The organism is Mesorhizobium sp. P170090, from assembly GCF_057786115.1.
Genome location: NZ_JBYNWH010000001.1, coordinates 5,419,920 through 5,475,554, shown reverse-complemented (window position 1 = coordinate 5,475,554; position 55,635 = coordinate 5,419,920). Strand labels below are relative to the sequence as shown.

57 protein-coding genes (2 of these 57 running past the window's edge) are annotated in these 55,635 nt (G+C 61.8%); 19 read left to right on the top strand and 38 right to left on the bottom strand.

Translation table 11 applies throughout. The features are described 5' to 3' along the window. A protein-coding gene (locus AC3EML_RS26475; protein ID WP_023667963.1) for a LysR family transcriptional regulator crosses the window boundary here: on the bottom strand, positions 1–835 show its 5' portion. 59 nt of this gene lie to the left of the window's left edge; the window shows 835 of its 894 coding nt (coding positions 1–835); its start codon is at positions 833–835; its stop codon lies off the left edge, out of view. 194 nt (positions 836–1,029) lie between these two features. Between AC3EML_RS26475 and AC3EML_RS26470 the strand changes: the two genes are divergently transcribed. The 5 genes from AC3EML_RS26470 to AC3EML_RS26450 all read left to right on the top strand — a co-directional run bounded on the left by AC3EML_RS26470 (position 1,030) and on the right by AC3EML_RS26450 (position 6,963). Continuing rightward, positions 1,030–2,232 (top strand): MFS transporter, encoded by a 1,203-nt coding sequence (locus tag AC3EML_RS26470; RefSeq protein WP_352521479.1) that lies wholly within the window; start codon positions 1,030–1,032, stop codon positions 2,230–2,232. Between the two features lie 298 nt (positions 2,233–2,530). Continuing rightward, complete coding sequence (locus AC3EML_RS26465; protein ID WP_023691453.1) at positions 2,531–3,358, top strand: transporter substrate-binding domain-containing protein; 828 nt, start codon at positions 2,531–2,533, stop codon at positions 3,356–3,358. A gap of 144 nt (positions 3,359–3,502) precedes the next feature. Then, positions 3,503–4,783, top strand: coding sequence for an NAD(P)/FAD-dependent oxidoreductase (locus tag AC3EML_RS26460; protein ID WP_023667966.1), 1,281 nt, complete (start codon positions 3,503–3,505; stop codon positions 4,781–4,783). Between the two features lie 19 nt (positions 4,784–4,802). Next, positions 4,803–5,774, top strand: a complete 972-nt coding sequence (locus AC3EML_RS26455) for an amino acid ABC transporter permease (RefSeq protein WP_023687785.1) — start codon at positions 4,803–4,805, stop codon at positions 5,772–5,774. Between the two features lie 625 nt (positions 5,775–6,399). After that, complete coding sequence (locus tag AC3EML_RS26450; RefSeq protein ID WP_023667968.1) at positions 6,400–6,963, top strand: sigma-70 family RNA polymerase sigma factor; 564 nt, start codon at positions 6,400–6,402, stop codon at positions 6,961–6,963. Here the strand turns inward: AC3EML_RS26450 and AC3EML_RS26445 are convergent, their stop codons facing one another. The 11 genes from AC3EML_RS26445 to AC3EML_RS26395 form a co-directional block, all read right to left on the bottom strand. Then, positions 6,964–7,140: a hypothetical protein gene (locus AC3EML_RS26445; protein WP_023704587.1), complete on the bottom strand. Its 177-nt coding sequence runs from the start codon at positions 7,138–7,140 to the stop codon at positions 6,964–6,966. Positions 7,141–7,282: 142 nt separating this feature from the next. Beyond that, positions 7,283–7,501, bottom strand: coding sequence for a hypothetical protein (locus AC3EML_RS26440; protein ID WP_023691451.1), 219 nt, complete (start codon positions 7,499–7,501; stop codon positions 7,283–7,285). A 73-nt stretch (positions 7,502–7,574) separates the two neighbouring features. After that, positions 7,575–8,582 (bottom strand): class I SAM-dependent methyltransferase, encoded by a 1,008-nt coding sequence (locus AC3EML_RS26435; protein WP_245262843.1) that lies wholly within the window; start codon positions 8,580–8,582, stop codon positions 7,575–7,577. Continuing rightward, the gene (locus tag AC3EML_RS26430) at positions 8,482–9,459 is read right to left on the bottom strand and encodes a GNAT family N-acetyltransferase (protein WP_245260259.1); all 978 of its coding nucleotides are present in this window, start codon (positions 9,457–9,459) and stop codon (positions 8,482–8,484) included. The genes AC3EML_RS26435 and AC3EML_RS26430 overlap by 101 nt, the downstream gene beginning before the upstream one ends. A gap of 8 nt (positions 9,460–9,467) precedes the next feature. After that, positions 9,468–10,595: a glycosyltransferase gene (locus AC3EML_RS26425; protein ID WP_352521481.1), complete on the bottom strand. Its 1,128-nt coding sequence runs from the start codon at positions 10,593–10,595 to the stop codon at positions 9,468–9,470. A gap of 36 nt (positions 10,596–10,631) precedes the next feature. Beyond that, positions 10,632–11,564 carry a glycoside hydrolase 5 family protein gene (locus tag AC3EML_RS26420; protein WP_023699985.1) on the bottom strand — a complete coding sequence of 311 codons (933 nt, stop codon included), beginning with the start codon at positions 11,562–11,564 and terminating at the stop codon, positions 10,632–10,634. Further along, the gene (locus AC3EML_RS26415; RefSeq protein ID WP_023687791.1) at positions 11,557–12,318 is read right to left on the bottom strand and encodes a TIGR04290 family methyltransferase; all 762 of its coding nucleotides are present in this window, start codon (positions 12,316–12,318) and stop codon (positions 11,557–11,559) included. The genes AC3EML_RS26420 and AC3EML_RS26415 overlap by 8 nt, the downstream gene beginning before the upstream one ends. Positions 12,319–12,321: 3 nt before the next feature. Then, on the bottom strand, positions 12,322–13,125 hold the full coding sequence (locus tag AC3EML_RS26410) for a sugar phosphate nucleotidyltransferase (protein ID WP_352521482.1): 804 nt from the start codon (positions 13,123–13,125) through the stop codon (positions 12,322–12,324). Further along, a complete protein-coding gene (locus AC3EML_RS26405) occupies positions 13,125–14,225 on the bottom strand; it encodes a CgeB family protein (RefSeq protein WP_023714676.1) in 1,101 nt (366 codons plus the stop codon). The genes AC3EML_RS26410 and AC3EML_RS26405 overlap by 1 nt, the downstream gene beginning before the upstream one ends. A 14-nt stretch (positions 14,226–14,239) precedes the next feature. Beyond that, complete coding sequence (locus AC3EML_RS26400) at positions 14,240–14,836, bottom strand: histidine phosphatase family protein (RefSeq protein WP_023667978.1); 597 nt, start codon at positions 14,834–14,836, stop codon at positions 14,240–14,242. Further along, the gene (locus tag AC3EML_RS26395) at positions 14,833–15,936 is read right to left on the bottom strand and encodes an inositol-3-phosphate synthase (protein ID WP_352521483.1); all 1,104 of its coding nucleotides are present in this window, start codon (positions 15,934–15,936) and stop codon (positions 14,833–14,835) included. Before AC3EML_RS26395 ends, AC3EML_RS26400 begins: the two co-directional genes overlap by 4 nt. Positions 15,937–16,021: 85 nt before the next feature. Here AC3EML_RS26395 and AC3EML_RS26390 point away from each other — a divergent pair, with 85 nt between their 5' ends. Continuing rightward, a complete protein-coding gene (locus tag AC3EML_RS26390; RefSeq protein WP_352521484.1) occupies positions 16,022–17,836 on the top strand; it encodes a hypothetical protein in 1,815 nt (604 codons plus the stop codon). A gap of 8 nt (positions 17,837–17,844) precedes the next feature. On the opposite strand, the gene AC3EML_RS26385 is transcribed toward AC3EML_RS26390, so the two are convergent. The 9 genes from AC3EML_RS26385 to AC3EML_RS26345 form a co-directional block, all read right to left on the bottom strand. Further along, positions 17,845–18,030 carry a hypothetical protein gene (locus AC3EML_RS26385; RefSeq protein WP_023667982.1) on the bottom strand — a complete coding sequence of 62 codons (186 nt, stop codon included), beginning with the start codon at positions 18,028–18,030 and terminating at the stop codon, positions 17,845–17,847. 94 nt (positions 18,031–18,124) lie between these two features. Then, positions 18,125–19,165 (bottom strand): UDP-glucuronic acid decarboxylase family protein, encoded by a 1,041-nt coding sequence (locus tag AC3EML_RS26380; RefSeq protein ID WP_023681096.1) that lies wholly within the window; start codon positions 19,163–19,165, stop codon positions 18,125–18,127. Positions 19,166–19,188: 23 nt separating this feature from the next. Continuing rightward, on the bottom strand, positions 19,189–20,292 hold the full coding sequence (locus AC3EML_RS26375; RefSeq protein ID WP_023681097.1) for a CgeB family protein: 1,104 nt from the start codon (positions 20,290–20,292) through the stop codon (positions 19,189–19,191). After that, positions 20,289–21,383 (bottom strand): CgeB family protein, encoded by a 1,095-nt coding sequence (locus tag AC3EML_RS26370; RefSeq protein WP_023667985.1) that lies wholly within the window; start codon positions 21,381–21,383, stop codon positions 20,289–20,291. The genes AC3EML_RS26375 and AC3EML_RS26370 overlap by 4 nt, the downstream gene beginning before the upstream one ends. Beyond that, positions 21,380–22,510, bottom strand: a complete 1,131-nt coding sequence (locus tag AC3EML_RS26365; protein ID WP_023681098.1) for a CgeB family protein — start codon at positions 22,508–22,510, stop codon at positions 21,380–21,382. Before AC3EML_RS26365 ends, AC3EML_RS26370 begins: the two co-directional genes overlap by 4 nt. A gap of 2 nt (positions 22,511–22,512) precedes the next feature. Continuing rightward, positions 22,513–23,613, bottom strand: coding sequence for a glycosyltransferase family 4 protein (locus AC3EML_RS26360; RefSeq protein ID WP_023681099.1), 1,101 nt, complete (start codon positions 23,611–23,613; stop codon positions 22,513–22,515). Continuing rightward, positions 23,598–24,890 (bottom strand): TIGR04295 family B12-binding domain-containing radical SAM protein, encoded by a 1,293-nt coding sequence (locus tag AC3EML_RS26355; RefSeq protein WP_023725527.1) that lies wholly within the window; start codon positions 24,888–24,890, stop codon positions 23,598–23,600. Before AC3EML_RS26355 ends, AC3EML_RS26360 begins: the two co-directional genes overlap by 16 nt. Next, the gene (locus tag AC3EML_RS26350) at positions 24,887–25,960 is read right to left on the bottom strand and encodes a GDP-mannose 4,6-dehydratase (protein WP_023696367.1); all 1,074 of its coding nucleotides are present in this window, start codon (positions 25,958–25,960) and stop codon (positions 24,887–24,889) included. The genes AC3EML_RS26355 and AC3EML_RS26350 overlap by 4 nt, the downstream gene beginning before the upstream one ends. Next, complete coding sequence (locus AC3EML_RS26345; protein WP_023681102.1) at positions 25,957–27,063, bottom strand: NAD-dependent epimerase/dehydratase family protein; 1,107 nt, start codon at positions 27,061–27,063, stop codon at positions 25,957–25,959. Before AC3EML_RS26345 ends, AC3EML_RS26350 begins: the two co-directional genes overlap by 4 nt. A gap of 217 nt (positions 27,064–27,280) precedes the next feature. Between AC3EML_RS26345 and AC3EML_RS26340 the strand changes: the two genes are divergently transcribed. Beyond that, complete coding sequence (locus AC3EML_RS26340) at positions 27,281–27,556, top strand: hypothetical protein (RefSeq protein ID WP_023667991.1); 276 nt, start codon at positions 27,281–27,283, stop codon at positions 27,554–27,556. Between the two features lie 215 nt (positions 27,557–27,771). Here the strand turns inward: AC3EML_RS26340 and AC3EML_RS26335 are convergent, their stop codons facing one another. The 4 genes from AC3EML_RS26335 to AC3EML_RS26320 form a co-directional block, all read right to left on the bottom strand. Beyond that, positions 27,772–28,098 carry a low affinity iron permease family protein gene (locus tag AC3EML_RS26335; RefSeq protein ID WP_023681103.1) on the bottom strand — a complete coding sequence of 109 codons (327 nt, stop codon included), beginning with the start codon at positions 28,096–28,098 and terminating at the stop codon, positions 27,772–27,774. A 110-nt stretch (positions 28,099–28,208) separates the two neighbouring features. Then, positions 28,209–28,691 carry a DUF2269 family protein gene (locus AC3EML_RS26330; RefSeq protein ID WP_023687798.1) on the bottom strand — a complete coding sequence of 161 codons (483 nt, stop codon included), beginning with the start codon at positions 28,689–28,691 and terminating at the stop codon, positions 28,209–28,211. Then, the gene (locus AC3EML_RS26325) at positions 28,691–29,977 is read right to left on the bottom strand and encodes an SDR family oxidoreductase (protein WP_352521485.1); all 1,287 of its coding nucleotides are present in this window, start codon (positions 29,975–29,977) and stop codon (positions 28,691–28,693) included. The genes AC3EML_RS26330 and AC3EML_RS26325 overlap by 1 nt, the downstream gene beginning before the upstream one ends. 165 nt (positions 29,978–30,142) lie before the next feature. Further along, the gene (locus tag AC3EML_RS26320; protein ID WP_031202187.1) at positions 30,143–31,099 is read right to left on the bottom strand and encodes an NAD(P)/FAD-dependent oxidoreductase; all 957 of its coding nucleotides are present in this window, start codon (positions 31,097–31,099) and stop codon (positions 30,143–30,145) included. 188 nt (positions 31,100–31,287) lie between these two features. Between AC3EML_RS26320 and AC3EML_RS26315 the strand changes: the two genes are divergently transcribed. The 8 genes from AC3EML_RS26315 to AC3EML_RS26280 all read left to right on the top strand — a co-directional run bounded on the left by AC3EML_RS26315 (position 31,288) and on the right by AC3EML_RS26280 (position 37,917). After that, entirely contained in the window at positions 31,288–31,629 is a 342-nt protein-coding gene (locus AC3EML_RS26315; protein WP_023696361.1) for a DUF768 domain-containing protein, read from the top strand. A 370-nt stretch (positions 31,630–31,999) separates the two neighbouring features. Beyond that, entirely contained in the window at positions 32,000–32,821 is an 822-nt protein-coding gene (locus AC3EML_RS26310; RefSeq protein WP_460221878.1) for an ABC transporter substrate-binding protein, read from the top strand. After that, a complete protein-coding gene (locus AC3EML_RS26305; RefSeq protein WP_488505413.1) occupies positions 32,715–33,599 on the top strand; it encodes an ABC transporter permease in 885 nt (294 codons plus the stop codon). Before AC3EML_RS26310 ends, AC3EML_RS26305 begins: the two co-directional genes overlap by 107 nt. Beyond that, complete coding sequence (locus AC3EML_RS26300) at positions 33,599–34,270, top strand: ABC transporter ATP-binding protein (RefSeq protein WP_031238105.1); 672 nt, start codon at positions 33,599–33,601, stop codon at positions 34,268–34,270. The genes AC3EML_RS26305 and AC3EML_RS26300 overlap by 1 nt, the downstream gene beginning before the upstream one ends. Further along, positions 34,267–35,442, top strand: coding sequence for an ABC transporter substrate-binding protein (locus AC3EML_RS26295; protein ID WP_352521486.1), 1,176 nt, complete (start codon positions 34,267–34,269; stop codon positions 35,440–35,442). The genes AC3EML_RS26300 and AC3EML_RS26295 overlap by 4 nt, the downstream gene beginning before the upstream one ends. After that, entirely contained in the window at positions 35,430–36,392 is a 963-nt protein-coding gene (locus AC3EML_RS26290) for a PQQ-dependent catabolism-associated beta-propeller protein (RefSeq protein WP_352521487.1), read from the top strand. Before AC3EML_RS26295 ends, AC3EML_RS26290 begins: the two co-directional genes overlap by 13 nt. Further along, positions 36,389–37,114: an ATP-binding cassette domain-containing protein gene (locus tag AC3EML_RS26285; protein ID WP_023815903.1), complete on the top strand. Its 726-nt coding sequence runs from the start codon at positions 36,389–36,391 to the stop codon at positions 37,112–37,114. The genes AC3EML_RS26290 and AC3EML_RS26285 overlap by 4 nt, the downstream gene beginning before the upstream one ends. Further along, complete coding sequence (locus AC3EML_RS26280; protein ID WP_023713344.1) at positions 37,111–37,917, top strand: ABC transporter permease; 807 nt, start codon at positions 37,111–37,113, stop codon at positions 37,915–37,917. Before AC3EML_RS26285 ends, AC3EML_RS26280 begins: the two co-directional genes overlap by 4 nt. 1 nt (position 37,918) lies before the next feature. Here the strand turns inward: AC3EML_RS26280 and AC3EML_RS26275 are convergent, their stop codons facing one another. From AC3EML_RS26275 to AC3EML_RS26215, 13 genes are all read right to left on the bottom strand, one after another. Continuing rightward, positions 37,919–38,335: a c-type cytochrome gene (locus AC3EML_RS26275; protein ID WP_023712217.1), complete on the bottom strand. Its 417-nt coding sequence runs from the start codon at positions 38,333–38,335 to the stop codon at positions 37,919–37,921. Then, on the bottom strand, positions 38,316–39,194 hold the full coding sequence (locus AC3EML_RS26270; protein WP_023704606.1) for a cytochrome c oxidase assembly protein: 879 nt from the start codon (positions 39,192–39,194) through the stop codon (positions 38,316–38,318). Before AC3EML_RS26270 ends, AC3EML_RS26275 begins: the two co-directional genes overlap by 20 nt. After that, positions 39,191–39,532, bottom strand: coding sequence for a hypothetical protein (locus AC3EML_RS26265; protein ID WP_023687807.1), 342 nt, complete (start codon positions 39,530–39,532; stop codon positions 39,191–39,193). Before AC3EML_RS26265 ends, AC3EML_RS26270 begins: the two co-directional genes overlap by 4 nt. Next, the gene (locus tag AC3EML_RS26260; protein WP_023733209.1) at positions 39,532–40,137 is read right to left on the bottom strand and encodes a cytochrome c oxidase subunit 3; all 606 of its coding nucleotides are present in this window, start codon (positions 40,135–40,137) and stop codon (positions 39,532–39,534) included. Before AC3EML_RS26260 ends, AC3EML_RS26265 begins: the two co-directional genes overlap by 1 nt. Further along, complete coding sequence (ctaD, locus tag AC3EML_RS26255) at positions 40,134–42,110, bottom strand: cytochrome c oxidase subunit I (protein WP_352521488.1); 1,977 nt, start codon at positions 42,108–42,110, stop codon at positions 40,134–40,136. Before ctaD ends, AC3EML_RS26260 begins: the two co-directional genes overlap by 4 nt. After that, positions 42,107–43,120, bottom strand: coding sequence for a cytochrome c oxidase subunit II (gene coxB, locus AC3EML_RS26250; RefSeq protein WP_352521489.1), 1,014 nt, complete (start codon positions 43,118–43,120; stop codon positions 42,107–42,109). Before coxB ends, ctaD begins: the two co-directional genes overlap by 4 nt. Further along, positions 43,117–43,650 (bottom strand): c-type cytochrome, encoded by a 534-nt coding sequence (locus tag AC3EML_RS26245; RefSeq protein ID WP_023687809.1) that lies wholly within the window; start codon positions 43,648–43,650, stop codon positions 43,117–43,119. Before AC3EML_RS26245 ends, coxB begins: the two co-directional genes overlap by 4 nt. Further along, positions 43,647–44,438, bottom strand: coding sequence for a substrate-binding domain-containing protein (locus AC3EML_RS26240; protein ID WP_023668012.1), 792 nt, complete (start codon positions 44,436–44,438; stop codon positions 43,647–43,649). The genes AC3EML_RS26245 and AC3EML_RS26240 overlap by 4 nt, the downstream gene beginning before the upstream one ends. 58 nt (positions 44,439–44,496) lie before the next feature. Then, the gene (locus AC3EML_RS26235; RefSeq protein ID WP_352521490.1) at positions 44,497–46,374 is read right to left on the bottom strand and encodes a methanol/ethanol family PQQ-dependent dehydrogenase; all 1,878 of its coding nucleotides are present in this window, start codon (positions 46,372–46,374) and stop codon (positions 44,497–44,499) included. Next, on the bottom strand, positions 46,371–47,105 hold the full coding sequence (locus AC3EML_RS26230) for a heme-binding protein (protein WP_488505412.1): 735 nt from the start codon (positions 47,103–47,105) through the stop codon (positions 46,371–46,373). Before AC3EML_RS26230 ends, AC3EML_RS26235 begins: the two co-directional genes overlap by 4 nt. A gap of 321 nt (positions 47,106–47,426) precedes the next feature. Continuing rightward, positions 47,427–48,476 carry a chemotaxis protein CheB gene (locus AC3EML_RS26225; protein WP_023815899.1) on the bottom strand — a complete coding sequence of 350 codons (1,050 nt, stop codon included), beginning with the start codon at positions 48,474–48,476 and terminating at the stop codon, positions 47,427–47,429. Between the two features lie 135 nt (positions 48,477–48,611). Then, the gene (locus tag AC3EML_RS26220) at positions 48,612–49,580 is read right to left on the bottom strand and encodes a manganese catalase family protein (protein WP_023681124.1); all 969 of its coding nucleotides are present in this window, start codon (positions 49,578–49,580) and stop codon (positions 48,612–48,614) included. Between the two features lie 369 nt (positions 49,581–49,949). Beyond that, positions 49,950–53,102, bottom strand: a complete 3,153-nt coding sequence (locus AC3EML_RS26215) for a GAF domain-containing protein (RefSeq protein WP_352521492.1) — start codon at positions 53,100–53,102, stop codon at positions 49,950–49,952. Between the two features lie 220 nt (positions 53,103–53,322). Here AC3EML_RS26215 and AC3EML_RS26210 point away from each other — a divergent pair, with 220 nt between their 5' ends. The 4 genes from AC3EML_RS26210 to AC3EML_RS26195 form a co-directional block, all read left to right on the top strand. After that, the gene (locus AC3EML_RS26210; RefSeq protein ID WP_023714654.1) at positions 53,323–53,577 is read left to right on the top strand and encodes a hypothetical protein; all 255 of its coding nucleotides are present in this window, start codon (positions 53,323–53,325) and stop codon (positions 53,575–53,577) included. A 128-nt stretch (positions 53,578–53,705) separates the two neighbouring features. After that, positions 53,706–54,764, top strand: coding sequence for an alpha/beta fold hydrolase (locus AC3EML_RS26205; RefSeq protein ID WP_352521493.1), 1,059 nt, complete (start codon positions 53,706–53,708; stop codon positions 54,762–54,764). 20 nt (positions 54,765–54,784) lie between these two features. Next, positions 54,785–55,315, top strand: a complete 531-nt coding sequence (locus AC3EML_RS26200; protein ID WP_352521494.1) for a DUF1003 domain-containing protein — start codon at positions 54,785–54,787, stop codon at positions 55,313–55,315. Between the two features lie 242 nt (positions 55,316–55,557). Then, positions 55,558–55,635, top strand: partial view of a response regulator transcription factor gene (locus tag AC3EML_RS26195; RefSeq protein ID WP_352521495.1) — the 5' end (the start) only. The gene runs 537 nt beyond the window's last position; only the first 78 of its 615 coding nucleotides appear in the window; its start codon is at positions 55,558–55,560; its stop codon lies off the right edge, out of view.

The following is a 55,635-nucleotide window of genomic DNA, read 5'->3' as shown; positions in this document are numbered from 1 at the left end:
CGAAGCTTTGAACTTTGGCGGAAAGATGCCTTCTTGACGGGTACATCGCGTAGATCGACCGGCTTACCGGCTTGAACTGGGGCATCACTGTCTCCAGCTGGCCCGAACGAATGGCTTCTCCAACAAGGAAAGTGGGGCAAAGTACTATGCCTGCTCCACCCAGCGCCGCATCGCGCAGGAGCTGCCCGTTCGTTGCCGTCATCCGTGCAGTGATTTTTACCGCCACTTGCCCCTTTGGTCCGTCGAACCGCCATTTTCCGCGGCTGGCGCGCAACGCGTAGTCCAGACAATCATGGTCGTGGAGATCCGACGGCTTTGTGGGACGCCCGCGTCTGTCCAGATAATCGCGCGAAGCGCAGACCACCTCGCGTGACGGCGCGATTCGGCGAGCAACCAGATTGGAAACCGTGAGTGGAGCGATGCGTACCGCGACATCCAGGCCCTCTTCCACGATGTCAACCACACGGTCGTCCAACACCAACTCAACCGACACCTCCGGGTAGACCGCGAGATATTCTGCAACGACTCTCCCAAGGTGCATCGCGCCGAAGGAGATCGGCGCGCTGACACGCAGTGAGCCGGTCGGACGTGTCTTGCTCTCGGCCGCGCTCGTACGAACTTCCTCGACATCCTCGATTATGCGCAGACTGCGCTCGTAGACGGAGGCGCCGAGCTCTGTCAGGCTGATGCGCCGGGTCGTCCGGTTGAGAAGGCGTGCGCCAAGCCACTCTTCCAGCATTTGGACATGCTTGCTCACAGCCGCTGGCGATAGTCGCATCCGCTTGGCCGCTCCAGCGAAGCTGCCTTCACCGACGACGTTGGCAAACACGGTCATGCTGGTCAGCCGGTCCAACTGCAATCACCTCTTTCATTCACGTTTCGTGAATTCACCATCCATATCTCCCTCGATTATCAATCCGCAGTGGACAGATTATCTGAAACCAGGCCGGGATCAATTGCCCGATCCGTCTCTCTAACGTTTGCCCGAAACGTTGGCGTCGAGTGCCTTCTCGCGGGCTGGAGGTGATCATGTCTCTGACCAAAGCAGCCCTTCGGGAGAAACAGGGAGCCACTTTTCGCATCTGGCTCTCCGTGCTCACTGTATCGCTGGGTATTTTTTCGATGATCACTGCGGAGCAACTCCCTGTGGGGCTGATTCCGGCAATTTCTTCCGAGTTGAATGTCTCTATTGGGAGTGGCGGTCTCACGGTGACGATACCCGGCGTAATTGCGGCGTTCGCTTCTATCGGTTTGCCGTTGGCAGTGGGGAGGCTCGACCGGCGTATTCTGATGGCGGGCCTGCTCGCGGTAATGGCTGCGGCGAGCGTGATTTCAGCGCTCGCAACGAACTTTCCCGTTCTGCTCGCGTCCAGGCTGCTCGTCGGGATCACCATCGGTGGCTTTTGGGCGATAGCCGGAAGCATCGCAGTACGCCTTGTTCCTGGACCGTCCGTGCCGCGCGCCATGACTATTGTCTTCGGCGGTGTAAGTGCCGCTGCGGTGCTGGGCGTGCCGGCCGGCACGATCATCGGTGATCTAGTCGGCTGGCGCGGCGCGTTCTGGTCTCTCGCCGGCCTGAGCTTTGCCATACTGCTCGCCGCCCTGCTTGTGCTTCCGAAGCTGGAGGCGGCGCAGCCTGTGGAGGTGAAAGCCCTGCGTGCGCAATTGCGCAATCCCGCCCTCCTGTCGGGCGTGGTTGCGACCGCACTGCTGGTGGCTGCCCACTACGGTGCCTACACTTTCGTGAGCCCGGTGTTGCTGGAGGTCTCGGGCGTCACTGCAGGGAGCATAGGTTGGTTACTGTTGGGGTATGGCATTCTCGGAATGATTGGCAACGCCGTCGCAGGCGTCTGGGCCGCCAAATCCGTCGGTCGCACATTGGCCTGCATCGTCATTGGGCTCGGCGCCACGCTGGCTCTCTTCCCGTTGCTCGGGGTCACGCCGCTCACAGGAACCATCCTGCTGCTGGTGTGGGGCTTCGCGTATGGCGCGGCGCCCATCACGCTGCAGACGTGGGTGCTGAGTGCAGCACCAGAAAGCGCGGAGACCGCGACGGCCATCTACTGCTTCACTTTCAATCTTGCCATCTCCGTGGGTACCCTAGCGACCAGTCAGATCGTCGACACGATGGGCGTGAACAGGGTCCTCTGGGTCGACTCCGCCATCATCCTGCTGGTGCTGCTGCCGGTGTGCCGCGCACCCATGCTTAACCGGAACATCGGAAACTCGTAGACAGCAAGCCATCCTGTGCCGCCCATCTGGCAATGATGTGATAGGTTGAAGTAGACCTTCGTTCCTCTGTCTTGAAAGTCACTCGCGTCACATCAAACGCGGGTTCCGCCGCACCGTGCGGGTGCCGATGCTTTGCGCCCCCGGAGGACAACTGGCTACTTGAAAAAGGACTTGATCCCCTCGTCGATATGTGTGCTGATATGAGATCGATCTCATGCCGCGCTCTCAATTGCTGTTTCTCTACGGGAGCGCGCTCTGGGAAGCATATGTCTGAATGACGATGAAGAGGGAGGTTCAAGTGAGGAAATTGATCGCGTGGCTGGCCTTGGCCACTACCACGCTCGCGTTCGCGTCTGCGGCCTCGGCGGGTGAAACCATCAACCGGGTTACCTCGAAGAAGGCAATGGTGGTCGCCACAAACAGCGGTTGGCCGCCGCAGAGTTTCCTCGACGACAGCAATCAGTTGGTCGGCTTCGACATAGATGTCTCGAAAGAGATCGCAAGGCGCCTCGGTGTCGAGGTCAGTTTCGATACGCCGGACTGGGCGACGATGACGGGCGGCCATTGGCAGGGACGTTACGATCTGGGTGTCGGCTCGGTGACGCCGACCAAAGCGCGCGCCAAGGTGATCGATTTCGAAGGCATCTATTATTATAGCCCCTACGTTTACGTGGTTCACAAGGACAGCCCGGCCAAATCGGTCGCCGACCTGAACGGCAAGATCATCGGCGTCGAGACCGCCACCACGTCGGAGGATTTCATCCGTAGACAACTCGAGATCGATGCTCCCGGCCTGCCGCCCATCGAATACAAGCTGGAGCCCGGTGAGATCAGGACTTTCGCTGACTCAATGCTGCCGTTCGACGATTTGAGGCTCGGCGACGGCGTGCGCCTCAACGCGGTCATCGCACCAGAACAGACGGCTCAGAACGCGATAAAGAACGGCTACCCGTTGCGTGTCCTGGAAGGCGGCTATGCCTTCCGTGAGCCACTGGTGGTGATCGCGGAAAAAGGTGATGCCGAGTGGAATGCCAAGATCGGCGGCATTCTCGACGAGATGAAGAAGGACGGTACCCTCGCGAAACTGACCACCAAGTGGTACGGCAAGGATTACAGCTCTGACTGAGAGGCATCGTGGATAAAGCTTGAGCGGGGTGCATTCAATTGAACATCCCGCTCCATCTGTTTTGTTTCAGCCGCATTTCCACGACACCGGGCGGCTCCGGCTGCCTGCAAAATGCTCTAGTGCCGCCACCTCATCATATTGATCATGACATGTCCTGACACATATTACCGACGCACGCTTGCCGACAACACCATCAGACCGCCGCTGAGCGGCGTTTCCGAGTGCGAGACAGTCGTTGTCGGCGGCGGACTGGCCGGCCTGACGACGGCGTTGCAGCTGGCTCGCGCCGGCCAGCAGGTCGTCGTGCTTGAGGCGCAGCGGATAGGATTCGGCGCTTCCGGTCGCAATGGCGGCTTCGTTAATCCCGGTTTCGCCACCGGCACCGACAACATCGCCGCGATGGCCGGCGTCGACGCGGCACAAAAACTGCACCGCCTGTCCATCGAAGGCGTCGACTTCGTGCGGCAGACGATCCGCGATCTCGACATCAAGGCGGCAGAGCCGCGCTCCGGTATATTGAGCGTGCTTCGCCACGATGGTGGCGCCGCGCTCAAGGCATATGCCGAGCAACTGGCGCGGGATTTCGACTACCGGCTCGACTATCTCGATCGCGACCAGGTGCGAGCGGTGCTGCATTCGGATCGCTACCACCAAGGCCTGCGCGATCCCAGCGCCTTCCACATGCATCCGCTTAACTATCTGCGCGCCGTTGCTGGCGAGATCGAGCGGCTGGGCGGCAGGATATACGAGAGAACGGCTGCCGTTGAAGCCAACCTTGACGGCGCCGAAAAGATCTTGCGTACCGACAGCGGCGAAGTGCGCGCCCGCCAGGCCGTAGTTGCCACCGGCGGATATACGGGGCCACTGGTCGGTCGGCTGCAGCGGGCATTCCTGCCTATCGCCACTTACGTTATGGTGAGCGAGGAGGCGCCTGACCTCATCGCCAAGTCGATTACGACGACCGACGCCGTCGGCGATAACCGTCGCGCAGGCGATTATTACCGTGTTGTCGAAGACGGCAGGCGGCTGCTCTGGGGAGGGCGCATCACCACCCGGGCAGCCTCATCGGGCGTGTTGGCGAGGCAATTGCGCCGTGAGATGGTCACCACTTATCCGCAGCTCGAACACCTCAAGACCGAACTCGCCTGGTCCGGGCTCATGTCTTATGCCCGGCACATGATGCCCCAGATAGGCCCGTTGCAGCCGGGCGTCTGGTACCTCACGGCTTTTGGTGGCCATGGCATCAACACCACGGCGATCGCCGGCAAGTTGATCGCCGAAGCCATACTGGGACAATCGGACCGCTACCGGCTGTTCACACCCTTCGGCCTTGCCTGGGCGGGCGGCCCGGCTGGACTTGCGGTTGCGCAACTCACCTACTGGAAGCTGCAGGCGCAGGATTGGTGGCGCGAGCGGGCCCGCTGACCGCAGGGAGATCGAAGACGTGATCGGCCGACTATTGCTCAACCACCCGGACGCGGCGCGCCGCGTTGGCGTATTCTTCGTGCTCGCCGCCATCGCCGCCGGCCTGTATGGGCTCGGCATCAAAGCCAGTTGGCTCGGCAAGCTCGTTCCGGGGTCGGTCGAGTGGCTCGCCGCCAACCCGGACGTCGGGCGGGCGGTCTCGGCGGTGCTGATCGCATTGATCTTGGTGGCGAACTGGAACGCGCTGCGGTATCTCAGTCGCAAACAGCAGATTGTGGCAGTTTGGATAGAGCTGTTCGTGTTGCTAATGTTGTTTTTCTATTCCTTCGACCTGTCCTTCGCGTTCATCGCCAAGAAGATCGGCTTCCTCGTCTCGAAGGGTGTGGTGACGACCCTCTACATTTCGGCCATTTCGATCGCCATCGCCACCCTCATCGCCTTCGTTGGCGCCATCGCCAAACTTTCCCGCAACGGCGTGGTCTATGGCTTGGCGACCTTCTATACCTCTCTGTTTCGTGGCTTGCCGTTGTTGATGCAGATCTACATCATCTATCTCGGCCTGCCGCAGATTGGCTACGTGATCGGCGCCGTGCCGGCCGGCATCATGGCGCTGTCGCTCTGCTACGGCGCGTACATGACCGAGATCTTCCGCGCCGGCATCGAAAGCATCTCGCGCGGCCAGACCGAGGGTGCTACGGCACTCGGCCTTAGCGCTAACCAGACGATGTTCCTGGTGATCCTGCCGCAGGCGATGCGGGTCATCGTGCCGCCAACCGGCAACCAGTTCATTGCGATGCTGAAGGATTCTTCGCTGGTCTCGGTGGTCGGGGTCTGGGAGATCATGTATCTCGCACGCACGCAGGGCCAGACCGAGTTCCGCCACATCGAGATGCTCATCACCGCCTCGATGATCTATTGGCTGCTCTCGATGGGGCTCGAGTTCCTGCAGTCGCGGATCGAGGACCGGTTCGGGCGCTCACTCAAGCGCTGATCGTCATCCGTGATTTTCGCCAAAGCGAGTTGCACAGCACCGCAACAGCCAGCTTCGGAGAGCAGCTGCAGATTGTACGCCACAGCACGCCGTTCGGCGACGCCGTCAAGGGTGAATCAACCCGGTATTTCATCGGCTTAGCCCGATCGGAGGGCAGAATAGAGCAAGTGCTGGACGAGCATGGTCGTTGGCCGACTGCCCGGCAACTTCGACCGATTGCTGGATTTCACCCGCGCCGACAAATCGATAAAATCAACGACTTTAACATGTCCTCCGGGCCAACCATTATCGCTATGTATCGATGGTAGCCGAGTTCGCCACGTGGTTCGCCAATAGGTTTGTCAGGCAGTGGTTTGCGCGTTACCAGCCGCACGACTCGGTCCATGCCCTGCACAGCCAAACGCACCGGCGAGGTTCCCGGGAATGAAGCTCGGCATGGTGTTTCGTTCCTTTGAAGTGGGCGTGTTTGGGGGAAGACCGTAGTCGGCGTGTTCGCGCCCGGTGGAATTTTCGAAGAGTTGTTTCCAACGGCGGGAACGAACCAAACTTCCATGCATTTAGCTCTGGCTTCGTTCATTCACTCTTTCTTCTGGGAGCTGGACCATTGTCATCCGGAGGCTATCTCTTGGCCGACCAACAAACCAATGACGTTTCCATCGTTGATCTGATACCTGCCCTGCGGGCTTTCGCGCGCACCTTCTGCCGCGTTCCAGACGATGCCGACGATCTGGTGCAGGAAACGTTGACCAAAGGGCTCGCCAACATCGACAAGTTCGAACCCGGTACACGCATGAAGTCGTGGCTCTTCACCATCATGCGCAACACCTACTACACGCGGATCAAGATCGCTGCACGGGAAGCGCCAGGCCTTCTCGACTGCGCGTCTTCGAGACCGATTTCGGAAGCTACCCAGGAATGGACCGTTCAGAGCAAGGAAGTTCACGGCGCCATCCAAAAGCTGCCCGAACATCAGCGCGAGGTGCTGATGCTGATCGGCGTTTTAGGAGTGGGCTACGAGGAAACCGCCGAAATCTGCGGCTGCGCGGTAGGGACGGTCAAAAGCCGGCTGAACCGTGCCCGCGCCAACATCCTTGAGCTACTCGGGGAGAGCTCGTTGCAGACATTGATAGAAAGGCGAAATCAGCTGTCGGATGGTCAGCTCGATATAGAGGTCGACAGCCGCAGATAATCAGCTCTTCACGTCTCGCCGACGCTTCTCGACGAGAGCGTTTTGCAATTCGATCGCCAGCTTGGACAGGCGGTCCGGTATCTTTTCCTGCTCTATGGCGGCCAGCAGGGAAGCAATCTCCCGATCCACTGCCATCTCGACAAGCAGATCCGTGGTATCGTCGCTCGAATGAGACATCACGTTCTCTTGATAGCATCCCTAGATCCAAGTCTGATGATGAGCGCTCGGCACTACAAGGCGTTGTCGACCGCCGAGAGGCTCACCGGCGGCCCTTGCACAGTTTTTCCTCCGTGCCGCGGCAAGACGCGGCGCGGTGGCGTCAGTCCTTCAGCAACCGGTTTGCGGCGTGATCCTGAAATTGATCGGACTTGATTCGATTGCCGTCCAGCCCGCGCTCTCGGCTATGTTGCTTCCTGTCGCGGTTGGACAAAACCGCGTTTTCTTCGATCTTGTCCTTGTCCAAGGTGGTCATTGCGCCGGCGCCGGCACCTTTGCCTTGGCTGCCTTGGCCGAAATGCTTTTTGCCGCCGGATGCCATGATCTCCTCCTTCGAATCCAGGACACCGATCGGTGCCGACGCCCGAACCGGCATCGCGCTGTAATGTTCCGTCTCACCCAGCAAGCAGGAAGGCGTCGCCATCCCATGACCGAAACGGCTTCTCGCCGTCGATGATGACCCGCAATTGGTGAGCTTGCGCAAGACGGCCGATGTCGGCCCGGTCCAAAGAAAGCGATCCGCGATAAGAATAGTTCAGCAATGCGAGCCGGCCCGGCCGTTTGAGAACGCGCGCAATTTCATCGAAAAGCCGCTCAGCCATGCCGGCCAGGACCAGGTAGGGAAAGCTGTCGACCGCCAACACGCAATCGAAACTGTCGTCGTCGAAGTCGGCCAGATCGAGACCGGAGGTTTGGCGCAGTTCGACATTGCCGAGCGCTGCGCATTGCTCGGAGGCGATAGAGATCATCCGCGAAGATATGTCGATGCCGACCATCCGCTTGAAGGAATTGAACAGCGCGCGCTCGAAACGTCCGATGCCGCAACCGATGTCGAGAATGTCTCGTTGAATTCCGGTGAATTCTCGCGCCTCGAGCCATTCAACGATTTCGTCGGTCATGGCTGTCAGCCGCTCGTCATCGCCAAGGGATCCTAACTGGACACTTGCCGCGGTCGAAATTGCTGCCGCGGCATCAAAACTCGAGGCCAGCCTCCTGACCACGGCGATATCCGTCTCGCCGTTACCGCGTTCATGCCGAACGGCGCCGCCTGTCGCTCGCAAAGTGGCAAGGACGCCCGGTTTGTGGCGCAGCAGTCCAGCGACCTTTCGCAGTCTTTCAGCATCGCCGGTATTCGCCGGACGGACTTTCAGCACGACCTCCGCCAATTCCGCCGCTTCAATTGTGGGCGGCAGGTGAAGCGCCAGCCTGACGAGAACAGCTTCGGCGCAGGCACCATCGGCCACACAACCTTCGACCGCCCGTCTGACCGATGTCCGGCGCTGCGCGTGCACACTCATGACATCAACTCCGCGTCCAGATCCTCCGCATCGTCCACCTGTCGACGGCGCCCCAGCCATATTTGTAGGCTTCCTGGCCGCGCAGGAAGTCGAACTCGCGCGCATCCTCGCGGATCGACTCCGCGATCGCGTGGCCGATCAGGATCGCACCTGGGCTCTCCTCGGCATAAGCAGGATCGAGGCCGCCGAGATAGGCATAGGCGCGGCCGCGGTGGTGAAATCCGTAATAGGCGGCGACAGTCGTGCCATCGATCGCGAGCAACCAGCATCGGACCAGACCGTGAGCATCGAGCAAGGGAAGTGAAAGCCCATGGAAGTGCTGCACGGCGGGGTCGGCCAATACACCACCTCCATGTCCAACCCAGCGTGCATGGTGCAGGCGGATCAATTGGTTCAGGAAGTTCTGATCGCCCCGGGCTGACGCCAACGCGAGCCGGCCGCGTCTGGACGCCGCTTGACGCGCCCGGCGCAACTGGCGCCTGCGCCGAGCGGGAACGCAGCCGGCCAACGTTTCGTCGCCGGCAACAGCAAGCACGGGGCAGGCTGCATGAATTGCCGGCCTCTCGACCGTTAAACCGGGATGCGCGATCGTAAGACCGGCACTGTTTTGCGGCAGATCAGACAAGATCCATTGTGACCACCCGACCGAGCAGATCGTTTCGGCAATGGTGGCGACAACCGCCGCCTCGATATCCTGGACAGCCAGGATGTCCAGATAATCACTGAGCGAAATGCCGACCGGAAGCAGCTTCGAACCGGCCGTTCCATGCTCGAGATAGAGTGGCGCCAGCCCGACCAGATCGCCGCCACGCCAGACCGCGACTGTCGCCAGTTCACCGGGTGCGAATGCGCGCCACCATGGCACCAGCCAGGCGGGGGATTGGAACGGCGTCGCAGAGGAACTCTGCTCCCACAGTTTCCACCAGTGCGGTGTCAAGGCATCGAATTTTACGGGGTCATCGATGATTTCGCTGCGCAACACTGCTTTTCTCACGGTGCCGCAGCGAAGCGCCTGCGATCGGTGCCAAGTTGTGCCAGGGCCTGATAGGCAGCCATATACGACGAGATCATCCGTTCCAGCGAAAACCGCCGCCGCGCTTCAACCCGGCACGCCTCGGCGTCCAGGCTGGGCGCCGCAAGAATGGCTTGGGCCATCTCGTCGACTGTGTTGACGAGAAAGCCCGTCCTGCCGTGCTCGATGACATCCGCAAGCGCACCATTCGGGAATGCGACCACCGGGGTACCGCAGGCGAGGGCCTCCATGGCGACAAGCGAGCTTGTCTCGGCGGCGAGGCTTGGAAGGACCAGACAGCGGGCTGCGTTGAGAAAGCGCCTCTTGGCGTTAAAACCGAGCGGGCCCAGGAAGCGGCGGCGAGCATCAAGACGGGATTGGACCTCGTCGCGAAAGTAGCGCGTATGTGTTTCGTAGGGATAGACCTTGCCGCCGATGACCAGGGGCACGCCCGCCTGTTTGGCCGCGTCCAGGGCCAGGTGAATGCCCTTTTCCGGGCAGACCCGGCTGAGAACCAGGGCAAAGTCTCGCTTCGGCTGCACCAGGTTCAATGATTCGATGTCAACGCCGTTGGGAATCGGCGCCACCAGTCTGGCCCCTGGTGGCGCCGTTTGCTGCTGGGTGGACGAGACCGCATGGAGCCACAGGTCGTCGCGCGTCGGTCGCAGAGCCTCGGCCGGATACCAGTCCAAGGGCAGGTGGAGGCTCACCAGGGTCGGGCCATCGTCGGGCAGATAGGCATCGAAATCGATGCCGTGCAGATGGACCACATCGACCGGCCATCGGGCGCGGGCAGCGGCGATCGCTTTGCGATGAGCCTGCTGCGCGCGGCTCTTCGCCGCCTCGTCGAGCACGCCGTCTTCAGCCGGTATTTCCACAAGGGTACCGCTCGCGCTGGAGCCGTGGCAGCCAATGACGATAGAGCGGTGGCCGGCGCGAACCAGTGCCCGATCGAGCATCGACAGAACCTGTTCGGCACCGCCGACAGCATCGGGTCCGACGGGCGCGAGAGGGTAGGCGACATTGAGGACAGTGAGCGCCGCGGCTGGTTGCGCCTCGGTCCCGTATGCCGCACCACCTGTCGATGATGCCGCTAATTCGTCCAATGTGTCAGGCGTCTGATGCATGGCAGCATGACACTTTCACGCTGCCGAGGCCCGCCGCGTCGGGAGCGAAGCGGACGTCATGCCGGGCGCATAGCGGCGGATCATGGTTGCGCAGAATTCCGCGAACTCCTCCGGCGCCAGTGGCGGGCTGGTGTGGTGGGGCATCATTCCCCGATGCTGCGGTGTAAAGCAAAAGGTGACCGTCACGTCGAAATCGGCGAGTGCCTCCATCTGCCGGTCGAACCAGTCCAGCGCGTTCGGCCGGAAGCTGTCTGCCCAGGAAAGCCCCGTGCGCATATTGGTGACGCCCAGCCGCTTCATCCAGGCGACGGCATCGTCCAGCCGGGGGTCCTCGAAATGAAACCACTGCACCAGCCCCATTGCGGGCGTGTAGCGCAGGAACTCCTCCAGCGCAGGTTTTGGCGTACCGTCCTGGCGCAGCAGCCCCATGTGGAAATGTCGATAGTAAGAAGAGCCCTCCGCCTCGCGATGCCGCGTCGTTGCTTCCCATTCGCGCGGAAGATCGTAGAGGCTGTACCACTGGATGCGTGGTGCGTTGCCAATCAGCAACTCAGCGGTGCGCTTGAGCCCCCAAACCTGGATTTCTTCCGCGCCGAAGGTCGATACGCCGACTTCGCTGACCCAGATGGGAAGGTTGGTGACGGTCGCGATCTCGCCGATCTTCTGTGGCCATTCGTGGATCTGCCACAGGTTCCAGTCGAGCGGAAAGCCGTGCACGGCGACGGCATCGACATGGTCCAGCACGCCGAATTCCTTCATGCGGGTGATAAAGCCCGGATCTATCGGCGAGATGCCACCGAGTACTTTCGTCAAAGACGGGTTCTCCGACGCGATTGCGTCAGCCGACAAGATCGCCATCCTGGCAAAGCGGCTCCAATCGGGATCGAGCTCTGGGTCCCAATGCGATTTGTTGTTGGGCTCGTTCCAGATCATGGCGGCTTCAATCATGGAGCTGTCCTTTCGAGGGGTAGATGGCGCCGCCGCCGGCCGGGTCCCCGGCTGCGCGGCAGAAATAGACCTCCTGCTCGGGGTGCAGAACGATCTCGAAACCGGCGCTGCGCAGCATCGCTTCGGTGCAGGCGCGGTTTGGAATCCACCAGTTGGTGGGATCGTCGGCATAGCGGTGCTCGATGAAATGCAGCTTGGGAAACTGCGGCTGGTCGAACAGGTCATGCGTCCAGAAATGATAGTTTTCTTCCAACTCGGGCAGATCCGCGCTGCCGCGCTGCATGGACTGGAAGATCATCAGGTCACGGGCGACATGTTCGCGGATCAGGTCGAGCGCGAGCAAGGGGTGGCGCAAATGGTAAAGCACCCCCATGAACAGCACGACATCGAACGTCTCGCGCAGCGAGCCGACGTCGTAGACCGAAAGTTTCTGGAATTCGATCTCGCAATCGGCAACCTCGGCGGCAAAGCGAGCCTGCGCCAGGTAGGCGTCATCGAAATCGATGCCAAGGACACGGTCAGCACCTCGCCGTTTCATCTCGATGGAGTAAAATCCTGCATTGCAGCCGATATCGAGTACCGCCTTGCCCGTCAGATCAGCGGGAATGGCATTGGCAAATTTGCGCCATTTGATCAGCGGGTAGTTGCCCAGAAAATGGTTGGGAGCGGTTTCGACGCCGGCAAGTTCCATGTTGTGGAACCACGGGCCGAGCGCATCGATGCGGCGGCGGATTTCGGCATGGGAATGCAGCATGGCTCAGGCTCCTTCGCCAGGAACGACGGGTACATGCGACTGCGCGCCGGGCATGATCATGGTGGGCCCGCGGTGCGCGGATGGGGCGTCGTTTTCAAGCAACCGCAGAGCTGTGCGATAGCCGTTGAAAGTGCCGACATCGACATAGTCCGACCCAGCCCTGACACCAAAAGCTGTACCGCCGGCCGCAATATAGGCGTTGACCAAAGTGCCGATATATTCGTCACTGCGCTCGCGCTCACGCCACAGTGCCGCAAGCTGATGCAGGATATGGCCCGGCATCTTGAACGCACCCCAAACCCAGTTCGTGGCGGCATCCTGCCGCTTGACCTGGATTTCGATCACGCGCTCGTGGACGTCGGTGACGACGGCGTCGAAGAATTCCGGCTGATCCACCGGGAAAAGCAGAAATGAGAGCTGATCGTCGGGCAAATGGCGGAAACCGTCCTCGGGAAACCAGATCGTATCGGGAAGGCCGACCAGGACGACCTCGTCGGGCGCGACGAGGGGCGCCGCCCGGAAGATCGCATCGCACAGACCGACGGGGTTCGGCTGCACCACGAAGAGAGCCGCCGCGTCACCGTAGCCGGCGGCGTAGTATTCAAGGATGTCGGATTTGCCCGATCCGATGATGAAGCAAATCTTGTCGACGCCGGCCTGCACCATGCGCCGTACCAGATACTCGCTCACGGCGCAGGGACGCTCGGTCTGTCCATCGATCCGGCTACCGACCGGCAGCAGCTCTTTCGAGAAGCCGAGCGGCTGAATGCGGCTGCCGCGCCCGGCAGCGGGTACGATGCCCAACATCAGACCGCTTCCCTCATCGGTTCGCCGGGAGATCTTTGAAAGGCATCGTTCAGGATGCGATCCAGTTCCGCCGCGCGCCGTGCGGAAGTGTGTTCGCCCAAGACCCGGTCGCGGGCACGCCTTCGAATGCCGTCGAGCTCGCGCTCCGGCAATCGCAATGCGGCGACCACATCATCGGTGTCATGCGCCAACAAGATTTCGCGGCCGGGTTCGAAAAATTCGGCCAGGCCCGGCCATGCATCGGTGACGATGGCAGCCCCACACGCGGCCGCTTCGAAGAGCCGTCCCGACGGGCACCAGCCCTTTTGCGCCATCGCCTCCCGGGTGACGTTCAATGTAAGGCGAGATGATGAGAAGAAAGCCGGATGATCGGCGGGCGGAAGATGCCTGACAAAGAAGATATTGTCGCTCCATGGGAATTCCTGCGGATATTGCGCGCCGCCAATGATGAAGCGGTGGTCAGGCAGGCGCGCGGCCGGGCGGACCAGCAGCTTTTCGACGCCGGCCTGGCGATCCGCCGCGTAGGTTCCGAGATAGGACAGATCACCGGCGAATTCCGCCCGCTTCTCTGCCGGCCGGTGTTGGTCGGGATCGACATGCCCATAGAGCGGCACCACGTGACGCGCGCCCAAAACCGACTTAAGCGCCTCGATCGCAGAGCCGCCGGTGTAACTCAAAACGAGGTCGAAATCGGCGAGACCCTCAGGTCCGAAATAGGGCGGACGCTCGCCTTGCTCGATGCGGGCAAGCGTGACCGGAGTGTCGAGATCGTAGAAGACACGCAATCCGCGACCTGTCTGCTGCGCCAGCCGCGAGGCCTCCACGGCGTCGGCACAGTAGGAGGTGACGACGACGACATCCGCTTGCTTCATTGCCCGCTCCGCAACGCGACGGATGTCCTCCCAGTCCGGATAAATGACGACGTTGCCGCCATCGAGCCGATCGAGATCACGCGTCCCGGCATAGTAGGGGGTATCGCGTTCGAAGAAGGTGATGGACCATCCCAGCCGACCCAGGGCGCGGATCAGTCCCCGCCAGAGCGTGGCATGGCCGTTGCCCCATGATGATGTAACGGTGAGACCGAAAATGACCATCTGCATCCGGAAAGTCCTCGTCAGGCAGCTTCGTTCATTCGCAGGAGCTTGGAGCCCCAGTCACCCGACACGATCGTCGTGATCGAGGCTGGATCGATGTCGAAGCGGAAGCAGTCGCCGACCGGCAAGCCAAGCACCTTGCAGACGGCGGCTTTGATCACGTCGGCGTGGCTGACCAGGGCGACACACTGATTCGGATGCCGCTCGCGCACTGCGTTCATCAGTGCGACGATCCGCTCCTGGACATCCAGCATGGTCTCGCCGCTCGGTGTCCTGGCCTCCTGCCGCTGGTCGTTCCACGCCCGCCAACCGGCATCGCCATTCAACTCGTCGAAAGTCTTTCCCGACCAATCGCCGAAATCGATCTCGTCGAGTTCGGCGCAGATCGCGATTTCACCGACGCCGCAGGCAAGCGCGATCGGCACGGCCGTCTCTTGCGTACGCTCACGCGGGCTGCACAAGATGGCTTCAATTGGCTCCCGGGCCATGCGGCCACCAAGATGCGCGGCCTGCGCCTTCCCAGCCTCGCCAAGGCAAACGCCGTCCATTCGTCCTGCAAGGTAGGAGCCGACATTGTCGTGCGCTGCATGACGGATCAAAAAGAACGTTGTCGTCATTCCGCGGCATCCAGCAAAGGCTCGTCCTTGCCGGCGATGAAAGCGAGCGTGCGCTGCCGCGCTTCGGCGTCGGTGAACTGTTCGGGAGGCGACTTCATGAAATAGCTGCAGGGGCCGGTCAGTGCTCCCGCTATGCCGCGATCGAGCGCAAGCTTGGCGCAGCGTATCGCATCGATCACCACGCCGGCTGAATTTGGAGAATCCCAGACTTCCAGCTTGAGCTCGGCGTTGAGCGGCACGCCGCCAAAGGTCGTCCCTTCCACTCGGATATAGGCCCATTTGCGATCAGTCAGCCACGGTACGTGGTCGCTGGGTCCGACATGAATATTGCCCGGCTCCAGGGGAACATCGAACTGGCTGGCCACGGACTGGGTCTTGGAAATTTTCTTTGATTCCAGCCGCTCGCGTTCCAGCATGTTGAGGAAGTCGGTGTTGCCGCCGAAATTCAGCTGATAAGTGCGATCGATGCGCACGCCGCGCTCGCGGAAGAGATTGGCCAGCAGGCGGTGAACGATGGTCGCCCCGACCTGGCTCTTGATATCATCGCCGACCAGCGGCAGCCCTCGCTGCTCGAAGCGCCGGCGCCATTCCGGACGTGAGGCGATGAAAACGGGTATGCAGTTGACGAAGGCGCAGCCGGCCTCGAGCGCGCATTCGGCGTAGAAGCGCGTCGCCTCCTCGGAGCCCACCGGCAGGTAAGAGACCAGCACGTCGGCGCGGCTGTTGCGCAGGATTTCGCTGACGTCGGCAACCGGCTCCGGCGCCTCCTCGATTTCGTCGCGCAAGTATTTTCCGATGCCGTCAAGTGTCGGTCCGCGCTCGACGCGAACGCCGTTTGCCGCCGCATCGGCAAAGCGGAACGTGTTGTTGGGGGCGGCGTAGATTGCTTCAGCGACGTCGAGGCCAACCTTGCTCCTGGCGACGTCGAACGCGCAGACAATCTCGACGTCGTCGACATGGTAACCGCCGAGGTCGGCATGCATCAGCCCTGGGATTGGTTCGTTGCTTTTTGCGTGACGATAATAGGAGAGGCCCTGCACCAGGGAGGATGCGCAATTGCCGACCCCGACGATACCGACACGAACCTTTTTCGATCCCACGAAACTGCCGCCCTATGCTGTTCAAAGGTAAGTTCCTGCCGCCGAACCACCAGCGTGCCGGAATGTTCCTTGGCCTGCCGAAAAATTGCGCAAGACAGCATGGATCGAAGCAGCGCTGGCTGCGTTGCCGCAAGGCAAAGCATTGGAAAACCGGTCGATGATCGTTTACGGCGACCAGAAGCGGAGGCAGAGCGCAGAACGGCTTCGCGATGCTGCGAGCGAAGTTGCTCAAAGTCTGGACCGCATGGCTCATGGCGTCCGACGCCATGCCGCGTTGGTCGGCCTATTCATCAGCGTATCGGAACTGGTTCGCGCGCTTGCCGATGTCGATTTCGAGAACAGGGGCATCGACATCTTTTCGCCGCGGCAACAGCAAGGCGCCAGATTGCTGGTTGGTCTTGCGGCAGAGGTGGCGAAGTCGTGGCGAAGCGGTTTCGCCGTGGGCGGTGGCATCGAGCCGGGACTTCTCCAACTGCTGGACGGGTTGGATTGCGAGGCTGAGGTTCTGACCGGTTCTGCCGAGGGTTACGCGCATTACGCGCTTTATCCCGAAAGCTATTTGGGAGCGGCGCAGGAGTCAGGTCTCGATGCGAACACATGCGTGATCGGCATCCGCAGCATCGGCCTGGGGCTTGCCGCCATAGTGGCTGCCGCGATTGGCGCGCCGGCGCCGTTCAGCGTTCGTCCGGTCGGCCATCCTTTCCGCAGGCACATCAATGCCGATTCGCGCTCGATCGCTTCCTGGAAGAACAATCCATCGGCACGCTTCGCCGTTGTAGACGAAGGTCCCGGTCTGTCCGGCAGTTCGATGCACGCCGTCGTCGCGTGGCTGCGGGAACTGGGTATTGGTATGGACCGCATTCACCTGTTTCCCAGCCATCCTGGCAACCCGGGCATCGAAGCGTCACGGGAGGCTAGGGAGACATGGTCGCGCTGTCCGAAACATGTGGCGACGGCGCTCGAATGCACCTTCCCCGAAAGCTCGAACATTCCCACGCTTAGCGAATGGGTGGCCGAGGCGGTCGGCAGCCCCGAATTACGCCTGACCGAACTGTCTGGTGGCGAATGGAGGAGCGTCCACTACGTCGACGAAAAGCATTGGCCGCCGAGCCCGCGCGGCATCGAGCGGCGTAAATTCCTGGCGTCCGCGGGGTGTGGTCGCTGGCTCGTCAAATTCGCCGGCCTCGGCGAAACCGGACGGCGTAAGAGACGAGCCGCGGAAATGTTGGGGAAAGCCGGGTTCGGATCGCAAGTGGTCGGGCTTTGCCACGGCTTTCTGGTCGAACGGTGGATTGACGGCACCACGATGGACCAGGCGCCGCTGCCCAGAGGAAGGCTGGTCGCGGAGTTGACGCGCTATCTAGCCTGGCGGGCGCTCAATCTCCGAACCTGCGAACCGGGTGCATCATTGCTCGCACTCGCGGAAATGGCTGTTTCCAATACATCTGAAGCCCTGGGCGAGAACCGAGCGGCGACGTTGCGCCATTGGCTCTCGAAAAAAACCCCTGCGCATGTTCTGCAGCGGGTGGAAATCGACGGAAAGCTTCACGCGTGGGAGTTTCTCGTTTGTGCCGATGGCACGGTGGTCAAGACAGATGCCGTCGACCATTGCCGGGCACACGATTTGATTGGCTGCCAGCCGATAGAGTGGGACATTGCCGGCGCCTGTGTCGAATATGGACTGTCCGACAGCGATGTGACGACATTGGTCGAGGGGATGGGGCTCGATATTGACAATGGCCACATCGATTTTTTCGAACCCTGCTATTTGGCGTTCCAAATCGGGCTCTGGAGCACGGCTGCGCAATCCGAAAATGGCCAGGAAAAAGCAAGGCTGGCCGGGACGGCAGACCGATACAGGGCGGGGCTGATACGATTCCTGGACGAATCTCAGGTGTAACGTTTCGATCAATCCAGCCTTCGCAGCATGTCTGCTTCCTGCTCAAGAATAGCGGCCACTTCCTCGCGCTGCAGATGCGTCATCATCAAGCTGACGCAGCACTCGAGATAGGTGATCGAGGAGCGCCGCAAATAGGCAGCCGCCTCGCGTTCGGCAATCTTGTCGACATCCTTCGCGGGTCGCTTGGGTTGCATGAGGATGATCCTCCGTATCGGGTCCCTCCCGCCAAACTACAAGGTTGGATGGATGTTCCGCACGATCTCCGGGCAGGTCCGGCCGCGGCCCACGTCATGCAGGAAGGTTCTGCAGCCCGCCTGCGGGTCTCCTTTTGGCAAGGCCTGTCATCTGATCGCCGATGCCGGTGCCTTCGAGCGCCGCGAAATAATCGATCGTCAGCTTGAGCCCTTCGTTGAGCGGCACTCTCGGCGACCAGCCGAGCAGCGTTTTCGCACGCGAAATATCAGGCTGCCTGCGCCGAGGATCGTCTTGCGGCAGGGGCAGAAATTTCAGATCCGACTTGGTGCCGGTCATCGCCTTCACCAATGCCGCCAGTCGCACGATGGTGAATTCTCCGGGATTGCCCAGATTGACCGGCTTGCCCGGATTGGGGTCGATGTTCATCAGGCGCATCAATCCATCAATCAAGTCGGAGACATAGCAGAAGGATCGCGTCTGCTGGCCGTCGCCGAATATCGTCAGCGGACGCTTCTCGAGCGCCTGCATGATCAAATTCGAGACGATGCGACCGTCGGCCGGATCCATTCTCGGACCGTAGGTGTTGAAGATGCGCGCGACGCGGACGTCGGCCTTGCCGGCCCTTAGATAGTCGAAGCAAAGCGTTTCGGCGGTGCGCTTGCCCTCGTCGTAGCAGGCGCGTGGGCCGGTGCAGTTCACATGGCCGACATAATCCTCCCTTTGCGGGTGTTGTTCCGGATCGCCATACACTTCGCTCGTCGAGGCCTGCAGCAGTCGCGCGTCATTGCGGACAGCGAGTTCGAGCAGGTTGAGGGTTCCGATCACGCAGGTACGCGTGGTGTGTATCGGGTCGGCCTGATAACGCGGCGGTGAGGCGGCGCAGGCCAGGTTGAAGATGTGATCCACGGGCTCGCCGAGATCCAATGGCCGGCAGATGTCCTGCTCGATCAACCGGAAACCCGGCCGGTCCATGATCGAGATGATGTTTTCCATGCGCCCGGTCAGAAAATTGTCGACGCAGATCACGCGCCAGCCGTTGCGGAGCAATACTTCGCAAAGATGCGAACCGAGGAAACCCGCGCCGCCGGCAACAAGCACCGTCTTTGCCCTGTGCGCCTTTCTTGTCTGTCGCATCGCTGTTTTCTCCTGTCTGCCGTTCATGCTGCACTTCCAATGTCGAGATCGAGGGCCGTCGCCGTTGGTTGGGTCAGCGCCGCCACGAATTCGCGAGCCCTGGCCCCACCGGTGTGGGAAGCGAGGACGAGTTTGCGAGCCCGGCCGGCCATGGCCAGGCGTGCGCGCTCGGACTCGCCAACGAGGATATCGATGACTTCGTCCGTCTCCGCGGCGGTGTGGATCGCCGATGCGGGAAAGAAGCTGTCGAGCCCTGGCCAGTGGTCGCTGACGATGGGCGTGCCGCAAGCCGCCGCTTCGAACAGGCGCACGCTGGGCGACCATCCTGCGGTGATCATGGAACTGCGTGTGACATTCAGCGTGTAGCGCTGACGGCTATAGAACGCGGCGTGATCGGCTGGCGGCAAATGTTCGATGCGTTCGACATTGTCCGGCCAGATGATGTCGGATGGATATTGGGAGCCGGCCACGACGAAACGGAGGTTCGGCATATGCCGTGCGGGCTCGAGCAGCAGAGCGTTCAGCGTTGTCTGCCGGTCCATGCTGTAGGTGCCGAGATAGCCGAGATCCCAGCGGATCGGATCTCCTGTCGGGTGATGCCGTTCTGGATCGACCGAACAATAGAGAGGTTCGGCATGACGCGCGCCGAAGTCTTGCGCCAGATGGTTGAGCGTTGGTCCGCCAGTGAAGGAGAAATAGACATCGAAATACGGAATTTGCCGCGAACTCAGATAATCGCAATCGTCGGCTGAAAGCTTGGCCAGGGTCACCGGGGTGTCGATGTCGTAAAAGCAGAGCTGCCCCTTGCAAAGCGAGGCGACGATGTCGATGACCTGGCGTCCTTCTGGAACAAAGGATCCGATGACGATGATGTCGGCCTGCTCCAGGCACTGTGCGTAGTCGCGTTGCAGCTCCGCAGTGGTTTCGTAGTAGCGCAAGGCGCAGAACTCCGGATCGCGCAGATCGCGGTGATTGGCGTACCAGGGCACGTTGCGCTCCAGAAAAGTCACCCGGTGACCGAGTCCGTGCAAGCCTTTCAAAAGACCCCGGAAAGTCGTGGCGTGGCCGTTTCCCCAGGATGAGGACAGCGACAGGCCGAGAAAGACGATGTCCAGTTTCTTGGTCATTCCGCTGCCTCCACGGCCCCGTGCTCGAAATGACGTTTGAAGACGGCATCCGCCACATCCGCCCGAAGCGCGTAGGTATGGTCCGCCAGCACGCGGTGAAGTGCGGCTTGGCCGATTGCCTTGGCCCGCCCGGGGGTCAGCGAGCGCATTATTTCGGCGACATCGCCGCCGTCACGCGCGACCAGGATCTCCTCGCCTGGTTTCAGGAACAGTTCCACGCCCAGCCATGCATCCGTGATGAGACAGGCGCCCGCGCCGGCCGCCTCGAACACTCGCGTGGCCGGTGAAAAACCGTTGGCGGCCATGCTGTCGCGGCTGATGTTCAACACGGCTTTTGGGGTGACATTGAAGGCGTTGTGATCGCGGGTGCCGACATGGCCGAGCCAGCCTACATTGGTGGGGAGCGGCTTGTCGCCCCAACCCGAGCCTCCGAGCAGGAAACGCTGTTTCGGCAGCTGGCTGGCGGGATCGAGGAAAAACGATTCGACACGCGCTTCACGGTCCGGCAGCCGGTTTCCGAGGAACGCCAGGTCGCAGGCAAAACGCGCTTTGCTGGCGACCGGATGGTGCGTTTCGGGATCGAGCGCATTGTAGATGGGCACGCACTCCTTGGCGCCCATGGCACGATAGGCCCAGACAACGGGATCGCCGCCACCATAGGTCAGCACGAGGTCGATCTCCTGCAGTGCACGATGGAGCGGGTGGTCCGGCTCGTCGCGCAACTGGGCAAGCGTGGCTGGCGCATCCACGTCCCAGAATACGACAAGCGCGTCGCTGCGGGCGTGGTCGAGAACGGCGCGAAGCAGCGCCTCGTCTTCGAAACCGACGCCACTCGCCTTGACGACGATGTCGGCGCCGGCGGCACGTGCCGCGACCTGCATCAGCGCATGCTGGGTCGCCTCATAAACGACGACAGTGCACCAGTCGGGAGCTTCGATGTCGCGGTTCTTCTGCCGGTCGTAGACATCGGGTTCGTAGAACGTGATCTCGTAACCCAATTGCGAAAGTGCCTTGAGCAAACCGCGATAGTACGTCGCGGCACCGTTCCAGTAGGACGACAAAAGGCTCGATCCATAGAATGCGATCTTCATGCGACGGCTTCCTTTGCGGCTGTCGGGACGGCGGTGTGTCGGTTCGCGCATTGCGTGAGCACGCCGAGCAACTCGTCGACGCGGTGGCGGCAGGTGTGCCGCGAGCGGATGGTCTCGAGACCCGAGGTCACCAGGGAGGCCGCAAAGTCCTCGTCGGACAACACCGTCCGAAGCTGTTGCCGCATTTGCGAGCCATTCTCGGCAAACAGGAAGTCGACACCGGGCCTGAAAAGCTGCTCGACATCGGACCATGGCGCTGAAATCAGCGGAATGCCGCAGGCGAGTGCCTCGAACATGCGGATCGTCGGGATTCCGGGCAACCTCTCGCGATAGGGGCGCCGTGGAACGTGAACGGTGACACGATGCGCGGCGAAGGCCTTCGGCACGTCGGCATTGGCGATCCACCCCTCATAGCGCAGTCCTGCGGTGGCCAGATCCGCAAGTGCGGTCTTGGGGTAGCGTACGCCGTGAACAGCGGCATCAAGGCCGAGATCGTGCACCGGCTCGATCAGAAACTCCTTGAGTTCGGCGGTCCGCTCATCATCGCCCCAGTTGCCGATCCAGACCAGATCGGAGGTGGGGTGGATCTCCGGGTGCGGCTTGAACAGGCGATCGTCCGCCGCTTCATGCCAAGTGAAGACGCGCTTGCCCCAGCCGGCGCGCAGATAGCTCTCGCGCAAGGTTTCGCCAAAGGCGAGAACGCCGTCATAGTGCTCCAGCCGGAGCGCCGAGAGTGCCTCGGTCGCAGACACGGCCCGGTGGTGGGTGTCGTGAAAAAGAAGGATGAAGTTGCCGCCGGCGGCCCGGGCACGGCCAATACGTGCGACAAGCTCCGGATCCGTCCACTCATGAACGATCACAACGTCGGCCTCGGCAATCCAGGCTTCGTGATCAAATCCGGCGTCGTAGGTCACCGGCATCAGTTCGGGAAAATCCTTGCGGAAGCGTTCGATGGCGAACGACCCCTTCTCAGCCAGCAGATTCGACCGGCTCCAGCCATTCGCCGGCTCCAGCGCAATAGTCTGATGCCGGCGCTGGACCAGCTCTCGCATGACGCCGCGCAGGAAATGGGCATTGCCATGGTTCCAGTCGGAAACGACCGAGTGGGTGTAAAACACAAAGCGCATGATCAGCGCTCCGCCATCGCTAAGGCCGCTTTGTCGTAGACGCCGCGCATAGCCGCTGTCTGCTTTGTCAGCCTAAACCTGCGGCTGCGTCGGATGGCTGCCTGGCCAAGCTCTCGCCGGAGCTCGGCATCGCTGGAGAGACGGTTGAGGCAGGCAGCGAGATCGTGCGGATCGCGCGCGTCAAAGAATATCGCGGCCCCGTCCCATAGTTCGCGATAGGTGGCGATATCGGAAAGCACCAGGGGCGTAGCCGACATGGCGGCTTCCAGCGCGGCCAGGCCGAATGGCTCGTAGAGCGATGGCGATACGAAAATACCCGCGCGAGCCATCAACGAACGCACCTCATCGGACGGCACTGCTCCCAGAGGAACAGCATGGCTGAAGCTGACATGCTCGCCGTTTGGGCCGTTCGTCGAACCGGCGGCAAACAGAGGCCATCGCGTCAGGGACGCCGCCTGATCGACCACCGCCGCATTTTTGCCCTCGTCCCACCAGCGGGCAGCGGCGAAGACGAGCGGTTGATGCTTTTCGGCCTTCGGCAGAGGACGGGCACCATTTGTGACCACACTCAAGCGCGCGATCGGGCCGTAGCAGGTCTCTAGCATGTCGGCATGGCTGCGGCTCGGCGCGATGACCGCGTCGGCCCGATCCATGCCGCGTCTGTTGCGCTCCTTCTGCCAGGCCCATGCCCCATCCGCCGCCTGTCCTCTGACCGCATGGAACCAGGTCGTCACGCAGGAATGGGAGACCACCACGACCGGGCATGGCGCGTCGAATCCCGCCGCCTGCGAAGGCGCGTTGAAATGGACAAGGTCGATGGCGTGGTCGCGCATGGGCGCATGCAACTCCCGCGGCAGCGCGTCGAGATCACCGCCGTTGCGGGTCATCCAATCCGGCGGCGTGTTCAGCCAGATCAGCTTCGCGAAAGCCTCCGCCTCGTCGGCCTGCTGCCTGGACGGTGGCGGACCGAGGCCGGCAAGCACCACGCTATCGCCGCCGTTGACAAGTTCCCTGGCCAGGTCGAGCGCATAGCGCCACACGCCGCCCACGGCGTCGACCGTCATCAGGATGCGCCGCGAGCGCGGCGTCAGTGTCCGCAACATGTCGCCTCCAGTTCCGCCAGCGGACGCGGGCGCCTTTCCTGGATGTCGCTGAACTTCTGGAATGATGCGAGATAGTGATCATGGGCGCGCTCCCAGGCGAGGTCGTCGGGTTCGCCCCAAAGCTCGCGATAGCTTGGCGAACTCGGATATGGATAAAGCGGTACGGGTTCATTGGCCCACACGCCGTTGTCGATCAGGTGCGTTCGCCAGTAGTCCACAAGGGCAGGGTCATCCTCGACGACGCCGATCAGATTGGCCTGTACGAACGGAACGTGACGCCTGGCATTGACGAGCAGCGCGGCAAGTTCCTCGGTACCCAGCCGGCAGCGTTTCGCCAGCATCGCACGACCTTCCACGGTCAGGCTTTCGAGGCCGGCCTCGATGGAGACACAGCCAGCCGCACCGAGCAGTTCCAGCAGCTCGGGCTTCCAAAGGTCGATGCGGGTCTGCACACCGAACTTCACGTCGCGATGGATCAACGCTTCCAGCAGCGCTTTTTGCGGCAGGAAGATTTCATCGATGAAATAAATGTAGCCGACCCCCTGGGCAATCAGCCCATCGATTTCCGCTATGACAGCCTCGTGGTTTCGGCGGCGATAGGCATCGCGGAAATCGATCTTGGCGCAGAAGCTGCAATTGTAGGGGCAGCCGCGCGATGCTTCGACCTCCGCGCCGAACCCAACCTGCTTGTCATCGAACCTGTGATGGTGATGCGAATGGGCTGCGATCCAGTCTGATGGCCATTGGAGTGGCGGATGATCGACAAACGAGCTGGCGTGGACGCCGCCGTTCAAAACCACCTTGGCGTCGCGCAGGTAAGCGGTCGAGGGGACCGCGCTCCAGTCGTCGCGCCGGGCAAGTTCCGCGACGATTTCCTCGCATTCGCCGCGCACAACAATATCGACGCCAAGCTTGCGCAAGGTTGGCGCGGGCGTAGCCGAGCCATGCGGCCCGACCGCGACTGTGCGTCCACCGCGCCCGGCGAGACGGTTGAGGAAATCGGCCGGCACGCGCAACTCGGGTGGTGCGCAGCGCCAGAACAGATAAGTCGGGGCGGTACTGACGACCGTCATTGCAGGCGCGAAATCAGCCACACGCTCGGAGAGGTCCGAGTTGTCGAGCTTCTGCAATTGCCCATCCAGCATCAACACCTCATGGCCGGCTGTTTCGAGGAGGGATTTCGAATAGCCGAGTTCCAGCGGGAGATGTGGTTGGCGGCAGCCGAAATAGATGCTGTCGTCATAGGTCCAGAACGGGTTTACCAGGGCGATTTTCATGCGACGTACCTCACGACTTCGGGGCGAGGCTGGAGCCGGTGTTGTTGCAGCCAGTCTGCGAGATCGCGAATGCCTTCGCGCCATGAAACACGAGCTTTCCAGCCAAGCATCGCTTTGATCTTGCGGGTGTCGGCGACGAAGAAGGGCTGATCGCCGGTGCGTTCGTCATCATGGCGGATCGAAAGCTCATGGCCGGTCAAGCTACGGATCTCGCTCAACAGCATGCGCAGGCTGATCGCATTATCGGGGCCGCCGCCAAGATTGAATGCCTGGCCTTTGGTCGTCTCGATACGATCGAGCGTGGCCCTGTAGGCGGCGACCGCATCGGAGACATGCAGTATATCGCGCACTTGTCTGCCGTCGCCGTAAATGGTGATTGGACGTCCCGTCAGCGCACTCAGCAGGAAGTGCGCGACCCAGCCTTGATCCTCGGTTCCGAACTGGCGCGGCCCGTAGATGCAGCTCATCCGCAGCACCGCCGTGGGCATGCCGTAGGATTTGGCATAGTCGAGCACATATTGGTCCGCCGCGCCTTTGGAGCAGCCATAGGGCGTGCAGAAATCCAGGCCGTGGGTCTCGTCGATGCCATTCGCTTGGATGATGCCGTCGCAAGGCAGGTAACGATCGCCGTCCTCGCGCACCGCGACGTCGGGCAGGCTGCCATAGACCTTGTTGGTGCTGGCGAAGACCACCGGAACAAACTCACTGCTCAGCCGCGCCGCCTCGAGGACATTGAACGTTCCTCGAAGGTTGATGTCGAAATCCTCGTCCGGTTGGACCAGGCTCGTTGTGACGGCGGTTTGCGCGGCCAGGTGGAAGATCGCCTTGGAACTCTTCAGAACGGGCGCAAGCGCGTTGGCGTCGCGCACGTCAATCGTTTCGACCATGAGGCGGCTTCCGTGTTTCTGCGCCAGCCATTCAAGGTTCTGTTCGACGCCGGGGCGGCTGAGATTGTCGATCACCAGCACCGGCTCGCCATCCGACAACAGGCTGTCGGCCAGGTTCGATCCTATGAAGCCGCTGCCGCCGACAATGGCGACGGGCGCGTCGCGTCGATTGCGCGTATTCATGACACCAGCCCACGTTCTTCAAGCTCGCGTTTCATGTCGGCGCCGCGGTCGATGGCGGACGAGTTGCGCACCCAGGAAACGAAATCGGCGAGCGAATTCTCCAGTTGTTGCCTCGGCTCGAAACCGAGCAGCTCACGGGCCTTGGAAATATCGGCGAAGCAGTTGCGGATATCCCCGGAGCGCGCCTTGCCGAGCAACTCTGGCGAGCGGTCCGGCGTTCCCATGGCCTCGGCAAGTACCCGCGCGACGTCGCTGATAGCATAGGCTCGGCCGCTGCCGATGTTGATGACGTGACCCCTTGCCTGGCGTTGCTGCAGCGCAAGACGAAAGGCGCGGGCGACGTCATCCACATGGACGAAATCGCGTTTCTGTTCGCCATCCTCGAAGATCATTGGACGTTGGCCGTTGGCGAGACGCGAAGCAAAATTGGCCAACACGCCGGTATAGGGGTTCGATAACGCCTGGCCGGCGCCGAAGACGTTGAACAGGCGCAGCGCGACCGCATCGATGCCATAGGCTTCGCCGAAGATCAGCACGGCGCGTTCCTGGGCGTATTTCGTCAGTGCATAGATAGAGGCGAGATCGACCGGCTTTTCCTCGTCCGTCGGCAGGGGGGAGAGGGGTTCGCCTTCCGGCGACAGCGGATTCCACTGTCCGTTTTTGATGTCGCTCGCCTTGCGCCGGGCATTGTCGATGCGCCGGCCGTCCGATGTAGCATAGAGGCCCTCGCCATAGACACTCATCGATGAGGCGACGACAATGCGCTCGACCGGGTGTTTGATCAGCGCCTCAAGCAGCGTCGCGGTGCCGAGATCGTTGGTGCCGACATAGCGCGCGATCTCGTACATCGACTGTCCGACGCCGACTTCCGCGGCTAGATGAATGACCGCGTCAACGCCTTCCAGCGCCTTGGCGACCGCCTCCCGGTCCCGAATGTCGCCCTTGATCAGCTCGGCCCCGGCGGGAAGGGCGACTGTTTCGCCTGCGTGCACCTGCTCCAGCAGCACATCCAAAATGCGAACCGAATAATCCTGCTCGATGAGTTCCTGGGCGACATGCCGGCCGATGAAGCCGCAGCCCCCTGTAACCAATATCCGTTTCACGACCACTCCTCAGACAGGTAATCTTGGCGACCCGAACTTTTCGGCAAAAGGTTTGTTCCCTTGGCTTCAACAAAGTTCCTTTGGCCGGCTTCGTTCGGAAGCAGCCACATCGCGCTCGCCGCGCCGTGCCGGAACATTGCCGCCCTTGTGCTGTTAGGACGCCGGCAGCCCCGACGATGCCCGATGTTGGCAACGCCGATGATCAAAGGAGATTTCAATGTCCCAGTCGCAAACGACCACCAATCACGACGAAATCCGCAAATGGGCGGAGGAGCGGGATGGACGGCCGGCAGTGGTTCGCACCAAAGGCGCGGGCGGCATCCTGCGGATCGACTTCGGCAAACCCGAGGAAGCATTCGAGCCGGTCGAATGGGATGAGTTCTTCCGCATATTCGACGAGAACGATCTGGCCTTTCTTTACCAGTCCAAGACTGGTGACGGACAAACCAGCCGTTTCAACAAGTTCGTCGAGCGCAACCAGAAGGGCGAATGACGCACTTCGAGCCGGCCGATTTGCCTGACCTGGTTCTCGGGCAAATTTTTCTGGATGCGGTGGAACAATAGGGGCTCCGATCCTTCCGTCGCTGAACCACAGCCGCAGCAAGGATCGAAGGCCTTGGCCCTGAGCGCAGGAGGCGGCGGGGCTGGATAGGCGTCAAAAGCCGGAAACCCGCTACTCGTCCTGCCGTGAAACCAAAACGCCGCTCATCAGTCGTCCTGCTGCCTGCGGTGGCGGTGTTTTTCGATTTCCTCGGGCTCTTCATCGTCGATCCGCGTGATGTTCGAGGCATTGTGGTCTGATCGCAGGATCTCATCCAGTTTGGCGTGAATGGCCTGAGTGTCGCGGTGCTCGGCACGCTGGATGAACAGCGTCATGGCCCACGTAAACAAGGTAGCCGCTCCATGCCAGTCCAGGGTCTGTCGCTCGAAGATCATCCAAAGGATTGCGTAGACCAACAGGATCAGGAATGCCGCGGGGCGGGAGGTTAATGTGCCGATTGAGGTAAGCACGCCGGTGACGGGATGATTGGCCATGCGAAAGAACTCGCGGCAGTGACCGTGGTTCCCGACCGCAGTGCATCGCGCCGGCACGAGCCAGCTAGGCGCGACGGATGAATTCACGGCGCAGTGCTTGCCGATCGCAGCTACAACGATGACCACTCGATTGCCGGGCGCGCAATCATCAGCCAGAAAATGGCGAGCACGGCGCCGAAAGCTGGGAAGCCGAAGACAAACCAGCGTCTGAACAGCTGATGGTAGCGCTCGGGAGGAGGTTGGTTGGAGAGTGCGGCCTGTGTGGCTAGATTTCGCATCTCGATCTGCATCCACACGACAGGCAGCCAGAACAGGCCCGTTAAGATGTAGAGCAGGATCGAGAGAACGATCCATCCTTCGGACAGCGAATACCCCGCAACCCTAGCGAGGCCCAGTCCGGTCAGAGGTTGTGCGACAACGGCCGTAGCCGTGAACAGGAAATCAGCCAGCACGACAATTCGGGCGATGGCTGCGATCGTCGCGGCATTCCCGGTCCGGTGTGCCAAAAGCATGAAAAAAGCAATGCCGGCACCAGTTCCGAGCAGCACAGCAGCGCCGATCACGTGCAGGTATTTAAGCACGAAGTACATCATCAGCGTTCCTCCAGAATGGCCAGCGCTGCAAAATGCAGAACGAGGATCGGGAGGATTTTGATCAGCGGCCCGAGTGGCTCAAGCCAAAGATCCGGCCGCAGAATGCTCCCAGCGGTCGCATAGAAAAGCGATACCGCGATTGCGCCGAAAAGACCAAGCCGGCTGGTTGGGCGCCAGGCGACAAGCGCCCCGACGGCGATGTCAGCCAGCGCGCCGGCGACTACCGCCGGTTCGGCCAAGGGGCCGGCAGCAGTGCCAATCAGCAAGTCAACTCCGCTGCGCCAGCCGGCGGTGAGGGAAATGATGCCGGTCATGATCCAGAAGAGCGGCAAGACGACAAAGAGCGCCGGCTTGACGAAGTAAAGACCGGCGAACCATCGCTCCTGCACGGTCGCAGGATTTAGACGCAGTGCAGATGTAAGACCTGATGGTTGAATGCCGGTCGCCGTCATCCACGGCTGGGGATCGCCGACAGCGCCACGGGCAATCTCTTTTGCTGCATTGCTGCGCATGGGCGGGCGCCAGCCCAGCTGAGCCGCGGCATCCCCGAACCTGTACAAGATAGCTGCGGCCCAATTCGGCAAGATGAACTCCCGAGCACTGCTCCATCCGAACCAGCGGCGATAGCGACCCACGACCTCGCTCATCGAAAGTGCCTCGGGCCCAGCCAGGTCCAGCGTGAGGTGCGATGGGCTGCCGGGTTTGAGGAAGAACAGGACGGTGGAGATGACGTCATCGAGTTGGACGACTTGGAGATGGCCCGTGTCGGGCATCAACGGCAAGAGCGGCAACGCCGCGAGGCCGCGAAACAGTGCACTTGCGCCGAAGGCCGGCCTTCCCAGCACTACGGAGGGGCGCAGGATGACCCAGCTAAGGCTACGTGCCATCAGTGCTTCATCGCCGGCGAGCTTGCTGGCGGAAAAGGCGGACGGCTGCTGGCGATCGACCCCGATGGCAGAAAAGTGAATCACCTTGTTCACACCTGCTTGCTCACACGCGGTGAAGAGAGCCGAGGCGCCGGTAGAATGGACATGCCGGGTGTTTTCCCGGGCACTATCCTGCAGGACGCCGGCACAGTTTACGACGGCGTCCACACCGGCGAGACAGGGGATCCAGTCCTGAGGTCGCAAGGCCCGCGCCATATCCAGGGAAACGGTTTGGATCTCCGGGTGGACGCCAGTGTCTGCGTGGTGAAGCACGCGAACCACTTCATAACTCTCGCCGGCCAGGCGCGCGCAAAGCGCGGCTCCAATCAGACCTGACGCGCCGGTGACGAGAATTTTCATTCCTTCCTCCAGCCGTTCGCCAGCGCGTGCCCGTCCATCAACCCAGCGGCTGCGCCTGGGACAACTCTAGCAAAGCCGAAGCCGGTAGTCTCACGCCGGGTGGAACAGGTTCCGGGCATCAACGCAGCCAAAGGTGAGCCGGTACGGTGCGTTCGCATCTGCAGGTCAACTTCGCCGGAAGTTCGTCGCCGGCTCGGCGCAATCGCGGAGGTCGTTATGAATGTGAGTTGCAGCCTTGGCGGCGTCTCCGAACGCAACAGCAATTTGATTGAGCCCCTCGGCCACGTCGCCAATGGCATAGAGTCCTGGCGTTGAAGTCTCAAGGTGTCGGTTGACCAGGACATAGCCTTCTGCGTCACAGTTAGCCCCCAGAGCAACCGCGAGTTCGGAGCGTACGTCGCTGCCCATCGAAGGGTACACCACATCGATGTTACGCATCGGGGCGCCCTCGGCCATGACGACATCGAACCCGGTTCGTCGAGGGATCAGGTCATCGACAGCGTCCCAGATTTCAACTCCGCCTGCCAAGGCGGCGCCGCGGGCAGCTTCGGAAACATCATCCTGGTTATTGGCGAGCAAGGCGACCTGACTGCCATATCCCTTCAGGAACAGAGCCTCCCTGACGGCGAGATGCTCCGGACCAACAACGCCGATGCGGCTACCCCGGGCCTCATATGCATCGCAAACCGGGCACAGTCTGACAATGCCGGTTGCGATCGCCTCCTCCAGTCTTTCAATGGGAGGTGCCTTGTCCACAATGCCCGTTGCCAGAATCACGCGCCTTGCTTGGACAATCCCGCAGGTGGTCGTGAGAACAAAAAACCCCTCGCGTTTTTCGGCGTGGCCTACGCAACCATGGACAAGGCTCGCGCCGTATAGCTGTGCCTGGGCTCGTAGGCGGCCGAGCAGTTCTTCCCCGCTGATGCCGTCGGGGAAGCCGGGACAGTTACGGGATTTTGGGATGAGCTTGGCACGCGCATGCCCCGCGTCGAGCGAGATCACCGAACGCAGAAACCTGGCTAAATACATGGCTGCAGCGAGCCCCGCGGGGCCGCCGCCGACGATGGCAACGTCAAAAACTTGTGCGCCCGAAAAGCTTGGTTCGCCCGAAAAGCTTGGCATCGGGCCTAACTTCAACTCAACGAGCTTGTTCCACAGGGTCGAAATGGACGCAATCAGGATGCACACTGCACAATAAGAGTGAACTCCAATCGAGTCGTGAAGAGAAAGGCCACTGCCTCATCAAGCCTGCAAAAACCTCGTGGCTCCCAACGCTGTGAGTACAGCACCACTGGGAAAGTGAACGCATCATGGAACTTCGGCTCACCGTCGCGCTTAGTTTGGCGAAAGGGTGGTCTGAGATGAGCGCGACCAGAGAGTTTTTTCAAAACTGGCTACAGGAGAATGTCGGCACACTTCCTGGTCGAGAGGAAGTCAGCGTCGCGGTGCTCGCTCAGCAATTCGAGCAGGATGCCGAGGTGGCTGGTTATGGGCGTGAAGTAAGGGAGGACGAACTCGGAAACATCGAAGATGCTATCGTGCAAGCGATCGAGAACGCCGGGTCCGGGGTGCAGAGCCCGAGCTCCGAAAAGAGCGATCCGGCACCTGTAATGGACGCGTTGGAGGTCGATGATGCCAAGAGCGGACCGTAGCCCCTGACACCTTCTTCTGTTCGCCTGAACAAGCCCCCCGGGCTGCTATACGAGCCGAAAAACGGACCTTAGGTGCTTTCCCGTTAGTTCCATGCACCATCGAGGAACATTCCTGCCGCCACCGCGTTAGGAAAGTTCCTTCACACCCGGTGCGCCCGTGCTGACTGCTACCCTTCCAGGCGAATGGCTGACCCGGCATGATCAGGGTCACATCTCGCGGCGGGCCGCTCTTGCGGGTATTTGTTGCTGGCTATTGGGTGCTTCCGCAGAAGCCGCGCCACAGCCATCGCCGCTCGTGCGATTTGGCGTGCTGGGATTTGGCACCGCCGCCTGGGAAGTTGATGTCATGCGGCGACATGCGTTGGACACTGTGCACGGCGTATCAATCGAGGCTCAGCGGCTTGCCGGTACCGAAGCCGGTAAGACCGCATTGCTGGCGGGCAGCGTCGACGTCATCGTTTCGGACTGGGTGTGGGTCATGCGCCAGCGCAGCGAAGGCGCCGATCTGGTCTTCTATCCCTATTCTCGTGCCGTCGGCGCGCTGGAACTGCCGCAAGGCTCGCCCATTCGAACTCTTGCGGACCTCAAGGGCAAAAGGCTGGGGATCGCAGGTGGTCCGCTGGACAAAAGCTGGATCCTATTGCGCGCGCTCGGCCTCCGTCAGGTGAAGCGCGATCTTGCTGAAGAGGTGGAGCCAGTGTTCGGCGCGCCGCCTTTGTTGGAGCAGGAATTTCTGGCGGGGCGACTGGATGCACTGCTGACGTTCTGGAATTTCGCCGCCCGTCTCGAGTCAGAGGGGGCAAGGCCTCTGCTCAGTGTCGCGCAAATCCTGCAGGGGCTTGGCGTATCCGTGGACTTGCCGATGCTCGGCTACGTCTTCCATGAAAGCTGGGCGCGGGCCAACCCGATAGCCCTCGCGCGATTCACGAGCGCGACCGCGGCAGCGAAGTCGCTGCTCGAGTCTTCGGACGACGAATGGCGGGTGCTCGCACCCCAATTGGGCACGGACGATCCTCACCTACAGGCGGCGTTACGCGCCGCCTATCGAGCCGGAATCCCTCGTCGGTTCGGCAAAGCCGAACGTGATGGCGCGGCCCGGTTGTTTGCAATCCTGGCCGAATTGGGCGGCGAGGATCTGGTCGGCAAGGCGACGAGCCTCGATCCTGGTGTCTTCCGGGCCATACCGGCTTGAGCTCGCGCCAATGACCGATGTCCCAGCGTTCCCCATCACAATGCAGCGTTCGCAATCCACTGCGGCATTGCTGACCATGGTGCTCGTCTGGCAGATTGCATCATCGATCGCCGCCGATCGGCTGTTTCCTGGTCCGGTCCAGGTTGTTTCGGTTCTCCTGCACGAAGCGGTTCGGGGCGAGCTGCCATACCATTTGGGCATCTCGCTTGCGCGCGTCGTGGCAAGCCTCGGGTCGGCAATAGTCATCGGCGCGGCCCTTGGCTACGCGGCAGGCCGCTCGCACAGAGCCGACATATGGATGAGGCCTTGGATCGTGTTACTCCTCAACATGCCGGCGCTGATCACGGTCATTCTAATTTATATCTGGCTTGGTCTTGCCGAGACCGCGCTTGTCCTTGCGGTCGCGCTCAACAAGATCCCCAATGTCGTGGTGACTATTCGTGAAGGCGCCAGCCGGCTGGACAAGGACTTTGCCGAAATGGCTGAGCTCTATCGCTTCGGGCGTGCTGCAAAGCTGCAGCATGTCGTGCTGCCGCAATTGGCGCCGTTCTTTCTCGTCACCCTGCGCAGCGGGCTGGCACTAACGTGGAAGATCGTGTTGCTCGCCGAACTGCTCGGCCGCTCCAACGGCGTCGGGTTCCAGCTACAGGTCTATTTTCAGAACTTTGACGTCACCCACATCCTTGCCTATGCGATCAGCTTCGGCGTTGTGATGCTTGCCATCGAGTATGGACTGCTTGTGCCGTTGGAACGCCGTCTGTTCGCCTGGCGACGCTGATGCTGAGGATCAGGATCGAGGACAAGACTTTCCCCGGTGACGACGGCCAGCGCCGGACGATCTTTCGCGCGCTGTCGCTTGATATAGCCGACGGACAGGTCTGCGTCCTGACCGGCCCTTCCGGTGTCGGCAAGTCGACGCTGCTGTCGATCGTTTCGGGCGTCGACCGCGAATTTCGCGGCAGCGTGAGCGGACGACCGCTTCCGATAGGCATGCTGTTCCAGACACCGAGGCTGCTGCCCTGGCTCACCGCCTTGCGCAATGTAGAGATGGCCATCCCGGATCGCGCGCCCGATGCGGCCCGGTGGCTTGCCGCTGTCGGCCTGAAAGGCAATGAGAAGAGCTATCCGCAGCGACTCTCGGGCGGCATGGCGCGGCGCGTAGCGCTTGCCCGGGCGCTCGCCGTGGAGCCTGCGCTCCTGCTCCTCGACGAGCCATTCGCTTCACTCGACGAGGCGACCGCGCAAGACATGCGCCGCCTGCTGCAGGATTGTTTCGCCAGTCGGCGGACTACCACGCTGCTGGTTACGCATGATCTCGCCTATGCCTCGTCGCTGGGTGATCGGGTTATTGTTCTGGAGGGATCGCCTGCGCGCATCGTGCGCGATGTCGCAATCTCTGGTGGCGATGAAGCGGGATCGTCGCGGTTTGGGCTGGGGGCGACACAATGAGACTGTTGCTGGGCCTTCTCTTTCTTTTGCTGATCACCGGCCCTGGCGCCACCGAGCAACAGACGATGGTGATCGGGTATATCGGCCAGGAGCGCAAACCGGCTCTGCCCCTTGGACCCCTTGATGAAACCGTCACCGATGACGGCCTGCAAGGCGCACGGCTCGGCATTGCCGACGACGAAAGCACCGGCCGGTTTCTTGGGCAGAAATTTCGGCTGGAGGAAAGAATATTGAAACCAACCGAAACGCCGGACGACGCGGTAAGACAATTCGCCGATGCCGGCATCGCCTTTGTCGTCGCCGATCTCGACGCCAGTCAGCTTCTACAGGCCAGTGCCGCGCCCGGTGCCGAGCAGATGACGTTGCTCAACAGCCGGGCGCCGGACGACGTGCTTCGCCAACAGGACTGCCGTCGGAACGTGCTGCACACGATCCCGAGCCGCGCCATGCTCGCCGACGGGCTGGCGCAATATCTCGCCTGGAAGCGCTGGCAGCGTTGGTTCCTGCTTGTGGGGCCGCATTCGCAGGATCAGGCGATGGCGGCGGCCTTTCGACGGGCGGCGGCTCGCTTCGGAGCCGAGATCACGATCGACCAGCCGTGGACATTCAGGCCCGCCAACGGACGTGCCGATACAGGGCATGTCACGCTGCAGACCGAAATACCCGCGGTCACGCAGGTCAACGACTATGATGTGCTCGTGGTCGCCGACGAGGCGGATGAATTCGGCGCCTATCTGGAGGGCCGCACTGCGCTGCCGAGAATTGTCGCCGGCACGCAAGGGCTTGTCGCCACAGGCTGGAGCGCTGTCAGCGAGGAATGGGGCGCCACGCAACTGCAGGACCGTTTCCACAGGCAGGCAGGGCGCTGGATGTTGCCCAGCGACTACGCGGCCTGGCTCGCTGTGCGCAGTATCGGCGAAGCGGCGACGCGCCTGCACAGTCTCGATCCCGCGGCAATCGGCAGATATATACGCGGCGACGCGTTTCTTCTCGCTGGCTTCAAGGGGCAGGGGCTTAGTTTCCGTCCCTGGGACGGACAGATGCGCCAGCCCATTTTGATCGCCGGGCCTCGCCTCTTGATTTCCAGCTCACCGCAACCGGGCTTCCTGCATCAGCGCACGCCGCTCGACACGCTGGGCATCGACCTGGAGGAGAGCACATGCAAGTTCTGATGACGCTGTTGTTGGCGGCGTTCAATCTTGCTGCTCCCGCCGCCGCCGAGACCATCTACGTTTCCAATGAGCAGGACAATACCGTCGCGGTCGTCGACGGCGTGACAATGACTTTGCTGGCGACGATCGATGTCGGCCGCCGTCCGCGCGGGCTGGCACTGTCGATCGACGACAAGATGCTGTTCGTCGCGGAAGGCGACGACAACCGCATCGACGTGGTCGACGTCGCGAAGCGGCGGGTCGTCGGGGAATTGCCTTCGGGAGCCGATCCGGAATTCTTCGCAGTCCATCCCGATGGCAAGCGGCTGTTCGTCGCCAACGAGAATGACAATCTGGTGTCGGTGGTGGACATCGCCGCGGCCAAGGTCATCGGCACCGTGGATGTCGGCGTCGAACCGGAAGGAATGGCGGCCAGCGCCGACGGCCGCTATGTCGCCTGCACTTCGGAGACCACCAGCATGGTGCATCTGATCGACGCAGGCACGCTTGAACTCGTCGACAATCTGCTGGTCGATACCCGGCCGCGCGCGGCTTTATTCTCGTCGGACGGGAAGCAATTCTGGGTGTCCTCGGAGATCCGGGGCACTGTCACCGTCTTCGACACGGCAACGCGCGCGCAGACCGGCAAAGTCGAGTTCGAGGTGCCGGGTATACGACGCGAGGGTGTGCAGGCGGTCGGCATGGCGACGTCTCGCGATGGCACGACCGTCTATGTGGCGCTCGGCCCCGCCAACAGGATTGCGGAAGTCGATGTGAAAACGCTGGCGGTCCGTCGGCTCTACCTTGTTGGTCAACGACCCTGGCACGTTGCGCTCTCCGGCGACGAGAAGCGCCTGGTCAGCGCAAACGGGAATTCCGGCGATATTTCGTTTATCGATCTGGAAAACCAGGAGGTGGTGAAATCGCTGCCGGTAGGGCGGGGGCCGTGGGGCGTCGTGATCGGGCCATGAACGCCTTGTCGGTCGAGAATCTGGGCCATAGTTTCGGAAACCGGCGGGTTCTCGACGGCGTCTCTTTCTCTGTGGCCCAAGGCAGGATGTGCATCTTGCTAGGCCGCAATGGCGCCGGCAAGACGACGCTGTTCTCGCTGATCACCGGTCTTTATCACGCCCGCTCCGGCTCGGTGCATGTCTTCGACCAGGCGATGGATGTCAACCCGTCCGCCGCGTTGGCGCAGATGGGCGTCGTCTTCCAGTTGCCGACCCTCGATCTCGATCTGACAGCCGGCGAGAACCTGCGTTACCACGCGGCCTTGCATGGCCTTAGCCAGGCCTTGAGCAAGGAGCGCTCCATCCACGAACTCGGCCGGCTGGATGTGCTGGACAGGATCGACGATCCTGCCCGAGCGCTTTCCGGGGGGCAGCGTCGCCGTGTCGAGATAGCACGCGCTCTGATGCATAGCCCACGCCTTTTGCTGCTGGACGAGCCGACCACCGGGCTCGACGTGCCGGGCCGCCACGCGCTCGAGCGGCACGTGCGGGAGCTTTGCCGCCAGCGCGGCATTGCCGTCCTGTGGGCAACACATTTTCTGGAGGAACTAACGGCGGATGACGATGTGGTGGTGCTGCATCGAGGCACAATCCGGTGGGCCGGCCGCGCCGATCGGCTGGCTGCCGATCTCGGTGTGGCGAGCACGGGCGAGGCCTTCGCGTCGCTGACGGAGTCCGAATGAAAACGTCTCACGCAGTGCGCGCGCTCAACGGCATCCTGCGCAGGGAGATGCTGCGGACGTTGCGGCAACGCGGCCGGCTGCTCTCGGCGATGGTGCGGCCGCTGGTCTGGCTGGCAATCTTTGCCGCTGGCTTCCGCTCCGTTCTCGGTCTGTCGATAACGCCACCCTACCAGACTTATGTTCTCTATGACGTATATGTGGTGCCTGGGCTAGCGGCCATGATGCTGCTCTTCCATGCCATGGCGAGTTCGCTGGCCATGGTCTACGATCGCGAGATGGGCAGCATGCGCCTGTTGCTGACCGCACCATTGCCGCGCTGGTACCTGCTTGCGGCGCGCCTGCTGGCCAGCGTGATCGTTGGCGTGCCGCTGGTCTACTTGTTTCTGTTGATCGCGCGTTTCTGGGATGTGCGGCCGCCCGTTCTCGGCTACGTCGCGGTATTTCCGGCGCTCGTGCTGGCGGGCCTCATGCTTGGCGCGTTCGGACTGCTTGTCTCCTCGGTTTCGACACAGATGGAGAACTTTGCCGGTGTCATGAATTTCGTCATCTTTCCGGTGTTCTTTGCCTCGACGGCGCTCTATCCGCTGTGGCGGCTTGCCGAGGCGGGACCGGTGCTGGCAACAATCGCCGCCTGGAACCCGTTCAGCTCGGCGGTCGAGCTGATACGCTTCGCGCTCTATCTGCGGTTCGATCCTGTCGCGGCGGTTGTGGTCCTTGGCTGCCTCATCGCCTTCTTCCTCGCGGCGGTCATCGGCTATGACCCCGGCCGGGGCTTGTGGTCCCGGCGCGGCGGCGAGGGATGAATTACCTCAACGCATAGAGATAAGCGGCGATGTCCCGCGCCTGTTGCTCGGTGATCCTCGTCGACGGCATGGCCGTGTGCGGATTGACTTCCCTCGCCGAGCGTATCCAGCGGATCATGTTCTCCGGATTGTTTGCCAGCAGGCCACCGATAAAGACCCTGTCGGCAAGGCCACCGTCCAGGCGGGGTCCGACCTGGCCTTGCGCACCCGGCACGCCGGGTATCGTATGGCAGCCGGAGCAGCCATTCGCCGTCATGATCGGAATGGCGCGAGCGCCTACGCCCCCGGTCGCCGCATCCGACTCGTGCCGGACACGGTCGCGCCGGTCGGACCACAAGGTCGCCGCTGCCACAGCCGCGGTCAGCAGCAGGATTGCGGCAAGGGCGCCCCCGATCAGCCTACCCAGGTCGGAGCGCATGTGTTGCCTCCCTGGTTGCGCTGCTGCTTATCCACAGGCCGGCGAGCAGCAGGGCGGCGCCGCCATAGATCAAGCCGGCCGGAACCCACATTACCAATCCGGCAAGTTGCTGGTCCTCGATCGCGGTCAGGCCCCACAACGCGGCGCCGGCGCCATTCTCCGGATACCAGAGTTTAGGCGACATCAGCAGCAGGACACCGAGCAGGCCGGTATGAAGCGAGGTGAAGAAAAGATGCATGACGGAGCTGCCATAGGTCTGCTGTCGACCGGGGCGCGGAAGGAGCGCCCACCAGAACAGCAAGGCTGTGCCGAGGAAGCTCGCATGCTGGGCATAATGAAGAAAGCCCTGCTGGAGCGCTGCCTGGAACAACGCCGGAATGTGCCAGATCCAGATGGCGACGCCGTGAATGATCGTCGCGTTGAGGGGGCGGATCACCAGGGCCCAAACCGATTGCAGCGTCTTTGCGCGCGTGAGCTTGCCCGTTCCGCGGCGAAGTGAGGCCGGCAAGGACCAGAGCAGGACTGCGCCTGGGCAAGCGGCGACAAGGAGGGGCGCCGCCACCGCCATCAGCAGTTCATGCTCGATCATATGGGCGGCAAACACCCGCTCGCCGAGCGCGTGGATGGGGCTGACCAGTGCTGCCGTCAGCACGCCCCAACCGGCGGCGAAAAACAACGCCTGCCGCATCCGCTCGGGACGGCCTCGGCTGCTGCGGCGCCACAACCGAGTCGCTCCGATGGAATAAAGGAAGGCAATCGCGGCCAGCGGAAACGTGATGGGAAATGCGAGCGTCCATCCGGCCTCGGGCGCGCCGGCGCCGTAGCAGATCGAGGTCGAGAAGAACGCGTCGAAGCTCATCGCAGGCACTCGTCGAGAATGAGAGCCGCGCTGCCTTGCATGATGATGACGAGGGCAAACAGCAATGCCGCAAGCATGCCGAGATCGGCGACGAACTGCTCGGTGCTGCGCGTGCGCTCAGGCTTGAAGGCGGCGCCGCCCTGCCGCTTCGCCCGCCATGACAAGGCACCGCCGAGCAGCGAAAGCACGGCGAGCACCAGTGCCACGGGAAGCACCACCGGCACCTGGCGGTTGCACTGCCATGGTACGAGTGCGTAGTTCAGCTGCGTCGAGATTGCCCAAGCCATCGGCCCCGACAGAAGACCAGCCCAGGACGTTCCCATTTTCAACGCACGCATCAGCCTAGCCTCGGCATCCAGTAGATGAGCAGATAGATCGGGATCCAGGTCAGCACCACGAAATCCCAATAGAAGACATTGTCGCCGACATCGCCGAAGCGCCGGCCGCTATAGCCATGGCGTGTGAACATCAGCACCGTCAAAACGATGGTGTCGCCGACATCGGTGATCAGGTGTGTGGTGTGCAGCCCGAGCAGCACCCAGAGCATCGAGCCATAGGCGTTCGTGTCCCAGTAGATGTTCAGCGCCGGGAATTCGAACCAGCGCACGACAAGCGGGGCCAGACCGAGCAGCGACATCACCACCAGCCCGATCCGCACCGGCACGATCGCGCATTGCTTGGCGTAGCCGTGGAGCATGTGGTTCGGCACCACGCTGATGATAAACAGGATGGTGACGATCGTCCCGGGCCAATGGTTGGGTTCCGGGGCGCTTAGACGCCAATTGGGCCACAAGGTCGCGAGATAGAGATAAGCGCCGGCGGCCAACGCAAAGCCCATGCCTTCCAGCGCCATGAAGCCGAGCGTTCCCCACCAGGTCGGGCTGCGCGGACCATGTCCAAAGGTTGGGAGGTCCGAAAGATCCAAGCTGGGACGCTCACTCATCCCTCATCCTCCGGGTCGTCCTTGGGCCAGAACCAGCCGATCAAGGTGATGGCGATCGGCGCGGCGCCCCAGACGATCGCCCAGGGCGTGAAGATCGAATAGACAAACGTAACGCCGACGGCGATTGCCGCCAGCAGCGGCCAGATCGACGGTGTCGCCGATTTCTCGCGAATGTCGGGGTGGGCTTCCGCCACGGTTGAGATCAACAGCTCACGGACATCGACGCGGAGTCCGGTCGCCACAGGCATCGCCTCCCGTTCGGCCCAGAGCGGCTCGACATGTGTGACAATCGGTATCCGCGCGAAATTATAGCTTGGCGGCGGCGAAGACGTCGCCCATTCGAGCGTACCGGCATCCCAGGGATTGTTTCCGGCCAGCGCGCCCTTCAACGCGCCGTGTACAAGATTGAAAGTGAACAGTACGAAGCTGAGGAAAAAGAGCACCGCGCCAGCGCTGATGAACAGGTTGATGTTGCCCCAGCCAAGCTCGGCCGGATAGGTGTAGACCCTGCGTGGCATGCCCCAGAGCCCGACGAGATGCATTGGGAAAAAAGCCGCGTTGAAGCCGATGAAAGCCAGCCAGAAATGCCAGCGCCCGAGACGCTCGCTCATCATGCGGCCGCTGATCTTGGGGAACCAGAAATAGGCCGCGCCCAGCAGCGGGAAGACCGAACCGCCGATCAGCACGTAATGGAAATGGGCGACGACGAAATAGGTGTCGTGCACCTGGAGGTCCAGCGGCACCGAAGCGAGCATGACGCCGGTGAGGCCGCCGATGACGAAGATGAAAAAGAAGCCGAACACGAACAGCAGCGGCGTGCGGATCACCGGCCTGCCGTCCCACAAGGTCGCCAGCCAGCAGAAGATCTGAATGCCATTGGGGATGGCGATCAGCATGCTCGACGCGGTGAAGAAGCTGGCGCCGAGCTTGGGTAGTCCCGTCGCGAACATGTGATGGACCCAGAGGCCGAACGAAAGGAAGCCGACGGCGATCAGCGACAGGACCAGCCCGAGATGTCCGAACACGGGACGCCGGGCGAAGACCGGGATGATCGCGGAGACCATGCCCGTCGCCGGCAGGAAGATGATGTAGACCTCCGGATGGCCAAAGAACCAGAACAGATGCTGGAAGAGCAGTGCGTCGCCGCCCTCGGCCGGGTTGAAGATATGTGTGCCGACCAGCCGGTCGAGGATCAGGAAGGTCGAGGTGATCATCACCGCGGGCATGGCGAAGACGACGACGAAGGAGGTAACCAGCATTGCCCAGACGTAGAGCGGAATCCTGTCCAGCGACATGCCGGGGGCTCGCTGCTTGAACACGGTGACGATGGTTGCCACCGCGACGGCCAGGGAGGATACTTCTGTATAAGTGATCATCTGGGCCCAGACGTCGGCCCGCTTGCCCGGCGCGAATTCGGGGCCTGACAGCGGCACATAAGCAAACCAGCCGACGTCGGGCGCCATGTTGAGCGCGAAAGACACCCAGGCGAATATGCCGCCCGAAACATAGATCCAGTAGCTGAACGCGTTCAGGCGGGGAAAGGCGATGTTGCGGCTGCCGACCATCAGCGGCACGAGATAGATGCCTGTCGCCTGCACGATGGGCACGGCGAACAGGAACATCATGGTTACGCCATGCATCGTGAACAGCTGGTTGTAGAGGTCCGGGTCGATCAGACCGCGCTGCGGCCCTGAGAGCTGGATGCGCATGGCGACAGCGTTGAGCCCGCCCAGGCACAGAAACACGAAGGCGGTGATCAGATAGCGCCGTGCGACGACCTTGTGGTCGACGCTCGACAGCGCGCCGATGATGCCGGGGGGCGTGCGCCATGTCCGCGCCAGCCAGCGATCCAGGCTGGCATCGTCCATGCCGGTGTCGCGCGGTCCGTCATGCTCGGGTGCGACGTCGCCCGCGGTAGAGGTTTCACGCACCGGCGGCAGGTCGCGTTCGCTTGTGAGGTCCGCGCTGCTCATTTAAGCGCCTCGAGGTAGGCGACCATGGCGTTGAGTTCGTCGCCGCTGAGCTCCACCACCGGCATGTGGGATCCGGGCTTGATGCCCTGTGGGTCGGCTATCCAGGCGGCGAGATTGCCGCGGCTCATTGTCAATGTCCCGGCGGCAAGCGTCTGCCGGCTGGCTATATGGGTGAGGTCAGGGGCGACCGTTCCTCCGGCAGGCGTGCCGCCTATTCTGTGACACATCACGCAAGGGCGCTTCAGAAACAGATCCTGGCCGGCCTTGGCTTCGTCCCCCGTCGGAGTAGCGGCCGGCTGCAACTGGTCGTTCCACCAGGCGTCGAACTTCGCACGCGGCTCGGCGATGATGAAGGTGCCCATGTTTGCGTGCTGCGCCCCGCAGAACTCGGCGCATTGACCTCGGTAAACACCAGGCTTGTCTGCCTTGAGGTCGAGCACGTTCATGTGGCCGGGAATGAGGTCGAGCTTGCCCGAAAGGCTCGGGATCCAGAAGGAATGGATGACGTCGGTCGAGGTCAGAAGAAGCCGCACCGGCTCCCCGGCGGGGATATGGATCTCGTTCGCCGTGGTCAGGATGCGGCTTGGCGCGGCATCCTCATAGCGCACCTCCCACCACCATTGATGGCCGGTGACCCGAATGGTCAGTGCGGCATCCGAGCCGATCGCGGCGAGCGTCCTGTTGGCGAAGAAGCTCAGCAAGGTCAGTCCGATCAGGACAATGGCGGTCAACCCGACGGCGGTCATCACCGCGCGCAGCTTCCGGTCGTCGGCGCCGGCCTTGATCGCGAGCGGCTCCGCCTGCGCGCGCGACCGCATCATCAAGGGCACGACGAGGGCGATCATCACCAGCACCCACACCACGGCGCAGAGCGCGGTGAAGAACCAGATCAGCCATGCCAGTTCGCTCGCCGCGGGACCTTTCGGGTCGAGGGCGGATTGCCAGCCCGCGCATCCCTGGAGCAACAGAGCGCCGGCGGTGGCGAACGCCATCGAGACGAGACGTTTCACGGCGACTTCCCCAGCGTGGCCGCGTCGGGCATGCGGTTTTCCGACGGATGCGCCATCATGTCGTCATTGCGTTGCGGCGCGGCGGAAGACGGCGCGTTGCCGCTCAGCGAGCGCACGAAAGCCGAAAGCTCCCAGATCTGGTCGTCGGGAATCTTGTCGCGGAAGCTCGGCATGCCGTTTGGCCGACCGTCGCGGATCGTGGCATGGATGCTTTCGATCGAGCTGCCATAGAGCCACTTCTGGTCCATCAGGGCCGGCCCCATGCCGCCGCCGCCATTGGCGTGGCATCCCGAACAGTTGAACCAGCCGAAAAGCCGTTTCCCTTCGCTCATGTGGAAGGCGTTGGCCTCGAAGCTCGCCGCCTTGTTGTCGCTGGCGGGGGGCCGCTGTCCGCCGGGCTCCAGCGTGGTCACAGGCGTCGGCTGCTCGCCCGATCCGAGCGCCGATTGCGGGCGCGTGTCACGTTCCTCGCGCTGGCAGGCAGCGAGGGCCAGGACTGGAAACAGGAGCATGGCCACAACGGCTCTCATCGCACCGGGCTCCCCGGGGCATCGAGGCGCGGCACGCCATACTGTGACAGCAAGGCATCTATCTCGACCTTGTGCCTGGACAGGGCGCCATTGACATCGCCGCGCAGCGCATCGTCTTCGCGGCGGACGCCCATCGAGATGTCGTAGATCATCGGCAGTTGCGGTCCGTCGATGCGGGGCGCAACCGGCGTGATGCGGAGCGGCACCTTCTGCCTGGCGGCGAAGTAGCCGGCGAGGGGGCCCCAGACCACGGCAAGGTCGATCTCGCCACTCGCCACCGCTTCGACGATGCGCGCCGGCGGGTTGGGGGCGGAATAATCGCCATAGACCGGATAGCCAACGAGGTGCCCGACGATACCGCGGCGGCCAAGCGCCTGGACCGGAGGCGAATTGGCGCCATCGTCGCCGATGAGCTGAACACCGATCCGCATGTCGCGCAGCCGCGGATCATTGAACGATGCTACGTCGGGGCCGTCCCTGCGGGTGACGAAGACATAAGACGATCGGTAGTAGGGCGTGGTGGTGCGCAGCATTTCGAGGTTGCTCGGCGTGCCCGGCACGAGATCGCATAGACCGGCCTTCAGCGTGTTTCGGATGAAGCCGCGGCGCTGCGCCCACCAGGTATAGGTCAGCTTCGCGCCGAGATCGGACGCAACGATTTCGGCGATCCTGTTCTCGAAGCCCTGACCGGCCGCGTTGGAGAACGGCATGTTGTTTGGATCGGCGCAGACCCTCAGCTCACGTGCGTCGGCTGTGGCCGTCAAGAACACGAAGGCGATGGCGGCCATGCCGATCACCAGCCGTTGACACGCCTTTCGCGCCGGACCTACGGTCAAGTACAATCCATCAAGGCAGCCGGAACACATAAAGCGTGCCTCCCGAGGTTGTCGCGTTCTTCAGATCCTTCATGGCATTGACGAAACCGAGCGCGGCGGTGGCGTCACGCGGGTCAAGATCGCCCGATACAATGGCGCCGGCCCAGCCGCCGACGCCTGAGAGGATGGCGACATATTGGTGCCCGTCGGGACCGCGATAGGTGATGGGCTGGCCGATGATCCCGGACGAGGTCTTGAACTGCCAAAGCAGGTCTCCGGTCTTGGCGCTAACCGCCTTGAACCAGCCTTCCATCGTGCCATAGAACACAACGTCGCCGGCGGTCACTACCGCGCCGCTCCACACCGGGAAATTCTCCTTGAGGCTCCAGGCGGGTTTCTCCGCGGCGATGTCCCAGGCGGTGAAGGCGCCGCGATTACCGCCAGGCCCTGGTATCATGCGGACGTTCATGCCCACATAGGGCGTGCCGGCGATGTAGTTCACCTCGACGCCTTCTTCATCCATGCACATATTGTTGTGCGGGATGTAGAGCAGGCCGGTCTTCGGCGAGAACGCGGAAGGCTGCCAGTCCTTGAGGCCCGACGCCGTCGGACAGATATCGCGAACGACCTTGCCGGTGCCGGTCTTCTTGTCCGGGTTTACGATCAGCCGACCGGTTTTCAGATCCACACCTTTGCTGGAGTTGACCGGACCAAACGGTTTTGCCGACAGCACCTCGCCGGTTGTCCGGTCGAGGATGTAGAGATAGCCGTTGCGCTCCGGCCGGATCAGCACCTTGCGCGGCTTGCCCTGCCAGGTTATGTCGAGCAGGATCTGCTCGTTGATGCCGTCATAATCGTGGAGGTCGTGCGGGCTCCACTGATAGAACCATTTCGCCGCGCCGGTGTCGGGATCGCGCGCGAAAATGCCAGACGTCCACTTGTTGTCGCCCGGCCGCAAATCCGGATTCCATGGTCCGGGATTGCCGGTGCCGTGGAAGATCAGGTTCAGATCGGGATCATAGGAAATCCAGCCCCACATGTTGCCGCCGCCGATCTTCCAGGCTTCCGGCGGCCACGTCGTGACGCCAAGATCCTTGCCTTTGTCCATCTCGTAGTGCGGCTTGAAGTCCGGTCCGATCAGCACGTCCTTGTCCGGCCCGGTGCTAAAGGCGATCCAGACGACATGACCGTCGCCGGCGTCGAGCGCCTTTACCCAGCCGCGAACGCCCATCTCGCCGCCGGAATTGCCGACCAGCACTTTGCCCTTCACCACAAGCGGCGCCATGGTGATGGTCTCGCCGATGTTGATGTTGCCGACATGAGTGTTCCAGATCGGCTTGCCCGTGTTCGCATCAAGGGCAATCGTGTGGCCGTCCAGCGTATTGAAAAAGATGCGCCCGTCGGCGAATGCCACCCCTCGGTTGACGACGTCGCAGCAGGCCACCCCCTGTGCCGCCGGCTCGGGATTGGGTTCGTACTTCCACTTCATGGGGGCGCCGGGCTTGGAGAGATCGAGCGCATAGACGAAGTTGGGAAAGGGCGTCACGATATACATGGTGTTGCCGACGACCAGCGGCGCTGCTTCCTGGCCCTTGTTCACGCCTGTCGAGAACGTGAACGCGACCTGCAGGTTCTTGACGTTGCCTTCATTGATCTCGGAGAGTTCGCTGAAGCGCGTCGACGCGTAGTTCTTGGCCGGCATCGTCCATTGGCCGTCATCGGGTGGCGAAGCTGCGGCTGGCGGTACGATCGCTGGTGTTTTAGGAGGCTCGGACGCAGCGCCCAGAAGCAGCAGGCAGGCGAGCAGCGTCACCAGAAGGATAGCGCCAAAGGAATTCCCGGCTGCCAATTTGCGGGTACGTCGTTCTACGTCAACGCGCGTCAATGCCAATTGCGGCATAGCTTTCATTTATTGATCGAGCCTCCCACGCCGGCGCCGAGTTCGGCCGCGATGTCGGCCTCCGTTCCGGCACAAAGCGGATGGCCCCAGCCCGAAGCGCTTTTGCCGCCGGGGTCCAGATCGTAGACAATGGCATCCTTGCGATTTGGATTGACGCCTGCCGGGACCTTGTCGAAGCCGAGCGCCGCGCGGATACGCCAGGCGACATTGTGATCGGCGCATGAGGAATCGCCTGAAACGCCGAGGCCGCCGACAATGCTCTTGCCGTCGTAGAGGGCAAGTCCGCCGCCAAACACCACGACGCCTCCGATCGGCTTGCCGACGAGCGGGTCGCCGGCGCTTCCGAACGTTTTGGGATCGCCCGTATAGGCCGCGGCCTGGTTGACGGGATTGGTCTCCTGCAGGCCAAATAGCGGCCCGCCCGGCTGCACCCCCGCATAGAGATTGGCCGTAGAGAGGGCCATCTGAGCCAGGCTGAGACCGTTGGCCGTGTTGGCTTTCTCCGCTGCTATGAGCCGACTTCCCGGCCATTGCGAGTCGGGGGTGGGGCCGCTGAACGCAATCGCGCAGACAGTGCCGTCACGGGCAACGATGGCTGCCCATTCGTTGGTTTCAAAGCCGCCATTCGCTGGTCCGCCGCTTGCTTTCACGTTGGCTTTGAGGGCTGCAAGCAGCTTGTCGTGGTCGGCCGGACAGGGTTCCTGCGCCATGGCCTCGTGCCCGTGGAACAGGCCACCCATCAGCAACAGCAGGCCAAAAAGAGGTACGAAAAGCTGATAGCGATACATTGTCCTGGCATTCGTTTACATAACAAGGACCACCCCGGCAGACCGCAAAATGCGAGGATACGTCCAATGCGTCAGTGCCTAACTCGCGTAATGCTTCTATGTTCCTGCTTTGCATAAAATTCATGCGGTTGGATTTGGGTGCAGGTGTTCAATCAAAGCATGGGACCTGGACACCCGTGGCCACATGCCAAGCAATGAGGCAACGCGGCTGATCCGGGAAAATGCAATCGGGACAGCGCAGACGCACCTGCCCTGACAAACCCTGTTGCCTTGTCACGGCGTTCGACGATGGATGATCTCTTCAATAAGTTTCGCGTCGGCTTCGTATTCGGCGGCCCGCGCAGCCATTTGACTGGCCAGGCTGTGTCTTTCCCGCGCGGCTTCGCGTTTTGCCGTACGTTTCGCCAACTCAGCCCGCTGCTGGTGCGCTCTTAAAAGGCTCCAAAGAGCCTGCTCCGCATCGTCAGCCTGGGCCTGCATCAAAACGTCTGCTCCGAACGCATGTCCGGTGTGGCAGCGGTAACGGGTAATCGGCCCGTCTTCTATCTCCCATAGGGGGCCATGACATTCGGGGCAGACAAATGTCGAGGGGGTGCCAAGCTGGCCTTCGGTCAATTCCATTGTGCTGTGCTCCTGAGCTGCAATCGCTGCCTCAAGGCGGATGCCGGACGGGATTTCTGGTGTCGGTCCTGCGATTTCGGAAGCAAGCCTGTGCAACAGGCCAGCCATTTCGGACAGAGGGACGCAATGGTCGATTTCCACATTCTGCAAGGCGCTCAGCGGCATGTCGGGTACTGCGGCGTCGCCGGGGTCCTGGACTACGCTGACGCCTCCGCACATCTTGATTGCGTGCAGGCCGGCGGTGCCGTCGGAGAGGCTGCCTGTGAGCACGACGCCGATCACGCTGCCGCCAAAGCTGCAGGCGGCCGACCGAAACAGAGGGTCGATGGCGGGGCGCGCCAGGTTCTCGCGCGGCCCGCGCCGCAGCAGCATATGATCGTCATGCAACAGAAGGTGAGCTCCGGGCGGTGCAACGAAGATGTGCCCGTTTTTAACCTTCATGCCGTTGGAGGCATTTGCAACGGGCATGTTGGCAGCGCGACCGAGAATGTCGCCGAGGTAACTCGTGGGACCAACGTGCTGTACGACGAGGAGAGCCGCCGGGATGTCCGGCGAAAGATCGCGGACAAGTCTCTTCAGCGCGTCGACGCCCCCGGCCGATGCTCCGATTGTCACGATGCACCGGTTCTCGCAACCGTCGGGACGGACCTTGTCCGGCTGGCCCGCACGCTCCGAATCTGATCGTGGTGCGGCGGTGGCCATGGTTGCTTCACCCACATTCAGCACAGATGTCGATGCGAGCGCTCCGGCCAGTCCGTTGCTGGTCGGATGCCCTGCCTTCGTCGGTGTTAGCTTCCGGCCGCATCGCGGAACATAGATGCCCGCGTCGGCTCTGTACTAACGCCTACGTGCGCGTTTGACGGCAGCCTCTGCCACGGCCGGGGCCTCCTGAATGCTTGCCGCGCCGCCAAAATCGGCGTTCTTGGTACGGCCAGCTCCCGGGCCAGCCCCTAGATCAGCGCCTGTTGTCGGATCGGAAGCCGGATCGGAAAGCGTACGGTCGGCCATCCTGGCCACCACCTTCATGTCTTTGGCCCCCAGCTTGACAGTTGCCAGGCCGTCTCCGCCGTCGACGGGCATCACCTCTTCAAGGTCATCGATCCGATCCCACTCTTCGCCGGAATTCCATGGGCCAGCGACATCGCCGTCGCCTTGAGAGGTGTTGACATACATGCTGGCGTACTTCTCTACGCCTGGGAGCTTGCCGGAAGGGAAATTGTTTTCGATCGCGTAGAGTGCTTTCTCAAACGACTTCTGGTGCGCGATCTCGCGGGTCATCAGGAAGCCAAGCGCGTCCTTGATTCCCGGATCGTCGGTGATGTTGATGAGGCGTTCGTAAACGATCTTGGCGCGGGCTTCGGCGGCGATATTCGACCGCAAATCCACCGTAGGTTCACCGCGCGAGTCGACATAGGCCGCAGTCCAGGGAACGCCGGCTGAGTCGCACAGCGCGGGAGCGCCGCCGAACAGAATTGATTCCTTGGCTGTTGTGCCGCTGGCGCCGATCATCAGGTAAAGGTCCGCTTCCTTCATTTGGCCCTCGGCCAGCTGTGCCTTGAGCCCCTTGTTGAGCATGGTGACGATTGATCCCACCACTTCGAGGTGGCTGAGTTCTTCGGTCGCAATATCGAGCAACATGTCGCGACGGCCAAGATCGTCCTCGCCAAGCCCTTGCGTGAAATAGCGCATGGCCGCTGCAAGCTCGCCATCGGCGCCGCCGAACTGTTCCATGATCATGCAGGCCAGGCGAGGATTCGGCTCCGAGACGCGAACGGTGTATTGCAGGCGCTTGTTGTGCATGAACATGGACATCTCTCCGGTTAGATCATCCGAACATCCCCGCAAGATGATTGTTCCATCCGGCCATCGGCCAGCGAGCATTTTTACGGTAGCTTCAGTGTTGAGCATCGCAGGGAGCCAGAGGCCGCATTTATTTCTCGCTGGGATTCTCCGACTGGTGACCGGCGGCAACGAGATTTCGATCGTGCTGCGCCATCACGGCAATGAGCAAGGCCGCGGATGGGCAAGAGGTCGAGAAAATCTGGAGGGATACTCGGTCGGCAAAGTGAAGCCGGGCCACGTCAATATGATGTCGGTGTCCGGCCCGTTTCGCTGCACACCTAGCGGCAAACGCCGGGTTCGGTCACACGGCGAGCGTCGCGGGCTGTTGCCCGTTCACTTTCGATCCAGCACCTTCCGGACTTTCTCTGCCAATTCGTCGATCGTGTAGGGCTTGGTCAAAAGTTCGGTTCCGAAATCGAGCGTGCCGTTGTGGACAATCGCATTTCGTGTGTAGCCGGTGGTGTAGAGCACTTTTAGCGACGGGTGCATTGTCTTGACCTGATCCACCAACTCCCGGCCCGACATCTCCGGCATCACCACGTCGGTGAACAGAAGCGACGGCACTTGCCCGCTTTCGACGGCCACCAGCGCTTCGCGTGGACCTTGCATTTCCAGCACGGAGTAGCCCAGTTCCCGCAGCGCTTCCGCGGCCATCAGCCGGACGCGATCTTCATCCTCGACAACCATGATGATCTCGTCTGCACAGCCGGGGTGCTCGCCTGCCACGACGTCGATTTGGCTGTCGAGCACGCCATGGTGCGAGCGCGGCAAATATATTTTCAAGGTGGTTCCGATGCCCTGCTCGGAATAGATCTTCACACTGCCGCCGGACTGGCGAACAAACCCATAGACTTGGCTGAGTCCCAGCCCGGTGCCTTTGCCGACCCCCTTGGTGGTGAAGAACGGATCGAAGGCTCTTGCGACAACATCAGCAGTCATGCCCGTTCCTGTATCGGTGACCGCTATCATCACATACTGGCCGGAGGGGATCGCGTTCTCCCTGGCATAGCGATCGTCGACGTGGGCGTTTGATGTCTCGATCGTCAGCTTGCCGCCAGCAGGCATGGCATCCCTTGCGTTGACGCAAAGGTTGAGCAGCGCGCTTTCCAATTGCCCTGCGTCGGCCTCGACATGCCATAGGCCCGCAGCGAGCACGGTCTCGATCTGGATGGTCTCGCCAAGCGTCCGGTTCAGCAATTCGCTCATACCGGAGACGAGGCGATTTGGATTCAGCCGCTTCGGCGCCAGTGGTTGCTGGCGGGAAAAGGCGAGCAGTCGCCTGGTAAGTTCTGCGGCACGTTGTGCTCCATCGATCGCGCCGGTTACGAATTGGTGGACGTTGGTATCGCCGTTTCTGAGCTTGCGCTGCACAAGGTTCAGGCCGCCGATGATGACGGCCAGCATATTGTTGAAGTCGTGCGCGATGCCACCGGTGAGTTGTCCGACAGCTTCCATCTTCTGGGCTTGGCGCAGGTGCTCTTCTGCTCTGGTACGTTCGGCAACTTCGTCTCTGACACGTTGTTCGAGCGTGCCGTTGAGTGTCTGCAGCGCCTTGAACAGTCGGGAGTTGTCGATGGCCGTGGCGGCATGGCCGGCAAGCCCCAGCAAGGCCGCTTCTTGCTGTTCGGCGAACACGCCGGTCTCTGAATGACCAAGGAAGAGGCCGCCCAGGACCTCGCCCGAACGCGAGACGACCGGCACGGCGAGATAGGAACGCACCGGTAGATGGCCCTCCGGCATTCCCTTGCGGGGCCAGTTCTTGCCATAGCGCGGATCGGTGAGGATATCGTCGGAACGCACCACGCTTGTTCCGCGGAAAGTGGGCTCGAACACCGCGGTGTTGCGCGGCATGGGAAAGTTTTCGAAAGCAGAACGAGGTGCCCCCGACAGGGCGTAGAGCACATAGCTGTCGCCCTTGTCGTCGATCACATTGTAGAAGAAAGCTCCGAATTGTGCGCCCGACAGCACCACGCCGGCATCGGTTACCGTCTGGACAATTCGCTCTACGTCAAGCTCGGCCGCCACGGCTGCCGCAGTGGCGTTCATCAACTGAAGCTGATGCTCCACCCGCTTTCGCGCGGTGACGTCGACCACGGTGCCGATGAAGCGGATCGCACGGCCGGACTGGAAAAGCGCTTCCCCGGTTGCGGCAATCCAGCGCTCCTTGCCATCCCGAAGGCCGATCGTCCGGTATTCGATGTCGTAGCGGGAGGGGGTGCCCGGCGCGAGCGACTGGCGTACGGCCTCGTCGGCCCGTGCGCGATCTTCCGGGTGGAGGCCCGCCAGGAAGGCGCTTTCATATGTCACCTCCGCGTCCGGCGGCAAACCAAAAAGGGCTTTGCACCGGTCGTCCCAACGCAGCACTCCGCTGATGGGATCGTAATCCCAGGTGCCAATAGCGGCCGCGTCGGTGGCAAGCCTCAGCCGCTCCTCGCTCGCCCGTGCCGCCTGTTCCGAGCGCACGCGCTCGATGTGAGCCCAGGACCGCTCCGTCACCTCGGTCAGCAAGGACAGTTCGCGTTGCGACCAGACGCGGCGCTGCTTGTCGTGGATGGCCATCAGGGCAGTCAGTCGGCCTTGTTTGACCAAAGGCATACAGATGGTTGCCGTTATCCCGATATCCTGAAAGGTCTTCGCTTCCTCGGGAGCAATTTCCTCAAGGTTGTTGTTGATGATAAGCGGCTTGTTGGCGCTGAGGTTGGTGACAGCCAGGCGACCGAAATCGGCAAGACTGTAATATCCCCTGATGCTGGGCGAGCCAGGTGCGCTCCAATCGCCGCGGATGGTGAAATGGTCTTGGTCCTGCTCCATGTCGGCATAGGCGCAAATCGAGACGCCAAGATGTTCGCCGAGGAGCCGAGTGGTGATCTGCATGACAGCATCGGCGTCGGCCGCGAGGGCTATCTCCCTGCCGAGGCGGTCGAGAAAAGCAAGGCGTTCGGCGTTCTCACGGAGGGCCAGTTCGGCGCGAAGGCGTTCTATCGCCGTACGCGTCCGGTCCGCCACTGCCGAAATGAGGGCTATTTCCTCCGTCGCCCAGCGTCTGGGCGCGGAGTGGTTCAGGTATAACAGCGCCACCAGCCCGCCGTGCTCGGTAACGGGCATGTTGATGACGGATTGGGCGCTGATGGCTTTGAGTGCCTCCGCATGGCCGCTGGTTCGCGGATCTGTCTCGGCGTTTTCAAAGACAACGGTTTCGCCTCGCTTCAAATCCTCGATATACGAGCCGTAGTTCCTGAAATTCAGCGTCCCAGCCAGGCTTTTGATGCCTGGCGCGTTCCAGTCCCTGTCAATGGTGATCGTTTCTTTCTCTAGATCGATCGTGCCGTATCCGGCTCGGCTGATGCCAAAATGGTTCCCCAGCAGTTCCGCGGCTGCGTAGGCCAGTTCTGCGGGATCCGTAATCTCGCGAATACGGTCGCCCAGCGCTGCCAAAAGCTCGAAGCGCTGCAGTTCAGATCGCGGATTGCTTGAAGTGGCCCCCATTTCGCCCCCGTTTTGCCCGGACTTAAATGCAGTCTGCGGCCAAGAGTTCCCCGCAGGACGGCAGTTTCTTTGGCGGGCCGGTCAGCCGAACACGCCGCACCGGTCATAGGTTAATGACAGCTTGGCGCGCTGTGGCGGATAAAGGGGAAACCAGCGGGCACTTGACGAGCTCCCGCTGGCTGGGTGCCCGAACCGCACTTCACTCGTTTGGAGACGTTTGATGCTTGACCGACCCATTCTTACGAATACGGACGCTCTCTATCCAGACGACCTGAAAACGCTTCGGTCGGTTTTCGACGCGCTGTGTCAGGAATTTGAGATTTCGTCGGACACTACCGCGGCAGAATCCATCGCGAGAGAGCTGGTCAGACTTTTCCAGACCGGGATGACGGAAGCGGCCATGCTGATCATTGCCGTGCGCGCACGTTGGCAGGGTGATTGGAAAATGGGAGGCAGCAGTGCTGCCCAGGCTTAACGGTCCCAACTCCATGGAGAAGGCCTACTTTAGCCGCTTGAGCCGGTTGTACAGCGTTGTCTTGTCTGGCGGAACAAGCTTTCGCCCCGAGAGTTGGGGTCGGCAGATAGTTTCCAACAGGCACGGGCATGGCGTTCGACAGAGATGGACCGAAACTCGCGACCGGGTTGCTCGCGGCCTCGTTGGCGGCGCTGGCGGCATACAACGCCATCCGCGCCAAACGTGCGATTGCCGGCCGGGCATGCGGACGTGTGATGGAGATCGATGGTGTGCGCCTGCATTTTATCGAAGCCGGAACCGGCATGCCGCTGCTTCTCCTGCATGGCAATGGATCCATGGCGGAGGATTTCAAGTCGAGCGGCATCTTCGATGAGGCGGCAAAGACCTATCGGGTGCTTGCATTTGATCGTCCCGGTTTTGGGCGAAGCTCACGGCCGCGCGGCCGGCGTTGGTCCGCTCGCGACCAAGCCGACCTTATACATGCCGCCGCCTGCGGGCTGGGTATAGAGAAATACCTCGTGCTTGGACATTCCTGGGGAGCTTGGATCGCCCTCGAATTGGCGCGCAGGCATTCTCAATCGGTCGCCGGCATCGTGCTGGTCTCGGGCTATTACTATCCGCCGCCGCGGCTGGATCTTGCACTGGCCGCACTCCCTGCACTGCCTGTGATCGGCACCGCGTTTCGTCACACCTTGCTGCCGCCGCTTGTAAGGCTTGCTTGGCATTGGGCAATGGAGAAGATCTTTAAACCCGCCGTCGTCGCCGGCGAGTTCGCCGCACTTGCCAAAGATGTCGCCAGCCGCCCTTCCCAACTGCGGGCGGTTTCTCTGGAGACAGCATCGATGCTGGCCGCGTCCCTGTTGGGAAAAGCCAACTATAGGGACATTGCCGTGCCCACCGGCATCATGGCGGGATCCGGGGATCGTTTGTTCGACGCGCAACGCGATGCACGACGCTTGCACGCGGAAGTCGGTGGGTCTCTCCTTGAGGTGGTTCCGGGCGCCGGCCACATGGTTCATCAGAGCGCCCCGCAGGCAGTGGTCGGCATGGTGCACACTATTGCAGGAGGGCACGCCTTGTCCCAAGGGGGCCGTCGGCAGCGACCCAAGTCTCGTGCCGTCGAGTTCAAGGCAGATCCGGCCTCGTGGGAGCCACCGGCGATAAGCGACGCCGCTTGCACGGAATGATCTCCAAACGGGGCTTTCAAATGAGCGACCAACGTCCAGCCGACATGCAGTCGGTGCTCCACCAGAACATACAGGCCCTGGTCGAGCACAGGCGACAGCAAGAGGAGCACCAAGGTGTCCAAGCGTGGGTCGCCGGCGTTGTTTCGCGCTTCGCGGGAAGCATGACTTTCGTCTATTTGCACCTTGCAATTCTTGTCGTCTGGGTCCTCGCGAACCTTGGCGCGATACCAGCCGTCCCAGCCTGGGACCCGACTTTCGTGATCCTGGCCATGGTCGCCTCGGTTGAGGCAATCTTCCTGTCTACTTTCGTGCTGATCAATCAGAACAGAATGGCCGCACACAGCGAGCGGCGAGCCGAACTGGATTTGCAGATCAGCCTTCTAAACGAACATGAAACCACGCGGCTGATCGAGATGGTGGCTGCCTTCACGGCGCGTCTGAATATCTCGACCCCGGCCGACAAAGAGCTGCCGGAACTCGCCGAGAATGTCGATCCCCAAAAGGTGATGACGCAAATCCAGCAAGCTTCTGAAGATCAGGAGAACGCTTGATCAAAGCGACCTCGTCGGCGACGGTTCAGCGTCGGCTACAACCTGTAATTCAGCCTCATTGTCCAAGGCTGTCGAAGCAGCTAAGCCGGTGTCGGCCTTTTCCAGGGTGGCTTCCCGACGTCACAAGTCCGCCGCGCAATCGAGGCAGCGTAGAGCTTCGATAGCCAAAGGCTGCTGCGCGTCAGATGGAACCAAGTTGACGCCGAAATCGTATTAGCGGTAGCGGCTTGGGGAGATTCCGGGTGAGCGAAGGTGCTGTTCTGATCGTCGAAGATGAGACAATGATCCTGCTCGACCTCGAGTCAGCTTTGGAGGAGGCC

Bases quoted from the DNA above. Each gene is read 5' to 3' on its own strand.
- AC3EML_RS26245 (WP_023687809.1), bottom strand. From the start codon at position 43,650: ATGAGAGCCGTTGTGGCCATGCTCCTGTTTCCAGTCCTGGCCCTCGCT.
- AC3EML_RS26200 (WP_352521494.1), top strand. From the start codon at position 54,785: ATGAGCGACCAACGTCCAGCCGACATGCAGTCGGTGCTCCACCAGAAC.
- AC3EML_RS26260 (WP_023733209.1), bottom strand. From the start codon at position 40,137: ATGAGTGAGCGTCCCAGCTTGGATCTTTCGGACCTCCCAACCTTTGGA.
- ctaD (WP_352521488.1), bottom strand. From the start codon at position 42,110: ATGAGCAGCGCGGACCTCACAAGCGAACGCGACCTGCCGCCGGTGCGT.
- AC3EML_RS26360 (WP_023681099.1), bottom strand. From the start codon at position 23,613: ATGTTGCGGACACTGACGCCGCGCTCGCGGCGCATCCTGATGACGGTC.
- AC3EML_RS26210 (WP_023714654.1), top strand. From the start codon at position 53,323: ATGCTTGACCGACCCATTCTTACGAATACGGACGCTCTCTATCCAGAC.
- AC3EML_RS26370 (WP_023667985.1), bottom strand. From the start codon at position 21,383: ATGAAGATCGCATTCTATGGATCGAGCCTTTTGTCGTCCTACTGGAAC.
- AC3EML_RS26410 (WP_352521482.1), bottom strand. From the start codon at position 13,125: ATGTTGGGCATCGTACCCGCTGCCGGGCGCGGCAGCCGCATTCAGCCG.
- AC3EML_RS26280 (WP_023713344.1), top strand. From the start codon at position 37,111: ATGAAAACGTCTCACGCAGTGCGCGCGCTCAACGGCATCCTGCGCAGG.
- AC3EML_RS26365 (WP_023681098.1), bottom strand. From the start codon at position 22,510: ATGCGCTTTGTGTTTTACACCCACTCGGTCGTTTCCGACTGGAACCAT.
- AC3EML_RS26290 (WP_352521487.1), top strand. From the start codon at position 35,430: ATGCAAGTTCTGATGACGCTGTTGTTGGCGGCGTTCAATCTTGCTGCT.
- AC3EML_RS26340 (WP_023667991.1), top strand. From the start codon at position 27,281: ATGTCCCAGTCGCAAACGACCACCAATCACGACGAAATCCGCAAATGG.
- AC3EML_RS26265 (WP_023687807.1), bottom strand. From the start codon at position 39,532: ATGCGTGCGTTGAAAATGGGAACGTCCTGGGCTGGTCTTCTGTCGGGG.
- AC3EML_RS26270 (WP_023704606.1), bottom strand. From the start codon at position 39,194: ATGAGCTTCGACGCGTTCTTCTCGACCTCGATCTGCTACGGCGCCGGC.
- AC3EML_RS26205 (WP_352521493.1), top strand. From the start codon at position 53,706: ATGGCGTTCGACAGAGATGGACCGAAACTCGCGACCGGGTTGCTCGCG.
- AC3EML_RS26355 (WP_023725527.1), bottom strand. From the start codon at position 24,890: ATGAAAATCGCCCTGGTAAACCCGTTCTGGACCTATGACGACAGCATC.
- AC3EML_RS26335 (WP_023681103.1), bottom strand. From the start codon at position 28,098: ATGGCCAATCATCCCGTCACCGGCGTGCTTACCTCAATCGGCACATTA.
- AC3EML_RS26320 (WP_031202187.1), bottom strand. From the start codon at position 31,099: ATGCCAAGCTTTTCGGGCGAACCAAGCTTTTCGGGCGCACAAGTTTTT.
- AC3EML_RS26385 (WP_023667982.1), bottom strand. From the start codon at position 18,030: ATGCAACCCAAGCGACCCGCGAAGGATGTCGACAAGATTGCCGAACGC.
- AC3EML_RS26415 (WP_023687791.1), bottom strand. From the start codon at position 12,318: ATGCTGCATTCCCATGCCGAAATCCGCCGCCGCATCGATGCGCTCGGC.
- AC3EML_RS26300 (WP_031238105.1), top strand. From the start codon at position 33,599: ATGCTGAGGATCAGGATCGAGGACAAGACTTTCCCCGGTGACGACGGC.
- AC3EML_RS26325 (WP_352521485.1), bottom strand. From the start codon at position 29,977: ATGAAAATTCTCGTCACCGGCGCGTCAGGTCTGATTGGAGCCGCGCTT.
- AC3EML_RS26470 (WP_352521479.1), top strand. From the start codon at position 1,030: ATGTCTCTGACCAAAGCAGCCCTTCGGGAGAAACAGGGAGCCACTTTT.
- AC3EML_RS26440 (WP_023691451.1), bottom strand. From the start codon at position 7,501: ATGGCATCCGGCGGCAAAAAGCATTTCGGCCAAGGCAGCCAAGGCAAA.
- AC3EML_RS26445 (WP_023704587.1), bottom strand. From the start codon at position 7,140: ATGTCTCATTCGAGCGACGATACCACGGATCTGCTTGTCGAGATGGCA.
- AC3EML_RS26225 (WP_023815899.1), bottom strand. From the start codon at position 48,476: ATGGCCACCGCCGCACCACGATCAGATTCGGAGCGTGCGGGCCAGCCG.
- AC3EML_RS26275 (WP_023712217.1), bottom strand. From the start codon at position 38,335: ATGCGCTCCGACCTGGGTAGGCTGATCGGGGGCGCCCTTGCCGCAATC.
- AC3EML_RS26220 (WP_023681124.1), bottom strand. From the start codon at position 49,580: ATGTTCATGCACAACAAGCGCCTGCAATACACCGTTCGCGTCTCGGAG.
- AC3EML_RS26305 (WP_488505413.1), top strand. From the start codon at position 32,715: ATGGCGCGGCCCGGTTGTTTGCAATCCTGGCCGAATTGGGCGGCGAGG.
- AC3EML_RS26240 (WP_023668012.1), bottom strand. From the start codon at position 44,438: ATGGCCGCCATCGCCTTCGTGTTCTTGACGGCCACAGCCGACGCACGT.
- AC3EML_RS26315 (WP_023696361.1), top strand. From the start codon at position 31,288: ATGGAACTTCGGCTCACCGTCGCGCTTAGTTTGGCGAAAGGGTGGTCT.
- AC3EML_RS26400 (WP_023667978.1), bottom strand. From the start codon at position 14,836: ATGACGACAACGTTCTTTTTGATCCGTCATGCAGCGCACGACAATGTC.
- AC3EML_RS26380 (WP_023681096.1), bottom strand. From the start codon at position 19,165: ATGCGACAGACAAGAAAGGCGCACAGGGCAAAGACGGTGCTTGTTGCC.
- AC3EML_RS26435 (WP_245262843.1), bottom strand. From the start codon at position 8,582: ATGCGCGCGAGTTCGACTTCCTGCGCGGCCAGGAAGCCTACAAATATG.
- AC3EML_RS26375 (WP_023681097.1), bottom strand. From the start codon at position 20,292: ATGACCAAGAAACTGGACATCGTCTTTCTCGGCCTGTCGCTGTCCTCA.
- AC3EML_RS26350 (WP_023696367.1), bottom strand. From the start codon at position 25,960: ATGAATACGCGCAATCGACGCGACGCGCCCGTCGCCATTGTCGGCGGC.
- AC3EML_RS26295 (WP_352521486.1), top strand. From the start codon at position 34,267: ATGAGACTGTTGCTGGGCCTTCTCTTTCTTTTGCTGATCACCGGCCCT.
- AC3EML_RS26460 (WP_023667966.1), top strand. From the start codon at position 3,503: ATGACATGTCCTGACACATATTACCGACGCACGCTTGCCGACAACACC.
- AC3EML_RS26330 (WP_023687798.1), bottom strand. From the start codon at position 28,691: ATGATGTACTTCGTGCTTAAATACCTGCACGTGATCGGCGCTGCTGTG.
- AC3EML_RS26405 (WP_023714676.1), bottom strand. From the start codon at position 14,225: ATGCAGATGGTCATTTTCGGTCTCACCGTTACATCATCATGGGGCAAC.
- AC3EML_RS26235 (WP_352521490.1), bottom strand. From the start codon at position 46,374: ATGAAAGCTATGCCGCAATTGGCATTGACGCGCGTTGACGTAGAACGA.
- AC3EML_RS26285 (WP_023815903.1), top strand. From the start codon at position 36,389: ATGAACGCCTTGTCGGTCGAGAATCTGGGCCATAGTTTCGGAAACCGG.
- AC3EML_RS26420 (WP_023699985.1), bottom strand. From the start codon at position 11,564: ATGATTGAAGCCGCCATGATCTGGAACGAGCCCAACAACAAATCGCAT.
- AC3EML_RS26230 (WP_488505412.1), bottom strand. From the start codon at position 47,105: ATGGGTGGCCTGTTCCACGGGCACGAGGCCATGGCGCAGGAACCCTGT.
- AC3EML_RS26215 (WP_352521492.1), bottom strand. From the start codon at position 53,102: ATGGGGGCCACTTCAAGCAATCCGCGATCTGAACTGCAGCGCTTCGAG.